The sequence below is a fragment of the Haemophilus haemolyticus genome (assembly GCF_003490935.1).
GTDB classification, from domain to species: Bacteria; Pseudomonadota; Gammaproteobacteria; order Enterobacterales; family Pasteurellaceae; genus Haemophilus; species Haemophilus haemolyticus_M.
Map to the genome: position 1 here is coordinate 115344 of NZ_QQGD01000004.1, position 57671 is coordinate 173014.

The 57671-nt window shown below is 37.9% G+C and carries 51 protein-coding genes and 1 pseudogene (2 of these 52 cut by a window edge); 25 read left to right on the forward strand and 27 right to left on the reverse strand.

The features are described from left to right. The 5 genes from hybC to DV417_RS06530 all read right to left on the reverse strand — a co-directional run. Nucleotides 1–1502, reverse strand: the 5' portion of a protein-coding gene (hybC, locus tag DV417_RS06510; RefSeq protein ID WP_118879142.1) for a hydrogenase 2 large subunit. Its footprint begins 208 nt before the window's first position; the window shows 1502 of its 1710 coding nt (coding positions 1–1502); its start codon is at nt 1500–1502; the stop codon falls past the left edge of the window. Beyond that, nucleotides 1502–2728 (reverse strand): Ni/Fe-hydrogenase cytochrome b subunit, encoded by a 1227-nt coding sequence (hybB, locus tag DV417_RS06515; RefSeq protein ID WP_118879143.1) that lies wholly within the window; start codon nt 2726–2728, stop codon nt 1502–1504. Before hybB ends, hybC begins: the two co-directional genes overlap by 1 nt. Beyond that, nucleotides 2721–3761 carry a hydrogenase 2 operon protein HybA gene (hybA, locus tag DV417_RS06520; protein WP_118879144.1) on the reverse strand — a complete coding sequence of 347 codons (1041 nt, stop codon included), beginning with the start codon at nt 3759–3761 and terminating at the stop codon, nt 2721–2723. The genes hybB and hybA overlap by 8 nt, the downstream gene beginning before the upstream one ends. 2 nt (nt 3762–3763) lie before the next feature. Continuing rightward, nucleotides 3764–4900 carry a hydrogenase 2 small subunit gene (gene hybO, locus DV417_RS06525; RefSeq protein ID WP_118879145.1) on the reverse strand — a complete coding sequence of 379 codons (1137 nt, stop codon included), beginning with the start codon at nt 4898–4900 and terminating at the stop codon, nt 3764–3766. 210 nt (nt 4901–5110) lie between these two features. Then, on the reverse strand, nt 5111–5581 hold the full coding sequence (locus tag DV417_RS06530; RefSeq protein WP_118879146.1) for a DUF4156 domain-containing protein: 471 nt from the start codon (nt 5579–5581) through the stop codon (nt 5111–5113). A gap of 160 nt (nt 5582–5741) precedes the next feature. Here DV417_RS06530 and DV417_RS06535 point away from each other — a divergent pair, with 160 nt between their 5' ends. Next, nucleotides 5742–6125, forward strand: a complete 384-nt coding sequence (locus tag DV417_RS06535; protein ID WP_009500321.1) for a helix-turn-helix domain-containing protein — start codon at nt 5742–5744, stop codon at nt 6123–6125. Nucleotides 6126–6175: 50 nt separating this feature from the next. Here DV417_RS06535 and trpCF read toward each other — a convergent pair whose 3' ends face one another. The 7 genes from trpCF to DV417_RS06570 all read right to left on the reverse strand — a co-directional run bounded on the left by trpCF (nt 6176) and on the right by DV417_RS06570 (nt 13090). After that, nucleotides 6176–7615, reverse strand: a complete 1440-nt coding sequence (gene trpCF, locus DV417_RS06540) for a bifunctional indole-3-glycerol-phosphate synthase TrpC/phosphoribosylanthranilate isomerase TrpF (RefSeq protein ID WP_192878563.1) — start codon at nt 7613–7615, stop codon at nt 6176–6178. A 40-nt stretch (nt 7616–7655) separates the two neighbouring features. Then, the gene (trpD, locus tag DV417_RS06545) at nt 7656–8657 is read right to left on the reverse strand and encodes an anthranilate phosphoribosyltransferase (protein WP_118879148.1); all 1002 of its coding nucleotides are present in this window, start codon (nt 8655–8657) and stop codon (nt 7656–7658) included. Between the two features lie 52 nt (nt 8658–8709). Beyond that, the gene (locus DV417_RS06550) at nt 8710–9096 is read right to left on the reverse strand and encodes a tautomerase family protein (RefSeq protein ID WP_118879149.1); all 387 of its coding nucleotides are present in this window, start codon (nt 9094–9096) and stop codon (nt 8710–8712) included. Nucleotides 9097–9144: 48 nt separating this feature from the next. Beyond that, complete coding sequence (locus tag DV417_RS06555) at nt 9145–9726, reverse strand: aminodeoxychorismate/anthranilate synthase component II (RefSeq protein ID WP_118879150.1); 582 nt, start codon at nt 9724–9726, stop codon at nt 9145–9147. 12 nt (nt 9727–9738) lie between these two features. Beyond that, the gene (gene trpE, locus DV417_RS06560; protein WP_192878560.1) at nt 9739–11289 is read right to left on the reverse strand and encodes an anthranilate synthase component I; all 1551 of its coding nucleotides are present in this window, start codon (nt 11287–11289) and stop codon (nt 9739–9741) included. 104 nt (nt 11290–11393) lie between these two features. Further along, the gene (locus DV417_RS06565) at nt 11394–12158 is read right to left on the reverse strand and encodes a glycosyltransferase family 2 protein (protein WP_065249476.1); all 765 of its coding nucleotides are present in this window, start codon (nt 12156–12158) and stop codon (nt 11394–11396) included. Nucleotides 12159–12607: 449 nt separating this feature from the next. Beyond that, a complete protein-coding gene (locus DV417_RS06570) occupies nt 12608–13090 on the reverse strand; it encodes a Dps family protein (RefSeq protein ID WP_118879153.1) in 483 nt (160 codons plus the stop codon). 269 nt (nt 13091–13359) lie between these two features. On the opposite strand from DV417_RS06570, the gene cdd reads away from it, so the two are divergent. After that, complete coding sequence (gene cdd, locus DV417_RS06575; protein WP_118879154.1) at nt 13360–14238, forward strand: cytidine deaminase; 879 nt, start codon at nt 13360–13362, stop codon at nt 14236–14238. A 49-nt stretch (nt 14239–14287) separates the two neighbouring features. Here the strand turns inward: cdd and cmoB are convergent, their stop codons facing one another. Then, complete coding sequence (gene cmoB, locus DV417_RS06580; protein WP_118879155.1) at nt 14288–15253, reverse strand: tRNA 5-methoxyuridine(34)/uridine 5-oxyacetic acid(34) synthase CmoB; 966 nt, start codon at nt 15251–15253, stop codon at nt 14288–14290. Continuing rightward, entirely contained in the window at nt 15250–16764 is a 1515-nt protein-coding gene (gene putP / locus DV417_RS06585) for a sodium/proline symporter PutP (RefSeq protein ID WP_118879156.1), read from the reverse strand. Before putP ends, cmoB begins: the two co-directional genes overlap by 4 nt. A gap of 115 nt (nt 16765–16879) precedes the next feature. On the opposite strand from putP, the gene rng reads away from it, so the two are divergent. Then, on the forward strand, nt 16880–18355 hold the full coding sequence (gene rng, locus DV417_RS06590; RefSeq protein ID WP_046950290.1) for a ribonuclease G: 1476 nt from the start codon (nt 16880–16882) through the stop codon (nt 18353–18355). Between the two features lie 67 nt (nt 18356–18422). Here the strand turns inward: rng and DV417_RS06595 are convergent, their stop codons facing one another. After that, complete coding sequence (locus DV417_RS06595) at nt 18423–18722, reverse strand: hypothetical protein (protein WP_032828106.1); 300 nt, start codon at nt 18720–18722, stop codon at nt 18423–18425. Between the two features lie 110 nt (nt 18723–18832). On the opposite strand from DV417_RS06595, the gene DV417_RS06600 reads away from it, so the two are divergent. Next, nucleotides 18833–19378, forward strand: coding sequence for a sigma-70 family RNA polymerase sigma factor (locus tag DV417_RS06600; RefSeq protein ID WP_118879157.1), 546 nt, complete (start codon nt 18833–18835; stop codon nt 19376–19378). Nucleotides 19379–19387: 9 nt separating this feature from the next. Beyond that, the gene (locus DV417_RS06605) at nt 19388–19561 is read left to right on the forward strand and encodes a zf-HC2 domain-containing protein (RefSeq protein ID WP_118879158.1); all 174 of its coding nucleotides are present in this window, start codon (nt 19388–19390) and stop codon (nt 19559–19561) included. Nucleotides 19562–19662: 101 nt separating this feature from the next. Here DV417_RS06605 and DV417_RS06610 read toward each other — a convergent pair whose 3' ends face one another. Beyond that, complete coding sequence (locus DV417_RS06610) at nt 19663–20526, reverse strand: DMT family transporter (RefSeq protein ID WP_118879159.1); 864 nt, start codon at nt 20524–20526, stop codon at nt 19663–19665. Between the two features lie 166 nt (nt 20527–20692). Between DV417_RS06610 and msrAB the strand changes: the two genes are divergently transcribed. From msrAB to DV417_RS09440, 4 genes are all read left to right on the forward strand, one after another. Further along, the gene (msrAB, locus tag DV417_RS06615; protein ID WP_118879160.1) at nt 20693–21754 is read left to right on the forward strand and encodes a bifunctional peptide-methionine (S)-S-oxide reductase MsrA/peptide-methionine (R)-S-oxide reductase MsrB; all 1062 of its coding nucleotides are present in this window, start codon (nt 20693–20695) and stop codon (nt 21752–21754) included. An 11-nt stretch (nt 21755–21765) separates the two neighbouring features. After that, complete coding sequence (locus DV417_RS06620) at nt 21766–22407, forward strand: cytochrome c biogenesis protein CcdA (RefSeq protein ID WP_118879161.1); 642 nt, start codon at nt 21766–21768, stop codon at nt 22405–22407. A 42-nt stretch (nt 22408–22449) separates the two neighbouring features. Beyond that, nucleotides 22450–22920, forward strand: coding sequence for a redoxin family protein (locus tag DV417_RS06625; RefSeq protein ID WP_118879162.1), 471 nt, complete (start codon nt 22450–22452; stop codon nt 22918–22920). 180 nt (nt 22921–23100) lie between these two features. Further along, nucleotides 23101–24018: a LysO family transporter gene (locus tag DV417_RS09440; RefSeq protein WP_192878561.1), complete on the forward strand. Its 918-nt coding sequence runs from the start codon at nt 23101–23103 to the stop codon at nt 24016–24018. A 67-nt stretch (nt 24019–24085) separates the two neighbouring features. Here the strand turns inward: DV417_RS09440 and DV417_RS06635 are convergent, their stop codons facing one another. The 3 genes from DV417_RS06635 to moeA form a co-directional block, all read right to left on the reverse strand. After that, nucleotides 24086–24409 (reverse strand): HI1450 family dsDNA-mimic protein, encoded by a 324-nt coding sequence (locus DV417_RS06635; RefSeq protein ID WP_005641855.1) that lies wholly within the window; start codon nt 24407–24409, stop codon nt 24086–24088. Nucleotides 24410–24476: 67 nt separating this feature from the next. Then, the gene (gene moeB, locus DV417_RS06640; protein ID WP_118782317.1) at nt 24477–25208 is read right to left on the reverse strand and encodes a molybdopterin-synthase adenylyltransferase MoeB; all 732 of its coding nucleotides are present in this window, start codon (nt 25206–25208) and stop codon (nt 24477–24479) included. 3 nt (nt 25209–25211) lie between these two features. Continuing rightward, entirely contained in the window at nt 25212–26426 is a 1215-nt protein-coding gene (gene moeA, locus DV417_RS06645; protein WP_118879163.1) for a molybdopterin molybdotransferase MoeA, read from the reverse strand. A gap of 137 nt (nt 26427–26563) precedes the next feature. Between moeA and folE the strand changes: the two genes are divergently transcribed. After that, on the forward strand, nt 26564–27220 hold the full coding sequence (folE, locus tag DV417_RS06650) for a GTP cyclohydrolase I FolE (RefSeq protein ID WP_112071527.1): 657 nt from the start codon (nt 26564–26566) through the stop codon (nt 27218–27220). Between the two features lie 106 nt (nt 27221–27326). Here the strand turns inward: folE and DV417_RS06655 are convergent, their stop codons facing one another. The 4 genes from DV417_RS06655 to potA form a co-directional block, all read right to left on the reverse strand. Continuing rightward, nucleotides 27327–28409: an extracellular solute-binding protein gene (locus DV417_RS06655; protein ID WP_118879164.1), complete on the reverse strand. Its 1083-nt coding sequence runs from the start codon at nt 28407–28409 to the stop codon at nt 27327–27329. A gap of 127 nt (nt 28410–28536) precedes the next feature. Beyond that, the gene (gene potC, locus DV417_RS06660) at nt 28537–29307 is read right to left on the reverse strand and encodes a spermidine/putrescine ABC transporter permease PotC (RefSeq protein ID WP_005628794.1); all 771 of its coding nucleotides are present in this window, start codon (nt 29305–29307) and stop codon (nt 28537–28539) included. Beyond that, nucleotides 29307–30167 carry a spermidine/putrescine ABC transporter permease PotB gene (gene potB / locus DV417_RS06665; protein ID WP_118879165.1) on the reverse strand — a complete coding sequence of 287 codons (861 nt, stop codon included), beginning with the start codon at nt 30165–30167 and terminating at the stop codon, nt 29307–29309. The genes potC and potB overlap by 1 nt, the downstream gene beginning before the upstream one ends. Continuing rightward, nucleotides 30151–31269 (reverse strand): spermidine/putrescine ABC transporter ATP-binding protein PotA, encoded by a 1119-nt coding sequence (gene potA / locus DV417_RS06670; RefSeq protein ID WP_005645368.1) that lies wholly within the window; start codon nt 31267–31269, stop codon nt 30151–30153. Before potA ends, potB begins: the two co-directional genes overlap by 17 nt. A 296-nt stretch (nt 31270–31565) precedes the next feature. Here potA and pepT point away from each other — a divergent pair, with 296 nt between their 5' ends. Continuing rightward, on the forward strand, nt 31566–32804 hold the full coding sequence (gene pepT, locus DV417_RS06675) for a peptidase T (protein ID WP_118879166.1): 1239 nt from the start codon (nt 31566–31568) through the stop codon (nt 32802–32804). A gap of 170 nt (nt 32805–32974) precedes the next feature. Here pepT and DV417_RS06680 read toward each other — a convergent pair whose 3' ends face one another. The 4 genes and pseudogenes from DV417_RS06680 to DV417_RS06695 all read right to left on the reverse strand — a co-directional run bounded on the left by DV417_RS06680 (nt 32975) and on the right by DV417_RS06695 (nt 38277). Beyond that, complete coding sequence (locus DV417_RS06680; protein WP_118879167.1) at nt 32975–33604, reverse strand: histidine phosphatase family protein; 630 nt, start codon at nt 33602–33604, stop codon at nt 32975–32977. A gap of 90 nt (nt 33605–33694) precedes the next feature. Beyond that, nucleotides 33695–35062 carry a toxin/drug exporter TdeA gene (gene tdeA / locus DV417_RS06685; RefSeq protein ID WP_118879168.1) on the reverse strand — a complete coding sequence of 456 codons (1368 nt, stop codon included), beginning with the start codon at nt 35060–35062 and terminating at the stop codon, nt 33695–33697. A gap of 76 nt (nt 35063–35138) precedes the next feature. After that, nucleotides 35139–37077: pseudogene (locus DV417_RS06690) on the reverse strand (MacB family efflux pump subunit). A gap of 18 nt (nt 37078–37095) precedes the next feature. Beyond that, nucleotides 37096–38277: an efflux RND transporter periplasmic adaptor subunit gene (locus tag DV417_RS06695; RefSeq protein WP_118879169.1), complete on the reverse strand. Its 1182-nt coding sequence runs from the start codon at nt 38275–38277 to the stop codon at nt 37096–37098. Nucleotides 38278–38498: 221 nt separating this feature from the next. Here DV417_RS06695 and glnS point away from each other — a divergent pair, with 221 nt between their 5' ends. The 14 genes from glnS to DV417_RS06780 all read left to right on the forward strand — a co-directional run. Then, a complete protein-coding gene (glnS, locus tag DV417_RS06700; RefSeq protein ID WP_118879191.1) occupies nt 38499–40172 on the forward strand; it encodes a glutamine--tRNA ligase in 1674 nt (557 codons plus the stop codon). Between the two features lie 65 nt (nt 40173–40237). Continuing rightward, nucleotides 40238–40669 carry a YcgN family cysteine cluster protein gene (locus DV417_RS06705; protein ID WP_065246917.1) on the forward strand — a complete coding sequence of 144 codons (432 nt, stop codon included), beginning with the start codon at nt 40238–40240 and terminating at the stop codon, nt 40667–40669. A gap of 143 nt (nt 40670–40812) precedes the next feature. After that, nucleotides 40813–42657: a UDP-glucose:protein N-beta-glucosyltransferase gene (locus DV417_RS06710; RefSeq protein WP_118879170.1), complete on the forward strand. Its 1845-nt coding sequence runs from the start codon at nt 40813–40815 to the stop codon at nt 42655–42657. 177 nt (nt 42658–42834) lie between these two features. Beyond that, nucleotides 42835–44925, forward strand: coding sequence for a 4-alpha-glucanotransferase (gene malQ, locus DV417_RS06715; protein WP_192878562.1), 2091 nt, complete (start codon nt 42835–42837; stop codon nt 44923–44925). Between the two features lie 9 nt (nt 44926–44934). Then, nucleotides 44935–47124 (forward strand): 1,4-alpha-glucan branching protein GlgB, encoded by a 2190-nt coding sequence (glgB, locus tag DV417_RS06720; RefSeq protein ID WP_118879172.1) that lies wholly within the window; start codon nt 44935–44937, stop codon nt 47122–47124. A 3-nt stretch (nt 47125–47127) separates the two neighbouring features. Then, nucleotides 47128–49104, forward strand: coding sequence for a glycogen debranching protein GlgX (glgX, locus tag DV417_RS06725; RefSeq protein ID WP_118879173.1), 1977 nt, complete (start codon nt 47128–47130; stop codon nt 49102–49104). Nucleotides 49105–49126: 22 nt separating this feature from the next. After that, the gene (gene glgC, locus DV417_RS06730) at nt 49127–50428 is read left to right on the forward strand and encodes a glucose-1-phosphate adenylyltransferase (protein WP_046949815.1); all 1302 of its coding nucleotides are present in this window, start codon (nt 49127–49129) and stop codon (nt 50426–50428) included. A 110-nt stretch (nt 50429–50538) separates the two neighbouring features. After that, nucleotides 50539–51969, forward strand: coding sequence for a glycogen synthase GlgA (gene glgA / locus DV417_RS06735; protein WP_118879174.1), 1431 nt, complete (start codon nt 50539–50541; stop codon nt 51967–51969). 240 nt (nt 51970–52209) lie between these two features. Further along, nucleotides 52210–54675 (forward strand): glycogen/starch/alpha-glucan phosphorylase, encoded by a 2466-nt coding sequence (locus DV417_RS06740; RefSeq protein ID WP_118879175.1) that lies wholly within the window; start codon nt 52210–52212, stop codon nt 54673–54675. 244 nt (nt 54676–54919) lie between these two features. Beyond that, the gene (locus DV417_RS09575) at nt 54920–55237 is read left to right on the forward strand and encodes a hypothetical protein (protein WP_239990487.1); all 318 of its coding nucleotides are present in this window, start codon (nt 54920–54922) and stop codon (nt 55235–55237) included. 40 nt (nt 55238–55277) lie between these two features. Next, nucleotides 55278–55637: a hypothetical protein gene (locus tag DV417_RS06750; RefSeq protein ID WP_118879176.1), complete on the forward strand. Its 360-nt coding sequence runs from the start codon at nt 55278–55280 to the stop codon at nt 55635–55637. Between the two features lie 76 nt (nt 55638–55713). Next, nucleotides 55714–55926 carry a hypothetical protein gene (locus tag DV417_RS06755; protein WP_118879177.1) on the forward strand — a complete coding sequence of 71 codons (213 nt, stop codon included), beginning with the start codon at nt 55714–55716 and terminating at the stop codon, nt 55924–55926. Between the two features lie 1085 nt (nt 55927–57011). Then, nucleotides 57012–57461 (forward strand): hypothetical protein, encoded by a 450-nt coding sequence (locus tag DV417_RS06775; RefSeq protein ID WP_118879180.1) that lies wholly within the window; start codon nt 57012–57014, stop codon nt 57459–57461. Further along, nucleotides 57461–57671 carry the 5' portion of a hypothetical protein gene (locus DV417_RS06780; protein WP_118879181.1) on the forward strand. It continues 32 nt past the right edge of the window, so only the first 211 of its 243 coding nucleotides appear in the window; it begins with the start codon at nt 57461–57463; its stop codon lies off the right edge, out of view. The genes DV417_RS06775 and DV417_RS06780 overlap by 1 nt, the downstream gene beginning before the upstream one ends.

Genomic DNA, 57671 nt, shown 5'->3' on the forward strand with positions numbered 1-57671 from the left:
ACGGCTTGATAATTTTCGATTTTGCCATTTTTAACGACAACCCAGTGAGAGAGCATGCCACGAGGCACTTCACCAAATCCAACACCTTTAAACTCACCAGTTTGTGGAATGTCTGTTTTGAGATAAGCAACAGTATCGCCCGTGCCAATATTATCAACAAGTAGTTTCCATTGTTGTTCAAGAATATTATTTAGCACGCAACAATGTACGGTACGAGCAATAATACGCCCTAAGGTTGAATGTAAATGCTCAACAGATAAGGTATTGCCGCTTAGTTTTTCATACAATCCTTTAATATGGTTAAAGTGATGTAATGTATCTTTATTTTTATTTGCTAAGTTACACATTAAATAGGCAAGAGGGCCGACTTCAACAACTTTTCCATAGAAACTTGGCGCTTTAACCCATGAATATTTGCCTTCATCTTGCCAGCCGGTATATTTCGGACGTGTTAAACCAGCCCAAGGTTCAAGCGGTTCATCGTCTTCATACCAAGCGTGTTTACCACTTTCTTTAATGCCTTTTACAACAAATTCATCTTTTTGTCGCGTAATTGGACGGAAGGTCGAAATATCGAAGTTTTCAATATAGCCACCCGTTAGAGCAAATTTAGAATTATCACCGTCAATTGGATATTCAGGCACAGAAAGGTAGTTACCCGATGTTTTACCAAGATTAAGCCATTCAGGGTAATAAGCCGCAATGATAGCCGCATCAACACGATAAACTTGGGTCACGAAATCATTTAAACGGTCAATACAGGATTTTACAAACATTAAACGTTCTAAGTTTAATACTGATTGAGAGTCTAAGTTGATTGGGTTTGCTACGCCACCAATTGCTAGGTTTTGAATGTGTGGTGTTTTTCCGCCGAGTAATGCCACAATACGGTTACAATCACGCTGACATTCAAGTGCTTGTAAATAGTGAGCTACCGCGATTAGGTTTACTTCCGGCGGTAATTTCATGGCAGGGTGACCGAAATAACCGTTGGCAAAAATACCAAGCTGACCGCTTTCAACTAAAGATTTAATTTTATTTTGCACATTGCGGAATTCATTTGCACTGTTTAGTCCCCATGTTGAAACACCTTTAAGCATTTCAGCGGCTTTATCGGGATCAGCATTCAGTGCCGCAGTGATATCCACCCAGTCCATCGCAGAAAGTTGATAAAAATGAACGATATGGTCGTGCATGCTATGAGCAGAAAGAATCATATTGCGGATATATTGTGCATTCACTGGCACTTTAGCACCGAGAGCATCTTCTACTGCACGCACACTCATAATGGCGTGAACGGTTGTACAAACGCCACAAATACGTTGCATAATCATCCAAGCATCACGCGGATCTGAACCTTTCACGATATTTTCCATTCCACGCCACATTGTGCCTGATGACCAAGCGTTTGTTACTACGCCATTTTCAATTTCGCAATCGATACGTAAATGGCCTTCAATGCGTGTGATAGGGTCGATTGAGATACGTTTTTTTTCAGTCATTATTCTGCTCCGCTCATTTTTTTACTGAATTGTGCTTTTTCGGCAATAATTTGTTCCGAGTCTTCATGATGTTTTTCTTTCAACACTGGTAAGACAGGGAATAGACGAATTATTAAAATATAGGCGCAAATTTCGATGGAAACGAAACCAATAGAAATTAGCAATTCTTCTGCTGATGGGAAGTAACGATAGCCATTACCTGGATCGTACATAATCATTGAATAATTTAAACGCCATAGGGCTGCGCCGAGTAACATACTCAAGGCTGATATAAATAGCCAACGTGAATCAGATTTTTTCTCACCAAGGAATAAAGTGAGTAATGGTAATGTCATTAGCCATACTTCCATCCAAAACATCCAAGCTTCAAATTTACCAAGTTTATCGAATCCGAATACATAATGGAGTTTGTCATGGTAAATCAACTCGCCAAAGCGTACTGCAAGGAAAAGTGCGATTAATCCAGCGGTCACTTTTGCAAGCTGGGTAAAGAGTGAACGCTCATCTGGTGTTTTCCCTGCCAAACCTGCGCGCACTAAAGAACCTTCAAAAATGACGATAGAAAAGCCCATAATAAATGCGGTAAGCAAGGATAAGATTGGTAATGCTTCATAGCTTTGCCACACTTGATGAACTTTATGACCTGCGGCGATCATTAATGATCCCATAGATGATTGGTGCATCATCGGCAATAGTGCGCCAAGTGCGATGACAAAGAACATAATTTTGTTGAGTTTATTAAACCATTTTTTCAACCCTAAGAACCCGAGCCAAACTGGCGCAAATTCAAGGGTGACGACAATGATGTAAATCGTCATACAAAATGCGGTTTCAAATAACACCGAGTTTGTATTGAATTGACCTGGAATATAGAAGTAAGGCAAGTGCCAGTAACGTCCCATATCAATCGTGATGGAAAGACCACCTAATGAATAGCCGAATAAGCTGGCAAGCAATGCGGGACGCACAAGAGGGTGATATTTCCCTTTGTTGAAAATATATACTGTCCAAGCTAATGCCCAACCACCACAGGCAAAACCTGTACCTACAAGTAAGTCAAAGGAAATCCATAAGCCCCAAGGATAACCGCCGTTAAGTGCGGTGACGGAACCGATACCTAAGAACAAACGTTTGATAATTAAAAAGATACAAATGACAGCCAAAGGTGCAAAAAAGAGAATACTGGCGGAAACTAATCGACCGCCCACCGGACGTGGATTACCCATGATGTTCATCCTCCGCGTCTTCCATTTCTTTACGTGCTTGGCGCATCGCTTCTTTTTGCGCTTCAATTCGTTCACGAATCTTATCGCCGTGCATATTCTTATAAGTCATCATTGTTAAACCAGCTAACGCCACCAGTGGCAATGCCAAACCGCGATACAAGAAGTGTTGTAAATGTGCTGCGCGTGCACCTGTAGCAATATCATCTAACTCAGGGAAACCTAAATTTTCTTGTGGAACCGCACTTAACACTAATACTTGTGTACCGCCACCTTCTTTTTCACCGTAAATACGATATTGATAGGCTGGCACAGTTGCACGATAAGTGTCTTTACTGTTTACGTGTTGGCGAGGATAGTCATATTCTGTGCCACGTAATAAACTTAAACGACGTTTTGCTTCCGCTAAAAGTTCTTCACGAGTACCAAAAATAATCGCCCCAGTTGGACAAACATGACAACAACCCGGTAATTCACCTTTATCTAAGCGTTCCACACCTTTTTGGTTGCAAAGTTCACATTTGCTGATTTGACCAAATGGATTGTCGTAATCATATTTTGGCACGTCAAACGGACAGCCCACCATGCAATAACGGCAACCAGTACAAATATCAGGATCGTATTTAACAATACCTGTTTTAGGATCTTTGGTTAAAGCCTGTACTGGACAAACGGAAACGCAGTTTGGATCAACACAGTGCATACATTGTTTTTTAACATAAGCATAACCGTTTTCGGTTTTATCTTTATTTTTGCCGTCTCCATCGCTCCATACTTGAATCACATTGCGTGTGAACGGCGTAAGTTTGTCGTTGTTTGCCCAAGTTTGCTCACCTTTTGGGTTGACAGGTGTTTTATTCACTTGTTGACATTCTGCAACACAAGCCTGACAGCCAACGCAAAGTGTGGAGTCATAAAGCATCCCAAGTGCGCCAGGAATGGGCGGAAGATTTTCCACCGCTTTGGCTTTTGCAACGGGCAGACCTGATGTGACTGTTCCCAGCAGACCTGCTTTAAGGAAATTTCGTCTATCCATCTTTAGTGTCCTTGATCTTGATTGTCTGCAGATTTGTTCGCTTTATGTTGTTTGCTCAATTCTTTCAAGGTCATCACGCTAACACCTGCTAAAATGGCTGCAGCACCGCCTAATAAGCCAATCGCCGTCATTGAGGCACCTTCGCCTTCAACATTGTTTACATCTGGTTTTTCCACGCGTGGCGTTGGATTTTCGACGTTCGCTAATTGGAAAATGCCTTTGGTAAACCCGATGCCTTGATCGTTACAGCCATAGCAAGGATGACCGATACCCACTGGCCAGTTATTACCACCAACATCACAGAATTCTAGTGTAGAGCAGTTGCCGTAAGTTTCGGGCCCTTTACAACCTAAATGATATAAACACCAGCCATGACGATGACCATAATCGCCAAATTCTTTTGCGAAACGGCCTGCATCAAAGTGCGGTCGGCGATAACAGTTTTCATGGATTAGACGGTCATAAGCAAACAATGGGCGATTTAATTTATCCATTGCTGGTAATTTTTTATAAGTGATGATATAGGCAACGGTTGCCAAGAAATTATGTGGGTTAGGAGGGCAACCAGGAATGTTAATAATTGGTGTGCCTTTTGGTAAAACTTCAGAAAGACTGACCGCACCTGTTGGGTTGCCACCGCAAGATGGAACACCGCCCCAAGATGAGCAGGATCCAATTGCAATAATGGCTGCGGCACCTTTTGCGGCTTCACGAATATGTTCCACAATTGGTTTGCCTGCCACCATGCAGTACACACCGCCGTCTTTAATTGGAATGGAGCCATCCACTACAAGCACATATTTGCCGTAATAGTTATGGATAGCATTATGTTTATTTTCTTCCGCTTGTTCACCAAATGCGGCAGAAAGCACCTCATGATATTCGAGGGAAATTAAATCGAGCACGAGATTTTCAACAGTTGGGTGGGTTGCACGCAGTAAAGATTCGGTACAGCCAGTACATTCTTGCGCACCAATCCAAAGCACTGGTGGGCGTGCAGGGCTGGTCATTGCTGCCGTCATTTCAGCGCTCGCTTTAGAATTTAGCCCCATCGTAGCCGCAAGTGCGGTACATAATTTCATAAAATCTCGGCGAGAAACATCTGCCAACGCAGAAAAAACGCCATCTGGATTATTCATAGTATCACTCCAAAGACACACATTTATTGTGGGAATTGGCCAATGATAAATGTTTTCTTCAAAAAAAATTTGATCATAATCATGAAATGAAGAATTTATAGCAAAAATATGTCCAGATTGTGAACGGAATGTTATTTTAGATGAGAAGGATTCTTGTTTGTTTATTTTTAGGAAAGAAAAAAGGCTGCAATGTTGCGCAGCCTTATTATGTTATTTTTTCTTTTGAGGTCGAGCGGATGTATTTTCTTGGATATCTTTATCACCACATTCAAAAATTTGTGCGCTGATTCTATAGCCAGTAATATGGCTTTCTATTGCATATCCTTCTGCATCTAATGGACAACGACTTTTACAAGTTGGTAGTTCTTCAACAATTCGTAATGTAATTCTTTTTCCTTTACCAATTGCCTCTGCAGCATTATTTCTAAGATCATTGAGCGCACTATCTCTCAAGGTTTCCCGAGTAACTGAGCCTGGAGTATATAAGGTAGCTGAATTAGTTGTTTCCTTGCCTTCCGCCTCACCTAATACTTTACAACCGTAGGGAGTTGAACGCACTGTTGTAATTCCTCTTGCTTCAGGATTTAAAGATTTCCCTTCATAAGGCACAAATTGAACACAGCCAGATAATACTGTGGATGCGATTGTAGTTAAAATAATACTAGGTACTAACTTTTTCATTTTTCATTCCTTAATATATTGTTTATTAAGCCTTTTATTTAATCGTATTGGTTATAAGATGAAGAAATGATATACTAGGCACCAATTAACCTCCACCAATAAAAGGGAGAATTGTTTCGCCTTTTTGTGGTGAAAAACATCAAATTGGGTAAAAGCTAAAATGAATCTTAATCAAAAAATTCGTACAATACGTGAACAAAATGCCTGGTCACAAGAAGATATGGCAACGAAGATGAATATGTCTGTTAATGGCTATGCGAAGATTGAACGTGGAGAAACAAAATTGCGTCTAGATAAGTTAGAGCAGATTGCACAGATTTTTAATTTGGACATTGTAGAACTGCTTTCTTCAGATCAGCAAAATATATTTTTGATTAATGAGCATAGCAACTTAAGTTCTAATTATTACGGTAAAAGTAGTGGTAACGATTTTGTGATTGAAAAACTGAATTTGATTATTATGCATAAAGATGAGCTTCTCCAAAAACAATCTGATGAAATTGCATCACTGAAAAAAATAATCGCCTTACTTGAACAAAAATAATATTAAAAATAAAGCACTACTGAAATTCAGTGGTGCTTAAACGAAAAATTCTAGAACGAGTTAAAAATTTTTTCAAAAACTAACCGCACTTTTTCTTCATCTTTTACGCCCGCAGCACTCTCTACTCCAGAATTAAGATCTAAGCCTAAGCAATTTTGTTGAATGGCTTGTTCCACATTATTTGGTGAGATGCCTCCGGCTAAAATAATCTTATGTTTAAGATGTTCAGGAATTAATGACCAATCAAAGGTTTTTCCAGTACCACCTTGTTGGTTCGCTGTTTGGCTATCAAAAATATAACGCTCCACATTCAAATCATCGGTAAAATCGACCGAACTTTGGGCTTCAGTATTGATAGAAATAGCTTTCCAGATTTGCGTATTTTTTGGCAGTTGTTGGCGAAGTGCGGTAATAAATGCTTCATTTTCTGCACCGTGTAATTGCACCGCATAAAGTTGCAACTGGCTGGCTATTTTTGCGATAAAGTCAAGTTCTTGATTCTGAAAAACACCAACAAATCGAAGTGGAGCAGTGGTTACCAATTCTTGCGCCTGGCGTAAACTCACACAACGTTTTGAATGTTCTACGAAGATTAATCCTCCGTAAAGTGCACCGTTTTCGTAAACGATTTTGACATCTTGCGCGCGCGTTAAACCGCATACTTTATTTTCTCCCAAAATCACCGAGCGAACCGCATTATTCAAATCTTGGTTGCCCATTAAGCTGCTCCCAATTAAGAAACCATGCGCCACTTTTTGTAATTGACGAATTTGCTTGTGATTGTAAATGCCTGATTCGCTAATAATACGTACATCAGCAGGGATGTGGTCGGCGTATTTTTCAGTGAGTTCAACAACACGATTTAAATCCACGGTCAAATCATGTAAGTTACGATTATTGACACCGATAATTTTCGCACCAAGCGCAAGGGCGCGTTCAAATTCTTCTTCATTGCTGGTTTCTGTCAGTACGCCCATGCCAAGAGAATGCGCAAGATCTGCCAGCACACGATAAGTCTCATCGTTTACCACGGAAAGCATTAATAAAATCGCATCCGCTTGATAGTAGCGAGCAAGGTAAACTTGATATTCGCTGATCATAAAATCTTTGCAAAGCACAGGTTGGTTCACGATACCGCGAACTAAAGGCAAGAACTCAAAATTACCTTGGAAATATTTTTCATCTGTCAGCACAGATACAGCAGAGGCATAGTGTTTATAGACATTGGCGATTTCTTCCAAATTAAATTCAGCACGAATTAATCCCTTGGAAGGGGAGGCTTTTTTACATTCCAAAATATAGGCGGGCTTTTGATGCGTGCCTTTTGCTAACGCTGAGTAAAAAGAGCGGTCAGATTTTTGAACGTTTTGTTTAAACTGAGAAAGCGGAAATTCAGTTTCCTTTGCTTTAACCCATTGTGCTTTATCAAGTACAATTTTTTGTAACACCGTAGCGGAATCAATGGGTTTGGTAAAATCTTGAGTGATCATCATTTTTCTTCTTATTATGGCGTATTAAATTAGCTTTTTATTAATATGTGGTTAATTTCTGTAATGTTTCAAAGGCTTTACCTGATGCAAGGTGCGCCAATACATTTTGCACATTTTGTTTTAAGTCATCGTGCCCGAATAATTTCAATAATAATGCCGTGTTTGCCGCCACAGCATTTGCGTGTTCAGCCTTTCCTTTGCCTTGTAAAAGTGCGGTAAGCATTTGGGCGTTTTCTTGTGGTTCACCACCACGAAGGCTTTCGAGGGATTGCGCTTTTAAGCCAAAATCTTCAGGCGTTAAAGTGAAATATTCAATTTTGCCATTTTTAATTTCTGCCACTTGCGTTTCACCGTGCAATGCGACTTCATCTAACCCAGAACCATGAACAACGAAGGAATGCTGATGCCCTAAGGCGACTGCGGTTTCAGCATAGGTTTTTACTAATTCAGGTGCATATACGCCAAGTAAATGATAAGTTGGGCGAGCAGGATTGATAAGTGGCCCTAAAATATTAAAGATGGTGCGTGTTTTTAAAGATGCACGGACTGGCGCAACATGGCGGAAACCAGAATGATATTGTTGAGCAAATAAAAAGCAGACACCAATTTCATCTAATGCTTGTCGAGCTTGCTCTGGTGTGACATTCACATTCACGCCAAGTGCGGTTAACACATCGCTAGCACCTGATTTGCTTGATACACTGCGGTTACCGTGTTTTGCTACTTTTGCTCCCATTGATGCTGCCACAATCGCACTGGCGGTGGAAATATTAATTGTGTTTTGCCCATCACCACCCGTTCCTACAATATCCGCAAAAGGATAATCTGGACGTGGAAATACTTTGGCATTTTGTAATGAGGCGGCAACCGCACCAGTAATTTCTTCAGTATTTACTCCACGTACTTTTAAAGCGATAAGCATTGCAGCAATTTGTTCATTGGAAAGTTCACCTTGGATGACGGTATTAAAAAGTGCGGTGCTTTCTGAAGTTGAAAGTGAATGTCCGCTATAAAGTTGTTCTAATAATGGGTTGTGTTGCATAGTCTATTCCTGTTTTTCTTTATATATGGATTTGTTAATTTTCTATATTTTATTAAACATAAATATCGTAATCTAAATCGCGCGCTTCATCGCCAGTCATTCCACGGAATCCCCAGCAATGTGCAGGCTGTTCTTTAATCGTAATTTCCACATCATGAGCACGGATGCCGAGCTTGTACTCTAATTCGCTAAACAGCATTTTTATCAAGCGTTTTTTCGTGCCTTCCATACGACCAGCCATCAGGTTAATTTCGATGACCGTGTAATCATCGCTACGGTCAAAAGGGTAGTAAAAATCTTCATTTTCTAAACACAAAAAGCGAATCGCGTGTTTACCTTTTGGAATATCTAAGCCAAGATAGAGGCTGTTATAAATGACTTCTGCCAGTTGTTCACGACGTGGTGCGAGTTTGGATTTAAGTCCGAATACGGTGATCATTTTTTCTCCTTTAAAGTGCGGTTAAAAATCACCGCACTTTTTGATGCCTTATCTATTTAACAACCACTCAATTGATTGTTGTAATAATTGCGAACCTTGCACAGTTAAAATACTTTCAGGGTGAAATTGGAATGCGCAAATAGGTAAATCACGATGACGAATTGCCATGATAATGCCATTATATTCCGCATTGACGATAAATTCTTTTGGTAAATCTTGTCCCATTAAAGAATGATAACGCGCCACAGGCATTGGATTAGCAAGATCTTTAAACATGGCTTCGTTATCATGGGTGATACGAGAAACTTTACCATGCAATACTTCGCCAGCGTGAACAACTTTCCCACCAAAGGCTTGAATCAATGCTTGATGGCCTAAACAAATTCCAATAATCGGCACTTGATTTTTTAAGTGCTCGATCAATGGTAGTAGAATTCCCGCTTCTGATGGTGTTCCTGGCCCTGGAGAAAGTGCGAGAATGGTATCAGGTGTATTGAGTGCGGTTTCTACCAGTTTTTCTAAATCGCAGTCATTGCGGTAAATTGTGACGTTGTGACCCAATACACGGAATTGATCCACAAGATTGTAAGTGAAGGAATCGAAGTTATCTAAAAATAAAATATTAGCCATAATAATTCTTCCTTATTTTGCTTGTGTATTAACTTGACGAATTGCTTTTAAGACAGCCGCTGCTTTGTGGCGTGTTTCATCGGCTTCCATTTGTGGATCAGAATCCAATACTTCTCCGCAACCCGCTTGTACATGGGCTATCCCATTTTGTACGAAAGCAGAACGGATCACGATACAAGTATCAAAACGACCGTCTGAAGTGAGATAACCCACCGCACCACCGTAACTATGGCGTTTTTGTTGCTCAAATTGATAAATAAGCTGCATTGCTTTAATTTTGGGTGCACCAGTTAATGTGCCCATATTCATACAGGCTTGATAGGCGTGAAGCGCATCTAACTCAGGGCGTAATTTACCCACTACGCGAGAGACCAAATGCATGATGTGAGAATAGCGATCCACCTGCATTAATTCAGCCACTTTACGCGTACCGCTTTGGCAAACTCGAGCAATATCGTTACGCGCTAAATCAACCAACATTAAATGTTCCGCTTGTTCTTTGTGATCAAGACGAAGTTCTAGTTCTAAACGTGCATCTAATTCAGGATCAATGTTGCCGTGAGCATCAAAACCACGAGGGCGTGAACCTGCGATTGGGTAAATTTCTAACTGACGATTTTCAGGTTCATATTTCAGCGCACTTTCTGGCGATGCACCAAACAAAATAAAGTCTTCATCATTCATATAGAACATATAAGGGCTTGGATTATTTTGTTTGAGTTGGGCGTAACTGGCTAATGTATTCGGGCAAGCAAGGGAAAAACGGCGAGAGGGCACAATTTGGAAGACATCACCAATGTTAATATGGTGTTTTAAGGCTTTCACAATGCCAGTAAATTCAGGATCGTCAAAGTTTGTTTTAACTTCATCACTTGCCGCTTTAATGGAAAGAACGTTATCAATATTTTTTAGTTTTTGTGCGATAGAAAGCGAGGTTTTCGCAATATTGACTTGTTCTTCTTGAGCAAAACAGAAACTTTTTAGTGTCGCTTGTTGATTTTGATGGTCGATAGTAATGAGGTGTTCGGCAAGATAGAAACTATAATCAGGGCAGTTGATACCATCATGTTGTAATGTAATGCCATCCATTGGAATGAAATTTGCAACGAGATCGTAAGCAAACAATCCACCTAAGAAAATAGGCGTTTGGCTATGTTGATAAAGAGTAGATACAACACGCAATCCATCAAAAATAGTGGCAGATTGTAATTTGCTATCTTCATCGAGTTGATTATCAAGTGGAGAAAATTGTACAGAAAATTTATCATCAAAATTGACCGCACTTACTTTTCCAAGTGCGGTTAATTTTGGATGAATTTCTTTTAACACTTGTTTTCCATTCTCATTTAATGCTTTAAATGTGACGTTGTGACCTAAGCACGTTATTTTAACCGCAGCATTGACTAAGATAAGGCTTTGTAAACTGTTTTTACTCCCAATTTCCGCAGAGTCGAGTAGGAGAGAATTTGAATTAGGTTGGCAAAGTGTATTAAAAATAGCGGTGGTGTCAGCATAATAGGGAACGGGTTGAGCTGTCACCGCAATAAAGGCTTGAGTTTGCATATTGATATCCTTTTGGAAACTTTTGTACTATTAAACTAGTACATGAGGAATAAGTCAAGCCTGAATTAATATTTTTTATGTTTTTTGATGAAAAATGTTTATTTTTATTCCTTTGCCCAGGGACGACCTCCGTAGTATTCGATATTTTGTTGATTTAGCTCTTTCAATATATCTGATGAAATGAGGTTGATCATTTCATCAGATAAAGTTAGTTGAGGGAACCAGTGATGAACTCCAATCATTTTATCAAAATCAACTGTATATTTTACAGTATATTTTCCAGAAGTTTGTCCCTTTAATTCTAATTGATTTAAAGCTGAGAAAAATTTTTGATCTCCAATAAAAGGCGTGTACCAAGCATGTGCTGTTTTCTGAGCAATTTCACGAGGAATCGCATAACAATTAGTATCAATATGCTTCTTAGTTGTAGTATTAATAAAGTAACCTATCTGTTGACCATTTTCCATAATAAAGCGAACCGGCACATTCTCTTTAGGTTTCCAGTTACCGAGAGATTCGCAATCATCGCGACATATAAATTGATGATTGGAATCGTAAAAAACGCGCAGTGAATAGGCAAAATCAGCTCCTTGCTCAATCACATTCACTAAACTTTCTACATGATCTTCTCGTAACTGATTGTCATCATCCAAGTAACAAATAATATCTTCTTCAACAAGAAAAGCCGCCGTTGCGTTAATGGCTCCGTTAAGAATTCCGTTTTTTCCTGTATTCATTGGTAAGTAAATAGGAATGACATCAGGGAATTGTTCCAATATAGGTTTGGCCTTATCCCAGAAAATATTGCCATCGACAAATACATAATGCTTACATGGATAAGTTTGATTTTGTACGCTTTTAATAGCCAAAGCTAATTCTGGACGACCAATTGTTGACGTCACTACCGCAACGGTTTTACCATCTGGTTGGTTGGTTGGTTGGTTGGTTGGTTGGTTGGTTGGTTGGTTGGTTGGTTGGTTGGTTGGTTGGTTGGTTGGTTGGTTGGTTGGTTGGTTGGTTGGTTGGTTGGTTGGTTGGTTGGTTGGTTCATCAGTATAGATCCCTTTCATTTTTACAATAACCTTTGATTAACACAAATATACGTTTAATTTTTTTGATCTTAAATGTATGCAATGATAAACATAAAGTCCGCGGATAATAGCACTTATGAGATTTTTTTCACTTTATTTTTGTAAATTCAATTTAAAATGAAAAAACCAAGTTCTTAGAAAAGTAGAACTTGGTTCTTAAATACATCTAACTTTGTTAAGTTAGATAGATTGCAGGTTAAGTTTTCGTTAGAGTTAAAATTTACCCATTAAGCATGACAAGTTTGGCAAGCTGCTTGGAACATCCATATCAATTTTTCTTGCTCTTTAATGTAGTCACTCATTTGTGATGAGGTACCTTCGTCATCAGCATCGCCTGCAAGAGCAAGAATTTCACGTTGTTGTTCAAGTAATGTTTTTAAACCTTGTAATGTGCCTGATAAACATTCTTGTGCGCCGCTTACTGCGATATCTTCTTTAATACGAGATACTTTTAAGTATTGGCTATATGCGTTATCTGGTGTGTAACCTAAAGTTAAAATACGTTCAGCCACTTCATCAACTTTGGTGATTAAATCTGTGTAAATTTCTTCAAATTTTGCGTGTAATGCAAAGAAATTCACACCTTTAATGTTCCAGTGGTAACCACGTACATTAGTATAGAATACTTGGTAGGTTGCAAGTAATTCGTTAAGTTTATTGGCTAATTCTGCTGATTGAACTTTGTCTAATCCGATAGATGTTTTTGACATAATAATTTCCTTTTTCTAGTTAAATAATTGAGCTAATGCCCTGCCTTTGATATGGGTATTATACGTTTCTAGAATTTGCTGTGAAATTGTTCTATTCAATAAAATTGATAGTCTTTGACTATATGTTAATAAATTGTAATAAATTTAATCTATCAAAATAAGTGATCAGGATCACAGTTATAAGGAATACTTTAGTAAAGGGTCGCGGATAACAGTAAATTTTGCTTTAATAAGTGCAGTTATAATTTTTAATATTTTAAGGATGTCTTATGCAAGAACTTATTAAGCACGCATTGCCACAAGATGATGCACTCAATCAAGCTATTGTTGATGAAATTCGTTTGCAAAATTGGGCTGGCTTTTTAAATCGTTCCCAAGTGGAGCAGCTTTGCCGTGATTTTGAACTTACGCCACTAAAATTAGCTATGCATTTGTTGCCGATTGCAGCGAGTTATAGCCATACCGCTATTTCTCATTTTAATGTGGGGGCCATTGCTATTGGCGAACAAGGTGATTTTTATTTTGGCGCGAATCAAGAATTTTCTAATTCAGCCATTCAGCAAACGATTCATGCAGAGCAAAGCGCAATTTCTCACGCATGGTTGCGTAATGAACGTCGTATTTCAGATATGGTGGTCAATTACACGCCTTGTGGGCATTGTCGTCAATTTATGAATGAATTGCATGGCGCTGAAAAAATTTCAATTCATTTGCCACATAGCCAAAATAATCCGTTGCATTCTTATTTACCTGATGCTTTTGGACCGAAAGATCTCGATATTGCGGTTCATCTTTTATCGGAAGAAAATCATGATTTAGTGGCTGAGCACCAAGATGATTTGGTTAATCAAGCTATTTTTGCGGCAAATCAATCTCATTGTCCTTATTCAAATAGCCCGCATGGCATTGCAATTTTATTTAAAAATGGTGATGTGGTGACAGGACGCTATGCAGAAAATGCAGCATTTAATCCGAGTTTGCCTGCATTGCAAACCGCACTTAATTTTGCGTATTTAAATGATAAAAAATTGAGTGATATTGAGCGAATTGTGATGGCTGAAAAAGCATTAAAACTAAGCCATAAAACGATGGCTGAAACGTTGCTCTCAACATTGACATCAGTGAAATTAGAGTATCATTCATTGTAAGTATGCAAGATTCTTGATAGAAAATAAAAAAGGGAATAATTTCCCTTTTTTATTTGTTCGCTAAAATTACCGCTCTTTTCGGTGCTTGATAACCTTCAATGGTTTTACCGTGATCATTTGGATCTAAGAAATCAATCAGGCTTTCATTTTCCAACCAATCAGTTTTACGCTGTTCTTCTAATGTCGTTGTTGCAACATCAACACAACGTACGTTGGTAAAACCAACTTTTTCTAGCCAGCTAATTAGTGCAGCAACAGAGGGGATAAAATAAACATTTTTCATTTTCGCATAGCGATCTGCCGGTACGAGCACGGTATTTACATCGCCATCCACCACTAACGTTTCTAATACTAATTCACCACCTTTTACTAACTGATTTTTCAACTGGCTTAAATGATCTAATGGGGATTTACGATGATAGAGTACGCCCATTGAAAATACAGTATCAAATGCCGCTAATGGTTGCATTTGCTCAATACCAAGCGGGATAAGATTTGCTCGACGATCATTATTAAGCAGCTTGCGTACAGCTTCAAATTGGCAAAGGAAAAGTTCGGTAGGATCAATCCCGACGACCATTTTTGCGCCTTCGCCTACCATTCTCCACATATGATAACCGCTGCCACAGCCCACATCTAAAACAGTGCGACCTTGCAGCGGTGCTAAATGAGGAAGAACACGATCCCATTTAAAATCTGAACGCCATTCACAATCTACATGAATGCTGAAAAGATGATAAGGCCCTTTTCGCCACGGCATTAATTGTTTTAAATGATGGATAATTCGTTGTTTGTCACCTTCTGAAAGGGGAGAAGTGCGGTCAGATTTCACCGCACTTTTGAGATCGATTTCATCAGCATATAAATCAGGTAGGAAATCAACAATTTTACACCATTTCGCATAATCGCCATGAGTTTGAGTTTCCCATTCTTTTAGTTGGAGTGGTAAGGTCTCTAACCAGTTTGATAAATTTGTAGTAGCAATTTGTTGATAAAAAGGGCGAAAGTCGATCATTTTGCTTCCTTATAGGCCTTCTCTGCTTTGTCAAAGGTATCTAGAACATTTTGTTCTGGTTTGCTAGACATCAATGAGACAATAATAATTGCAAGGCTACCGAAAGCAAATCCAGGAATCATTTCATATACTTTAAACCAATCGGTATCAGCTGGAACAACTTCTTTCCAAGCAAATACTGTTACTGCGCCTACGAGCATACCTGCCATTGCACCCGATGATGTCATTCGTTTCCAGAAAAGAGAGAAAAGCACCACAGGGCCAAATGCACTACCAAAACCAGCCCAAGCGAATTCTACTAGTTTTAATACTTTGCTGTTTTCATCTTGTGCGATCCAGATAGCAAGTGCGGCAATAACTAACACCATAATTCTTCCAAGCCATACGAGCTCTTTTTCAGATGCGTTAGGGCGAATAAAACCTTTGTAGAAATCTTCTGTGATTGAGCTAGAAGAAATTAACAATTGCGCACTTAATGTACTCATTACTGCAGCTAAAATAGCGGAAAGTAATATGCCCGCGATCCAAGGATTAAATAAAAGTTTAGCGAGTTCAATAAATACTTGTTCTGGTTCATTATTGACTGTGTCTGCAATGTTTGGATTGGCAAAGAAATAAGGAATCGCGAAGAAACCAATACCAATTGCACCACCTAAGCAAAGCACCATCCATGTCATGCTAATGCGACGAGCTTTGATCAATGATTTAACAGAATAAGCCGCCATAAAACGCGCTAAAATATGTGGCTGACCAAAATATCCTAATCCCCAAGCGGCAAGGCTTAATAGATCAAGTGGCGTAGTGGCAGTAAATAAATCTGTAAAATCTTTATTGGCAGCCGCTTCAGCTTGCGCTAAGACCGCAGAAAATTGAGCGGTATCGCCAATGCTTAATAACACAAAAATAGGCGTTAAGAGCAGCGCAAAAATCATAAGGGTTGCTTGAATGGTATCTGTCCAACTTACTGCTAAAAAACCACCGATAAAAGTGTAAAGAATGGTGGCTAATGCTCCGTACCAAAGTGCGGTGGAATATTCCACTGAAAATAAATTTTGGAATAATTTTGCACCTGCCACGACACCCGAAGCACAATAAATAGTAAAAAACACTAAAATAATCGTAGCAGAAACAATTTTTAATAATTTATGTGATGTGGCAAAGCGATTGTGAAAATATTCTGGGAGGGTGAGGGCATTATTATTTAATTCTGTATAAACACGCAAACGACCAGCCACTAAAAGCCAGTTAAAATAAGCCCCGATAGTTAAACCAATAGCAATCCAGCCTTCAACTAAGCCTGATAAATATACCGCACCAGGTAAGCCCATTAAAAGCCAACCAGACATATCTGAAGCACCAGCTGACATTGCCGTGACAAAGCTGCCTAAACGACGTCCACCGAGAATGTAATCTGATAAATTATTCGTGTAATAATAGGCGAGTACGCCAATCAGCAACATCCCGAAAATATAAATAGTAAAAGTAACAAGAGTTGGGTCGAATCCAAACATTTAATAAGTCCAAAATGGGTTAAAAATTTCAGAAAGGGTGCATTTTACCTTATTTCGGGCTATTATTCTATTTAGACTGAATATTTGATGAAATTTAAGAAATTAGGAATATAAAATGGATGCTGTAGAGTTATTGATGAACGTAACTCCTAACGAAACACGCATTGCGCTAGTAGAAACAGGAATGTTGCGCGAAGTGCATATTGAACGCCAAGCCAAACGAGGAATTGTCGGAAATATTTATAAAGGTCGGGTGACTCGAGTGCTACCTGGAATGCAGTCTGCGTTTGTTGATATTGGTTTGGAAAAAGCGGCTTTTTTACACGCCGCCGACATTGTATCCCACACGGAATGTGTAGATGAAAATGAACAAAAGCAATTTAAAGTTAAGAGCATTTCAGAATTAGTACGCGAAGGGCAGGATATTGTTGTACAAGTGGTGAAAGATCCGCTTGGTACAAAAGGCGCACGTTTAACAACAGACATCACATTGCCATCGCGTCATCTTGTTTTTATGCCAGAAAATAGCCACGTAGGCGTTTCACAACGTATTGAAAGCGAAGAAGAACGTGCCCGTTTAAAAGCATTAGTTGAACCTTTTTGTGATGAACTCGGCGGTTTTATTATTCGCACCGCCACAGAAGGGGCAAGCGAAGAAGAATTACGTCAAGACGCTGAATTTTTAAAACGCTTATGGCGTAAAGTCTTAGAGCGTAAATCTAAATATCCAACCAAATCAAAAATTTATGGCGAGCCAGCGCTTCCACAACGCATTTTGCGTGATTTTATCGGCACAAACTTAGAAAAAATTCGTATCGACTCTAAACTTTGCTTTGGCGAAGTGAAAGAATTTACCGATGAATTTATGCCTGAATTAAGCGATAAACTCGTTCTTTATTCTGGCAATCAACCTATCTTTGATGTATATGGGGTTGAAAATGCGATCCAAACAGCGCTAGATAAACGTGTTAATCTCAAATCGGGTGGTTATTTAATTATTGAGCAAACAGAAGCTATGACCACCATTGATATTAATACAGGCGCGTTTGTGGGGCATCGTAATCTAGAAGAAACCATCTTCAATACCAATATTGAAGCGACAAAAGCTATCGCACAGCAACTACAACTACGTAATCTGGGTGGCATAATCATTATTGATTTTATTGATATGCAAACAGATGAACATCGCAATCGAGTACTAGAATCTTTATGTGATGCGCTTTCTAAAGATCGTGTGAAAACCAATGTGAATGGCTTTACGCAATTAGGTCTTGTGGAAATGACCCGTAAGAGAACTCGTGAAAGTCTTGAGCATGTGCTATGTGATGAATGCCCAACTTGCCATGGCCGCGGTCGGGTGAAAACTGTTGAGACAGTTTGCTACGAAATTATGCGTGAAATTATTCGGGTTTATCACTTATTCAGTAGTGAACAATTTGTTGTTTATGCCTCTCCAGCAGTTTCCGAATATCTTATTAACGAAGAATCTCACGGTTTGCTGCCAGAAGTGGAAATGTTTATTGGCAAACGAGTGAAGGTGAAAACAGAACAGTTTTATAACCAAGAACAGTTTGATGTTGTGGTGATGTAAACTCCGATTTAACAAAGTGCGGTGAAAAATTTTTGAGATTTTTTACCGCACTTTTAAAAGTATCTTTTTACATTTTTTCTTTTGTCATTTTCATTTTTTTATTTGATTTCATCTTTTTATCAGATTTCATTTTCATATCAGATTTCATGCCCATTTCATCAGACTTCATCATATTGTCAGATTTCATCATGTGGTCAGAGTGCATTTTCATATCATCTGATTTCATCATTTTTTTCATTGGGGTATTCATCATTGGTTCTGATTTCATTGGCATGGCATCAGATTTCATTTCTTCTGCATAAACGGTTGTCGCACCAAATAACATAGTCATACCTAAGATTGCGCTTTTCAATGTAATATTTTTCATTTTAAATTTCCTTGTTTGAGTGGTAAAAATAGTATTGAAAGAAATTGTTTCTTTCATGTTATTAGACGAAACACTTTTTCATTTCTTACAAAAATTTTAAAGGAATTAAAATGAATGCTATTTCTGATACGGAACTCCAACAAATTCGTACGCAGATGCTGAAATTTGCAATGTTACAGTTGCACCATGCTGACCTTGCTGAGGATTTAGTACAAGAAGCATTTTTAAGTGCATTTAACAATCTCGCGAATTTTAAACATCAAGCCGCTTTTAAAACTTGGGTTTTTGCCATTCTAAAAAATAAAATTATTGATTATCTTCGCCAGAAAGGACGCTTTGTATTAGAAAGTGAGATCGAAGATGAACAGTCAACTAATACATTTTTTGATGATACAGGCCATTGGAAAATAGAATATTATCCGAGCGAATTACAGGGTGAAGAGGAAACGGTGTATTCTGAAGAGTTTTGGTTGATTTTCGAAACTTGCCTGACTTGTTTACCCGCTAAACATGCCAAAATTTTTATGATGAGAGAGTTTTTAGAATTGTCATCGGATGAAATTTGTCAAGAAACTCAGCTTACCACATCCAACTTGCATACCACACTTTATCGGGCCCGTTTGCAGTTGCAAAATTGTCTATCAAAAAAACTTTAGGAGAAAATTATGCGTTGTATTCAAGCCACTCGAATAATTTCTGATTCTCATGAGCGACCATTAGAATTGCAAGAAAAAATGGGTTTAAAAATGCATTTGTTAACTTGCCCTCATTGCCGTCGTTTTCAAAGAAATTGCAAAACGTTAAGTATGATGATGAAGAAATTTAAAGATTTACATTAGGAATTATGACAGAGTGAAAACCACTGTTACTTTTCACCGCACTTTATTGAACCAGCTATAACCTAATCGTACTAAATTTAATATTCTTATAAATAAAGTATCTATTTCTTCATTTTTGCCAATAAACTCACTGCGCCCACAATTATGATTGCACCGAGCCAAAAATATAGGTTAGGGGTATGATGCCAATATAGCCAGTCGAAAACGCTAGAGAAAATGACACCAGTGAAAGCAAAAGGGGTAATAACGTTGGCTGGCGCATATCTGAAAGCGCGAGTGAGCAATAATTGGAAAATCAATCCAAATCCGCCCACTAATAGCAATAAACCAAGCTCGTATAAATTAGGGGTTTTCCATTGGTTAATAAAGAAGATTGGTAACATGAACGTACCAATCAAGTGAAAATAAAATACGATATTTTTTGGTGTGTTGTATTTGTTTAATTCTTGTAAGCCAATAAATGCCATTCCTGCCAATACGGCACCAGATAATCCAATCAGTACATAAATAGGATCAACATTGCCATTGTGATTGGTGAGTAAAATAATGGAAACGCCAAGAAAGCCGATTAAGCTACAAAAAAGCACATTAAACGGTGTTTTTTGATGGAAAAATAGCAATAAAATCGGGATAAATAGGGCGGAGGTATTCATCAATAAGACCGCGATGGAAAGCGGTAAGAACTTCACGACATAAAAGTTAATCAACATACTCGATACACCCGCGGCATTTCGTAGGATTAAAAATTTCCATTGACGGGTATCTACTTTAAAATCGCGATCTTTAATTACAAAAGGCAGTAAGAAAAGCAAGCCGATTAAAAAACGTGAAAATAAGGTTTCACTTGCAGGGATTGTTTGAGATGCAGTTTTGACAAATACATTCATCAAGGTAATGGAAAAGTACGCTGATACCATAAAACTAATCGCTTTGTGATAAAGCGAAGGAGTGGAATGTGATTGCATATAGATTTTTTTACCTTAGAAAATAGCGTGTTTTAACGCTTTATTATTGGTTATAACAATGGATTTTAGTCAATTTCTTTAAAAATTTTACAAAAATCTGTAAGAAATCGGATTGTCTGCCGTCTAACCTTATGTAACGTTAATTTTTACATCATAAGGAAAAACAATGAAACTATCAAAAACATTTCTATTTATTACCGCACTTTGCTGTGCAACACCAACTTTAGCAATACAAAATTCAACATCATCATCTGGAGAACAAAAAATGGCAATGGAAAATATGCAAAATATTCGTGAAATTTATCTTGCTGGTGGCTGTTTCTGGGGTATGGAAGCGTATATGGAGCGTATTCACGGTGTGAAAGATGCGATTTCTGGCTATGCCAATGGTAATACGGAGAAAACTAGTTATCAGATGATTGGCGTAACCGATCATGCAGAAACTGTAAAAGTCACTTACGATGCAAATCAAATTTCGCTTGATAAATTATTGCAATATTATTTTAAAGTGATTGATCCAACGAGTGTAAATAAACAAGGAAACGATCGTGGCAGACAATATCGCACAGGAATTTATTATCAAGATGGGGCAGATAAAGCTGTGATCGAACAAGCTCTTACCCAGCTTCAAACCAAATATAAAAAACCAGTACAAATTGAGGTGCAGCCGCTAAAAAATTACATCGTAGCGGAAGAATATCATCAGGATTATTTGAAAAAAAATCCAAATGGTTATTGCCATATTGATATTACCAAAGCAGATGAACCTTTGATTGACGAAAAAGATTATCCGAAACCGAGTGATGCAGAACTCAAAGCGAAATTGACACCGTTGCAATATTCCGTTACTCAAAATAAACATACTGAACGCTCTTTTAGTAACGAATATTGGGATAATTTCCAACCAGGTATTTATGTTGATGTCACCACAGGCGAGCCTGTATTTTCTTCAAATGATAAATTTGAATCGGGTTGTGGCTGGCCGAGTTTTACGAAACCAATAGCGAAAGAGGTGGTGCATTATCAAACGGATAATAGTTTTAATATGCAACGTACCGAAGTGTTAAGCCGTGCGGGCAATGCTCATTTAGGTCACGTATTTGATGACGGCCCGAAAGATAAAGGCGGTTTACGTTATTGCATTAACAGTGCATCAATTAAATTTATTCCGTTAGCTGAAATGGAAAAGGCAGGATACGGATATTTGATTCAATCAATTAAAAAATAAGGAGATGTAGGATGTTAGATCAACAACTCCTTATTGGAACGGTATTTTTAGCTGGACTTGCTTCTTTTCTGTCGCCTTGTATTTTCCCGATTATTCCAATTTATTTTGGTATTTTGAGTAAAGGCGGTAAAAAAGTCCTAAATACTTTTTTATTTATTTTAGGACTTTCCCTTACATTTGTAAGTTTAGGCTTTAGTTTTGGCTTTTTAGGGAATATTTTATTTAGTAATACAACTCGAGTAATTGCTGGCATTATCGTGATTATTCTTGGTATTCACCAAATGGGAATTTTCAAAATTGGGTTACTTGAACGCACGAAATTGGTGGAAATAAAAACATCAGGAAAATCGACCGCACTTGAGGCATTTGTGCTTGGTTTAACTTTTAGTCTTGGTTGGACACCTTGTATTGGCCCGATTCTGGCTTCCGTGTTAGCGTTATCAGGTGATGAAGGCTCTGCACTTTACGGTGCATCGATGATGTTTGTTTATGTTTTAGGCTTGGCAACGCCTTTTGTACTGTTTTCGTTCTTCTCTGACAGCTTGCTAAAACGTGCTAAAGGGTTAAATAAACACTTAGACAAATTTAAAATCGGTGGCGGAATTTTAATTATCGTGATGGGCATTTTATTGATTACGAATAATTTTTCGTAAGGCATAACCTCAACAAAAGAAATCTATTAAAAGGAAAAAACAATGAAAAAACTACTATCAATATTTTTAATGGCATTCAGCCTAAACGCTTTTGCACAAACGAATTTGGCGGATGTGCAACTCAAAGATTTAAACAATCAGCCAGTTACTTTAAGCCAATATAAAGGCAAACCTGTGTATGTAAAAATGTGGGCGTCATGGTGCCCAATTTGCTTGGCTGGATTAGCTGAAATTGATGATTTAAGTGCGGAAAAAGATCGCAATTTTGAAGTGATTACCATTGTTTCGCCCGATCACAAAGGCGAAAAAGACACTGCTGATTTTATTGAATGGTACAAAGGGCTAGAATATAAAAATATTAAAGTCTTGCTAGATGAAAATGGTGAAATTATTGATCGTGTTCATGTTCGAGGTTATCCGTTTAATCTATTTTTAGATGCTGATTTAAAGGTGAAGAAAACTGTGCCAGGACATTTAGGACGGGAGCAAATAATTAAGTTTATTGAGAAATAAAATCAAGCGGCTGGTAATTAAAATTTAACCAGCCGCTTTTTTATTTCTGACATAACGTAGATATTCTTTCATTGGGAATTTGGTAGATTGATAAAAAGTATATATTATAAATAGTGCTTAGATATTGAAATGGTCTTTACTTTTACAGACGAGATAAAAGTAATATTGGTGAAGGATACAATGGAAGAAATAATTAATGGACTACTCATCGTGCTTGTGCCGATGATGTTGGGCTACTTAGTCAAAATACAGAATCAAAATGCGTTGGCGTTCATTAATAAAATTGTGATGTTATTGCTTTACATCATTTTATTTATGATGGGGTTTATGCTTGGGCAATTAGAGCATTTAGAACAAAAATTGCCAATTATTGGAATGACCGCTTTAGGGCTATCCGCTATCATTCTGACTTGTAATATCCTAGGTTTGGCTATTTATGACCGCACTTTGCCTAAGCCTGTTAATTATTTACAGGGAGAATTACCATCTCGTTGGCATTCGTTAATGGACTCAATTAAATTATTAAGTGCGGTGATTATCGGCATTGTTTTAGGTTGGTTGTGTAATGATTGGTTGCATTTCCCACATGGTTCCAATCTTTACGTGCTTATTGCGTTGATCTTTTTTGTAGGTATTCAGCTTCGTAATAATGGTATTTCCTTGAAAGAAGTCTTATTAAATAAGCAAGGTTTAATGATGGGAGCGATTTTTACCTTAAGTTCTTTAATTGGTGGCGTTATTTCGTCATTTTTTCTAAGTATGCCGATTACTCAAGGTTTAGCCTTTTCATCGGGATTTGGTTGGTATTCTTTATCAAGCGTCGTGCTGACAAATGCTTGGGGACCGATGCAGGGTAGTATTGCTTTTTTCAATGATTTATCGCGTGAAATATTGAGTTTATTTTTGATTCCACTGTTTATGCAACATTATCGCTCTACAGCTATTGGGATTACAGGCGCAACGGCATTAGATTGTACATTGCCGATTATTCAAAAATCAGGCGGAATTGAAGTAACGCCTATCGCTATTTCTTTTGGTATGGTGACAAATTTATTACCGCCGTTGTTATTAGTCTTTTTCTCGAGTTTTCCAATTTAATAGCGCGTTAATTTTAAGAGAAAAGAAAAAGGGAAATCAGATGATTTCCCTTATTTTTACGTTATCGTTACTTTTTCCAAATAACGTGAAATTCGCGATCTTCTTCTCGGTGAGAAATTAAGAATTTAGCAAATACATCATCCATTTCATCTTGCTCATTGACTAAGCCCACCCACACTTCAGCGTATTCTTCAGGATCAATCAGTACACCAATTTCTTCTTCCCAATTATCAGCGGTTTCAACAAATTCCACACCACCGCGTTCTTCAAATTGTAGGTTGAATAAAAGAATATCAGCAGGATCTAAGTTTTCTCCAGCCATTTCTAAGAAAATATCGTAAGCAATATCAATAGCTGTATCGGGATCAAGTTTTTTAATTTCTGTTGTCATAGTGTTTTGTCGTAAAGGTTATGGTTAATAAAAAGTGCGGTTAAATTTATTTCTCTTTTTAAGCATTTTATTCCATATTGGTTGGAAGTTTAATTTCTCGGATATTCATCGAAAAACCATCAATCATCAACAAGCGTCCACACAAATTTTTACCGATTTTTAACCGCACTTTAATTGCTTCTAAGGCTTGAATGCTGCCCACAATACCGACGATTGGTGCAAGCACGCCTGCTTCTACACAGCTTAATATATTTTGTCCAAATAATTTGCTGAGATCACGATAAGTAGGCGTATTCGGTTCATAAGTGAAAACGGAAACCTGACCTTCCATCCGAATTGCTGCGCCAGAAATAAGAGGAATTTTTGCATTACAACATTGTCGATCCAACTGATTACGGATTTCTACATTGTCTGTACAATCTAAAACAATATCAAAGTGCGGAATGATTTCAGCCAGTTTTTCTTCGTCTAGCTTCGCATTAATTGTCTCGATGTTTATATGTGGATTGATTTGCTTGAGTGCAATTTTAGCTGATTCCACTTTGGGCATATTCAAGCGAGCATCGCAGTGCAAGACTTGGCGTTGAAGATTCGAAAGCGAAACTGTGTCGAAGTCCAACAGTGTTAAATTTCCAACGCCTGCCGCTGCGAGATATTGGCTGGCTGCACAGCCTAAGCCACCAAGCCCAACGATCAGCATTTTGCTTTCTTTAAGTTTTTCTTGCCCGTCAAAATCTACGCTTTTAAGAATAATTTGGCGGTTATAGCGTAATTCTTCTTCGTGACTAAGTTCGGTCATTTTTTATCCTAATAAATGATTGAAAGGCTCAATCGTCACCGCTTCACCTGCAGTGACATTGCCACGTTCTTGTTCTAACACGATAAAACAATTGCTTTTTACAAAAGCGCTAAAGAGATGAGAACCTTGGAAACCTACTGATTGCACTTCAATTTGGCCTTGTTCATTGATGTGATAAAAACCCCGTTGGAAATCTAAACGACCAGGTGCTTTTTTTAAATTCATTGTGGCAATGGCTGAAAAGTGCGGTGGTTTTTTCCATTGTTTTTGCCCTTGCAGTTTAGCAATAAGTGGCTGTACGAGTTGATAAAATGTCACTAATGCAGAAACTGGATTACCAGGTAAACCACAGAACCAAGCGTTTTCTAATTTACCAAAAGCGAATGGTTTGCCAGGTTTGATTGCAATTTTCCAGAAATTTATTTGGCCTACTTTTTCCAATACTGCTTTAGTGAAATCCGCTTCACCAACGGAAACACCGCCACTGGTAATCACTAAATCAGCTTGACTTTGTGCAGCAATAAATGCTTTTTCAAATTCAGCTTCGTTATCAGGTAATAGTCCTAAATCAATGACTTCACAGTTTAGTTTTTCGAGTAATAATTTTACGGTGAAACGATTAGTGTCATAGATTTGTCCGCTTTGCAATGGCTTGCCGACTTCGACAAGTTCATCGCCAGTTGAGAGTACGCCGACTTTTAATTGGCGATAGCATTTTACTTCTGCAATGCCTAGAGAGGCTAATAATGGCAAGGAAACAGGGGTGAACTGTGCGCCTTGTTCTAGTACCACATCGCCTTTCTTTACATCTTCACCAATACGACGGATGTTTTGATTTGGTTTAGGCAATTCACTAAAAGTGACGGTTCCGTCTTCATTGAGCGTCACTTGCTCTTGCATTATCACTGCATCTGCGCTTTCAGGAATCATCGCGCCAGTCATAATTCTGACCGCACTTTTTGATGGCCATTCCCCTTGGAATGGATTACCTGCAAAAGATTTTCCAGCAACCGAAAGCGTTAAAGATTGTTGTAAATCCGATAAACGTACAGCATAGCCATCCATTGCTGAATTGTCGAAAGAGGGAACATTAATAGGTGAAATAACATTTTCTGCACAAATTCGATTGGCGGCTTCTTGTAAATTTAGGTATTCAGTTTGAGTCGGGAAGGGAATCTGTTCGAGCATTTTCGAGCGAGCTTGATCCAATGTAAGCATAGAAAATCCTTATTTGATAAAATTTGTCAGCTATTCTATATCTAAAGCCTAATTCATTCAAATTTGCAATTTTTCTCATTTTACCATCCTATTATCCTTTGCTAGAATAGCCGATTATTTTTTTAGGAAAGACTATTATGAGCAAAATTTCACTGGATGCACAGAATGTAAGAAATGCTTTGATTGAAAAAGGCATTGAAACCCCCATGATTGATCCAACACAGGCTAAAGATGAACGTCGAGAAAGCATTGCAAAACACATGCATGAAGTGATGAAGCTGATTGGATTAGATTTGCGAGATGATAGTTTGGAAGAAACGCCAAATCGTTTAGCTAAAATGTTTATTGATGAGATTTTTAGTGGAATGGATTATGCCAATTTTCCTAAAATGACGAAAATCAAAAATCAGATGAAAGTCAGCGAAATGGTGCAAGTGAATGACATCACGCTAACAAGCACTTGTGAACATCATTTTGTTACGATTGATGGTAAGGTTTGTGTGGCGTACTATCCAAAAGATTGGGTGATTGGTCTTTCTAAAATTAATCGAATCGTTTCATTTTTTGCTCAACGTCCACAGGTTCAAGAACGCTTAACAGAGCAACTTTTGACAGCATTTCAGACAATTCTTGAGACAGATGATGTGGCGGTATATGTGAAAGCGACCCATTTTTGTGTGAAAGCGCGAGGTATTAGAGATACGAATAGTTATACTGTCACATCTGCTTATGGTGGCGTATTCTTAGAAGATAGAGATACTCGCAAAGAATTTTTAGCAACAGTTCAGAAGTAAAAAATAGTGAATAAAATAGCCGCACTTTAATATGAGTGTGGCTATTTTTATATTTATCTCGAATAGAAAAGTGCGGTGAAATTTATCCGCACTTTTGGATTGTTGATTATTTAGCTGCTTTTAATTCTTGATAATATTGTTCATAGAATTGAATTGCATCGCCAACGTCATCTTGCCAGTGACTATTTTTTAATACATCAGCTGGTGGATAAATCGCTGGATCTTCAGTGATTTCTTTTGGTAATGCTTTTTTCGCTTCTAAGTTAGCTGTTGGATAGCCAATTGCTAAGGTTAATTTTTCTGCAGCTTTAGCACCTAACATATAGTTAATAAGTTTATGTGCACCATCTGGGTTTTTAGCAGTTTTAGGAATTGCTAGAGTATCAACCCAAAGTACAGGGCCTTCTTTCGGGAATACCATGTCTAAAGGTGCTTTTTCTTTTTTAGCAATACGTACAGAACCATTCCATAATTGACCCACTTCAACTTCACCCGAGATGAAAGAGTTAGCAGGGTTATCAGAATTGAAAGAAAGTACGTTTGGACGTAATTTCAATAATTCTTCATAGGCTTGTTTGATAATGGCTGGATCTTGAGTATTTGGATCTTGACCAATTTTCAATAAAGCGATGTTGAATACTTCGCGTGCATCGTCTAATAACTGAACTTTGTTTGCAAATTCTGGTTTCCACAAGTCAGCCCAAGAAGTGAATTGAGTTCCTTTATAAGTGTTGGTATTGAATGCAATACCTGGTGCACCTAATAATTGTGGAAGAGAGTATTTATTACCTTTATCATAAGGTTTATCAAGCCAATCAGGGTCTAATTCTTTAATAACAGGCAATTTGCTGTGATCTAGCTCCATTAACATGCCTTCTCGAGACATTTTAGAGACGAAGTAGTTAGATGGTGCAATCACATCATAGCCACCAGCAGCACCTTGAGTTTTGAGTTTTGCATACATTGTTTCGTTTGATTCTAGGCTTGAAACGATAACTTTGATGCCTGTTTCTTTAGTAAACTCATCTAAAAGACCATCTGGTACGTATTCAGTCCATGTGTAGAGGTACACGGTGTCATTGGCAGTAGCCGGAGATTTTGCAGCTTCAGCTTTGCTATCTTTATCATTACAAGCAGTTAAAGTTGCAGCTACTAAGCCTGCAGTAATTAAACCTGCGAATTTTTTCATTTTTGTTTGTTCTCCGTAAAGAGTCGTAAAAAACCACCTGTCAAATGACAGGCATAAAAAAACGCCTTGATTGTGCGTCAAGGCGTATTCTATTTTAAATTCAAAGGTTTGTGAAACCTTTTGTTTATTAATGGTTATTTTTTCGTGTAATTAGCTGGCTTAAAACGACAAGAGCCAGTGAAAGCACGATCATAATTGTTGCTAGAGCATTAACTTCAGGTGTTACACCGGTTTTCACTAAAGAGAATATTCTCAATGGTAAGATTTCATAACTTACGCCACTGACGAATGATGAAACTACAACATCATCTAATGAAATAGTGAAACTTAATAACCAACCAGATACAACTGCAGGTAATGCCAAAGGAAGGATAATTTTACGTAAAATAGTCACTTCGCTTGCGCCTAAGTCTTTCGCCGCTTCTAACATTCTGGAATCAAAGCCATTTAAGCGAGAGAAGATAGTTACGGTCACATACGGTAAACAGAAGGTTACATGGGCCAGTAATAAAGACCAGAAACCTAATGAAATACCGACAACCATAAATAACGCGAGTAAAGATACTGCCATTACAATATCTGGTGACATCATGACGATAAATAACATGCCACTTACCGCTTGTTTACCGCGGAATCGATAGCGGTAAAGTGCGATTGCAGTTAATCCACCCACAATAGTAGCTAGTGTAGCTGCAAAAAATGCAATAGTTACCGAATGAATCGCTGCTTGTATTAAGGTGTCGTTATTAAATAAACGCTCGTACCAGTTCCAGCTAAAGCCTTTCCAACTTAAACCATAACGATCTTCGTTAAAGGAATTGGTGACCAAAATGATAATTGGGATATACAAATAAGCGTATACCACAAACATAAATGCATTACGTAGTAAACGACTCATTATTCTAACTCCACTTTCTTATTCAATAGTTTATTCGCGCGGTAGTACACGAAAATCAACAATGCCATTAGAACAGTTAAACCAATACTGATTGCAGAACCAAATGGCCAGTTACGAGAAATTAAGAATTCGCTCTTAATTACGTTACCAACAAGCAATACTTTTGCGCCACCAAGTAAGTCTGCAACATAGAACATACCCATTGCCGGTAATAATACTAATAAACACCCTGCGATGATGCCTGGCATGGTTAGTGGTAAAATAACACGGAAGAAACGTTGGAATGCATTTGCACCTAAATCTCTTGCAGCCTCTAATAAACGACCGTCTAATTTCTCAATCGCAGAGTAGAGTGGCAAAATCATAAATGGCAATAGTAAATAAACTAAGCCAATGATTACCGCAATTTCTGTATTCAAAATGCGAATGGGGTCACTTAAAATTCCAATGTCCATCAACATTGTATTAAGCACACCTTTCACACCAAGAAACACTTTCATTCCATAAATACGGATCAACGAGTTTGTCCAGAATGGTAAAACCACAAGGAATAATAAGAGCGGTCGATATTTAGGATTAATTTTGCTCATCATGAAAGCAAATGGATAGCCAACTAATAAGCAAATAATGGTAGCTATGCCCGACATATACAACGAATTCCACACAACTTGTGCATAAAGCGGATTAAACAAGTTTGTGTAGTTTTCAATGGTGATTGGGAAAGCGTAAAAGTCGCTACCGTCTCTAGTCAGAAAACTTACGGCGAATACCAATAAGTTTGGAATCAACACAAAGAAGATGAGCCAACTGAAGATAATCGCAACAGTAATTTTCTGGAATTTATTATTGATTATCTTCATCGTTGAGAACAACCTCCCAGCCTTCATGCCATGTGATGCCTACGCGTTGACCTACGCTATGATCCATATGTGGGTCGTCTTCGTTAAAGAATTCACTTACAAGTACACGCATGCCATTATGATCAAATTCTACTGTTGATTCTAATGTCATTCCTTTGTAAGTGCGGTCAACAATGTGGCCGATAATCGCTTTAGAATGTTCATTTTCATCTAATTCTTCAATCACAATATCTTCAGGGCGAAGGAGTACTTGAAGTTTTTGATCTTTCTCAACAGGCATGTCTGTGTAAATATCACAAACTCGACCTTCCACATTCGCGAGTACAACTTGTTCTGATTTACGTTCAATCACCGTTGCTTCAAATACGTTAATTTCACCAATGAAACGAGCAACGAATAAGTTCGCTGGATCTTCATAGATTTCACGTGGAGAACCATCTTGGGCGATTTTACCTTTACGTAATAACACGATACGATCAGACATTGTAATTGCTTCTTCTTGATCGTGGGTGACGAAAATAAAGGTAATGCCAAGCTGACGTTGTAACATTTTGAGTTCATTTTGCATTTGTTTACGCAATTTGTAATCCAATGCAGATAAAGACTCATCAAGTAGCAATACTTTTGGTTTATTTACTACGGCGCGAGCGATGGCAATACGTTGCTGTTGTCCGCCAGAAAGTTGAGTTGGCTTACGATCTGCCATTTCTTCCAGCTGTACCATACGCAAGGCTTCTAAAACACGCGGTTTAATTTCGTCGTTTGGTACTTTTTGCATACGCAAACCAAAAGCCACGTTCTCAAAAATTGTCATATGTGGAAATAGCGCATAGCTTTGGAATACTGTATTAATATGACGTTTTTCCGCTGGCACATTGGTGATATCTTCACCATCTAAAATAATGCTACCTGAATCCAATTCTTCTAAGCCTGCAAGTAAGCGTAAAACTGTGGTTTTACCACAGCCTGAAGGGCCGAGAATAGTGACAAATTCACCATTATTAATTGTAAGATTGAAATCGTTAATAATGGTGTTAGAACCATAGGATTTTTTGATTGAACGAAGCTCAATAATAGGCTTGTTTTGAAGCTGATTTTCCACTAGCTTTGGTTTTCTCCCTAATTTCACCAATGATTTGGTACTGAGTAGAAATAAAACCTGCAAGACTGCAGGGGCGACATATAAAAATAGACGCCTATGATATAGTGAATTATTAATAATTAAAAGGACTTAATGCCTTAGAAAGTAAAAAAACTGTCGTTCATAAAAATAACAAGAAATTTAACCGCACTTTAGATGAATTTTACTTCGTTAATTTTATAAATATTGTTATATATCAAGATGTTTTCTATTTTTCTCGTTAAACTAAAAAAGATATTTTTAAAAGGAGTGAGAATATGATTTCTCAAATAGATAAAACAGAACTTTTAGAACGATTTTTACATTATGTGTCTTTTGACACCCAATCAAAACCTAATGCGAAGCATTCCCCCAGCTCTGTCGGGCAAATGAAGTTAGCCATGCAGTTGCAAAAAGAGCTCATCCAACTTGGTTTAGAGAATGTTGAAGTAAGTAAATACGCGGTTGTGACAGCATTTTTACCCGCTAATGATCCTAACTTGACGAAAACCATTGGTTTAATTGCGCATCTTGATACATCTCCGCAATGTAGTGGTAAAAATGTACGTGCCGAAGTGATAGAGCAATATCGTGGCGGAGATATTGCATTAGGTATTGGCGAGGAGTTTATTAGTCCTGTTTATTATTCTTTTATGCAAAAATTGGTCGGGCAGACTCTGATTGTTGCCGATGGAACCACTTTGCTTGGGGCGGATAATAAAGCGGGAATTGCAGAAATTATGACCGCACTTTCCATTCTTCAGAAAGAGAATATTCCTCATTGCAATATTCGTGTTGCTTTTACGCCTGATGAAGAAATTGGTTTGGGAATCCATTATTTCCCAATGGAAAAGTTTTCCTGTGATTGGGCATATACCATTGATGGTGGCGAAGTAGGGGAATTAGAATACGAAAACTTTAATGCGGCAACGGTAAAAGTGCGGTTTTTCGGGCGTAGTATTCATCCTGGTTACGCAAAAGGAAAAATGGTGAATGCACTGACTTTAGCTTGCGAGTTCCAGCAAGTTTTTCCAGTTGATGAAGTACCAGAAAAAACAGATGGGAAAGCGGGCTTTTATCATTTAGAAGATTTTTCTGGCGATATTGAGCAAGTAGAGCTAACTTATTTGATTCGTGATTTTGATGAGCAGAATTTTGCACACAGAAAAGCCTTTATTAAAAGTCAGGTGGAAAAATTTAATGCTAAGAAAGGTTTGAAAAAGCCTATTGAGTTAGAAATTCAAGATAGCTACCAAAATATGTATGATGTGGTAAAAAATGTTCCTCAATCAATTGAACTTGCTGATCGCGCAATGAAAGCAGTAGGGGTTAAACCAAGTCATAAGCCGATTCGAGGCGGTACGGATGGGGCATTTTTAGCATCTAAAGGTTTAGCATGCCCGAATATTTTTACTGGTGGCTATAATTTCCATAGTAAACACGAGTTGGTTTCTTTACAAGGCATGGAAAAGACGGTTCAAGTAATTATCGAAATGCTGAAATATAAAGATATGTAAAGAAACGTAAAGATTTGTAAAGAAATGTAAAGATTTTTCTTGCTATTCTTTAGATTAGTCAATATAATGACCCTGTTTTATCGAGATTCCTTTGATAAAGCTAAACTTTAGAGATTTTATTCATAAATTCCTTTTTGATGCCCCTAATGATTTAGGGGCTTTTTTTTTATCTATTGTAAATGCGTTGTGTCATTTAGTTTTTCAAGGCTAAAGCCTTTTTCACTGTCATAATACATGATGCTAATAGCAGTATTTAATAAAGATACTGATTTGTCTTTATCTCGGTGATTTTGCCAAGTTGCGCCATTGAGTAAAGCAATTAATAGACGCAAAGTATGGCCATGCGATACCACTAAAATATTCCCTTTTTGATGAATCTTAATGATGTCTTGTACTGCTGCGATAGCTCGTTTTGCTAGTTGTTCATAAGTTTCTCCACCATTCGATTCAGCTTTATAGTTTGCAGGATCATTAATCATTTGTTGGAATTCTGGCAAAGGTCGGATCAGTTCTACACTTGTTCCTTCCCAACTACCAAAATAATGTTCATTTAATCCACAATGTTGGAATAAGGGAATGTCTCGATCGCCAATAATATAATTGGCTGTGTCAATGGTACGTTGTAAACAGCTCGAATAGGCCGCAATAAAATCGACATTTTGTAAAGCTTGCCCTGTTTTTACCGCACTTTGAATACCTTCTTCTGTTAATGGAGAATCTCCACTGCCTTGCATTAATCCTTGTTCGTTCCAAATAGTGCGGCCATGACGAATAAAATAAAAAGTCAGTTGTTTTTTCATTTTTAGGAATTTTTATTGGTAAGGTTTATACCCTAAGTGAGGAATGTAATATTAAAAAGGGCGCTTAAAAACGCCCTATGTTTGGTTTTATTAACGAGAGTAATATCCCGCCATTGAGCTATATACCGCATTTTCACTTTGCAACACTTGATATTTTGCATTCAAAATTGCAAGTTGTGATGATTTTTCAGTATTGGCTGCAACTAACCATTCGCGCAATTCGGATACGCCCGCATTATAGCGATTTCGATAATATTGCGTGATACGCTGATTGTAACTATGGGTTTGCTGTAAATTACTTAATGTGCTTTGCGCTTGGTTAAAGGCAAAGTAGTTGGTATCCACATTATTGAGAGCTGTGGTAATGCGTTGTTCGTAATTTAAACGCGCGGTTTCATAGTCAGCTTCAGAAATTTTAACGTTCCATTTTACGGTATTCCAATTTAAGAACGGTAGGCTAATTCCTACTGTGCCAGCAGCCACAGGATTGTGTAACGCCGTGCCAACAGTACTTGCTGTTGAAGATAGACTTCCACCTAAATTAACCTCTGGGAACCAGCTTTTTTGAGTTGCTTTCGCATTTTTGAATGCACTACTTAAACGGAATTGCGCTGCTTTTACATCTGGACGATTTGCAATCACAGAGACTGGTACATTTAAGTTCACCCCAGCTGTTTTCACATTCATAATATGAGGGAATGTGATATTTAACGCATCACTTGGTTTTAGGTTAAGAAGATTACGTAGCGTTTGTTCTGCTGTTTTGCGTTGGGTTTCAAAATTTAATTTGTTATTACGCGCCGTTAATACTGCTTGTTGTGCTTGATCAACACTGACCGCGTCAGCTACACCTTGTGCTAAACGCGTTTGCATAATATTACCAATGTCAGTGTAATATTTGATCGTTTCGTTGGTTGTGCTAATTGCATCATTTAAATAAGCAATTTGATAATAAGTTGTTACCACAGAATTGATTAATGATAAACGAGCAGATTCCATGTCTTCAGCGGTTGCTTTGTGCGACCATTCCGCAGCATCAGCGGCATTGGCTAAACGTTGCCAAAGATCCAATGTATAGCTCACATTTAAAGAACCTTTGTGTGAAATGGCAGAGTTTGCACTTGTGTCAACTCGACGTTGTGCCGCAGATGAAGTTGAACCATTAAATGCAGGCACTAAATTTGCACCCACTAAATTTGCACTATAAAGCGCACGGTTTACTGCCACAGCTGCTTTAGCTAAATCTTTGTTGTTTATTAACGCTTGTTCTACTAGGCGATTTAATTGCGCATCGTTATACAATGACCACCAATTTTCTTTTACATTATATTGCTTGGTAATTTCTTCATATTGCTTGTAATCTTCAAGGCTTGCTTGATAAGAATCGCCAATATTGGCACATCCCACCAATGCACCAGACATCAACAAAGCAAGCGTGATATTTTTCATTTTAAACATTGAGTTTTCCTTCTTACGAAAATGAGTGGAAAGTGCGGATGATTTTAACCGCACTTTTGTGTTTTACAAAATTTCTTTATTCTCGAGCAAGCGCTGTAATTGGATCTAATTGTGCCGCACGTTTTGCTGGCATATAACCGAAGATCACACCAATCAGGGTAGAGAAGATTACAGCTGCAACAATTGATACAGTTGAGAATGTCATCGTAAAGTCAGTCATAAATACGTTAAATAGCAGACCGATTAAGCCCGAAAGCAGAATCCCCGTCACGCCGCCAATTAAACAAATCAACACAGCTTCAATCAAAAATTGTTGCAGAATATTAAATTGTCTTGCGCCAATAGCCATGCGCACACCAATTTCCTTGGTTCGTTCTGTTACGGAAACCAACATAATATTCATTACACCAATCCCCCCCACGATTAATGAAATAAAGGCGATAGAAGAAATGAGCAATTTCATCGTGCCAGTTGTGCTTTCAATAGTTTGTTTAATGGTGTCGCTATTCATGATGAAGAAATCTTTTTTTCCATGACGCATGGCGAGCAATTCAGTAATTCCTTTTTCAGCGACAGTCGTATTCACGGAATCATCTACTTTTACGGTAATCGAGCCAATTTTTTTACTGCCCGAAATACGATTCATCACGGTGGTATAAGGGGCATAGAGATTAAGTGAACTACTTGCTCCGCCCATTTGTTTATCAGATACTACGCCAATAATGCGTAATGGACGTTTATTAAACATTACAATTTTGCCGATAGGATTTTCATCTGGGAAAATCGACTTTTTCGCACTTTCATCGATTAAGGCTACTTGATTATTATCAGCAACATCTTGAGCAGAAAATAAATTACCAGATTTTAGTTTTAATCCATCTACATCAAAATATTGTTCGCCTACACCTTTTAAACTGGTCGAGGAGAAAGTCTGGTTACCATAAATTAATGTGCCACTTGATGAGCTATTTGGCGTGACGCTTTGTACATAGCTTTGTTGGTTTAAGGCCGTGGCATCATTAATTGTGAGATTTTGCATTTGTTCAGCACGACGATCACCAAAGCCGGTGCCATTAAAGATGGTCATGGTACTTGTACCAATGCCTTTAATGTTTTCCAAGATTTTTTGTTGTGAACCGTTTCCCAATGCCACAACGGAAACCACAGATGTAATCCCGATAATAATCCCGAGCATGGTTAAAAGAGAACGCATTTTGTGGGCAATAATCGCACTCACCGACATACGAAAGGCTTCAACAAATTGATCTTTGCTGAACCCAAAGTGCGGTTTAGATTTGGTTGGATTTTCGACCGCACTTTTTACCGCTTCTTTTTGCGTATCGCCAATGATTTCGCCATCTTTAATTTCAATCACGCGATTCGCACTAGCGGCAATTTCTCGGTCATGGGTTACCATAATAATAGTGTGGCCTTCTGCGTGTAATTGACGCAGAATTTCCATCACATTTTGACCGCTTTGTGAATCCAATGCACCAGTGGGTTCATCGGCTAAAATAATTTCACCGCCATTCATCAACGCACGCGCAATACTCACACGTTGTTGCTGACCACCAGAAAGCTGGCTTGGTTTATTTTGCCATTTATCGCCTAAATCTTAAATCTAATTTTTCTAAAAGTTGTTTCGCACGAGAAAGACGTTTTTCTTGCGACATCCCCGCATAAATTGCAGGCAAGGCGACGTTTTCTGCTGCGGTCAAGCTCGACAATAAATTATAGCGTTGGAAAATAAAGCCGAATTTTTGGCTACGTAAATCTGACAGCTGATCTTTGCTTAATTCAATGGTTTCTTTGCCATTGATTTTGTAAGAGCCACTGGTTGCCGTATCCAAGCATCCGATGATATTCATCAAGGTTGATTTACCCGAACCGGATTGCCCAATAATCGCGACGAAATCGCCTTTTTCAATATTTAAAGAGACATTCTTTAAAATATGAACACGATTTTCGCCTTCACCGAAGTAACGATTGAGATCCTTAATTTCAATAATATTCATTAATTTTCTACCGCACTTTTAGAACATTCTTGGACCACGAGGCATAGAGCCAACTTGTTCACCATTCGCGACTTGCGACACAATGACTTTTTCACCTTCGTTTAAACCCGATTTGATTTCAGTTTTGAAATCATTTTGAACACCGGTTTCAACTTCACGCGGTTCAGGTTGATTTTTATCATTCAATACATTTACAAAGCTTTTGCCATCACGTTTTTTAATAGCCATATTGGAAACTAATAACACATCTTTCGCGTTGGCAATTTTGATGTTGTTTTCTGTCGTCATTCCGATGCGTAAAGTACGATCAGGGTTATCAATCAAAACATTGGCGTAATAGTAGATTGCACTGGTCATTGAGCTGCTACTTGAACTTGTCGAAGATGATGTTGAAGAACTATCACTTGTCGTGGTATTGGCAGGATCAACAGAATCAATGACAGAGTGATACAGGGTTTGGCTATCCGATAAAATAGTAAAACTCACTTCTTGACCGGCTTTCACTTTAGTAATGTCGCCTTCTGAAATTTCAGGTTTAATTTTCATTTTGCTTAAATCGGCAATGGTTACAATTGTTGGCGTCGTTTGGTTGGCATTAACGGTTTGACCTTCTGAAACAGGCACAGCAATAACGGTACCGTCCATTGGGGCGGTGATTTTGGTGTAACCCACATTGGTTTCTGCTGTATTCACTTCAATTTCAGCTTGTTTGATATTGGCTTCAATGGCTTCCATTTCCGCTTTCGCATTATCAAGAGTGCTTTTCGCCGCATTCACACTATCTAAAGACGTTGCTTTTTGCGTATAAAGTTTTGATAAGCGGTTATAGCTTGAAAGGGCAACATCATTAGCGGTTTTCTTCGCTTTTAATTGTGCTTGATAGCTGACTAATGCCGCCTTTTTGGTATTTAAGGTATTAATTTGTGTGGTGGAATCAATATCTGCGATCATTTCGCCTTTTTTGATTTCTTGCCCTAATTTGACATAGAGTTTAGTGATTTTACCCGAAGCTTGAGCACCAACATCAACTTCATTCACGCTTTCAACTGAGCCAGAAGCGACAACTGTTTTTTCCACATTGCCACGTGTAACCGATTCAGTAAGATAAGTAGTTTCTTGTTTGCTATTGTTGGATAAAAAATAATAAGCTGCACCAGCAGCGACGAGTAATCCGAGTAAAATAAAAAAGCGTTTTTTCATAAAGACTTTGTTATCCTAAATAAAAATGAACGTTTGTTCAGTAAAGGTTTATTCTAAAGGTAAACTTTTCAGTTTGCACGAAAAATCTTCAAGTTAGACCTAAAAATCTTAAAAAATTCAGTATTAATTTAATGAAAGTGCGGTTAGTTTTGGGATCAAATTCACAACGTCAGACTTTTCGTATAGAATGGCGCAATTATTTTCAATTTATTGAGAAATTTATGAGCAATACAGAACACACTCTAGAAAATGCGGAAAATACCCGCACACATAACTTCATTACTCAAATTATTGATGAAGATTTAGCTTCGGGTAAACATAAAAGCGTTCATACCCGTTTTCCGCCTGAGCCGAACGGCTATTTACATATCGGTCATGCGAAATCTATTTGCTTAAACTTTGGCTTAGCAAAAGAATATCAAGGTTTATGTAACCTACGTTTTGACGATACTAACCCCGTAAAAGAAGACGTGGAATATGTAGATTCCATCAAAGCTGACGTGGAATGGTTAGGTTTCAAATGGGAAGGTGAACCGCGTTATGCGTCAGATTACTTCGATGCACTTTATGGTTATGCGATTGAATTAATCAAAAAAGGCTTGGCCTATGTGGATGAGCTTTCTCCAGAAGAAATGCGTGAATATCGCGGTACATTAACTGAGCCAGGTAAAAACAGCCCATATCGTGACCGCACTATTGAAGAAAACTTAGCTTTATTTGAAAAAATGAAGAACGGCGAGTTTGCAGAGGGGAAAGCAAGTTTACGTGCAAAAATTGATATGGCATCGCCATTTATGGTCATGCGTGATCCGGTGATTTATCGTATTAAATTTGCAAGCCATCACCAAACCGGTGATAAATGGTGCATTTATCCAATGTACGATTTCACTCACTGTATTTCTGATGCAATCGAGCGTATTACTCATTCTATCTGCACATTAGAATTCCAGGATAACCGTCGTTTATATGACTGGGTGTTGGAAAATATCAGTATTGAGCGCCCATTACCACATCAATATGAATTCTCACGTTTAAATTTAGAAGGCACGTTAACGTCTAAACGTAAATTATTGAAATTAGTAAATGACGGCATTGTGGATGGTTGGAACGATCCGCGTATGCCAACGATTTCAGGTTTACGTCGTCGCGGTTATACACCGGCTTCGTTACGTGAATTCTGCCGTCGTATCGGTGTGACTAAACAAGATAATGTCGTAGAGTATTCTGCACTTGAAGCTTGTATTCGTGAAGATTTAAACGAAAACGCACCTCGCGCAATGGCGGTGATTTATCCTGTTCGTGTTGTGATTGAAAACTTTGAAGGGGAAGAAACCTTAACGGCACCAAATCACCCTAATCGTCCTGAATTAGGGGAGCGTCAACTACCGTTTACGAAAGAGCTTTATATTGATCGCGCAGACTTCCGTGAAGAAGCAAACAAACAATACAAACGCTTAGTATTAGGTAAAGAAGTACGTTTACGTAACGCTTATGTGATTAAAGCTGAACGCGTGGAAAAAGATGCAAATGGTGAAATTACTACGATTTTCTGTACTTATGATCCTGAAACTTTAGGTAAAAATCCAGCGGATGGACGTAAAGTCAAAGGTGTTATTCACTGGGTATCTGCTGTACATAATCACTCAGCTGAATTCCGTTTGTATGATCGCTTATTTACCGTGCCAAATCCAGGTGCTGAAGATGATATTGAAAGCGTGTTAAATCCAACCTCTTTAGTGGTAAAACACGGTTTTGTAGAACAAAGCCTCGTAAATGCGGAACCAGAAAAAGGTTACCAATTTGAACGCGAAGGTTATTTCTGTGCGGATAGTAAAGATAGCCGTCCTGAACATTTGGTATTTAACTTAACAGTAAGCTTAAAAGAAGGCTTCTAATTTTAATCAACCAAGTGCGGTCAAAATAAATGCGATTTTGACCGCACTTTTTATTTGTATCAACTATGCAACTTGAACCTAATTTTTGGCAAACAAAATCCCTGCTTGAAATGACGGAATCTGAATGGGAAGCCTTATGTGATGGCTGCGGCAAATGCTGTTATCGCAAATATATTCAAGGGCGAGGTAAACGCCAAAAACTTTATTACACTCGAATTGCTTGTAACCTTTTAGATGTGGAAACAGGAAAGTGCGGTAATTATTCAGAGCGTTTTAAAATTGAAACTGACTGTACCAAACTCACTAAAAAGAATTTACCTGATTTTCATTGGTTGCCTGATACTTGTGCCTATCGTTTACTTTATGAAGGAAAAACGCTCCCTGAATGGCATCCGCTTATTTCTGGCTCTCCCCATTCTGTAAAAAATGCGGATATTTTGATTAAAAACGGTATTCACGAACGCGATGTGATTGATTGGTTTGAGTTTGTGATTTAAGTTTTTATAAAAAACTGGTGTTATTTTTATAATTATTTATAATTTTTCGCCATTAATACTAGAGTACGATAATATTCTATAGCATATTATTCGCTTTTAAAGGTGTCTTTATTTAAAATATTCAATTGGTTAGAGAAGGAATTATGACAATACTACAACCCAGCGTTAACCGCTTAGAAAAAGAAATTTCGAATAAAGATTATGAAGGTGCTTGCCAAGAACTTTTGAATATTTTACGGAAAATTGATGACAATTTTGGTGGGATTGAGGGAATTGAATTCGATGCGCCAGAACAACTTTCTAATTTACCAGAAAAAAGCATCCAATATTTTTGTACCCGAGTTGCTAATGCGATAACAGATTTATTTATGGATCCTAATTTAGAGCTTTCAGAAAACGGTGCATTAGGCTTTCTTGCTTTCCAACGTTGGCTAACACTTATTTTTGCGAGTTCTCCTTATGTGAATGCGGATCATATTTTAAGAACTTATAATACAAACCCTGATCCTAAAGGTGATATGCATCTAAATACTGATTTTTCTTCTTTTGCGAAATTCTGTATTCTATATTTATCTGAATCAAATATTAATATTAATTTGGATGCGCTTTGGGAAATAAATAAAGAGCTTTGTGCATCTCTTTGCTTTGCTTTGCAATCACCACGTTTTATTGGCACTGGTACCTCGTTTAATAAAAGAGCGATTCTTTTACAATGGTTTTCTAAAAAGTTGGCTGAATTTGAAAATTTAGATAAATTGCCTTCTAGTCTTTCTCATGATGTGTATATGCATTGCAGTTACGATTTTGCTCAAAATAAACATGATGTAAAACGTGCCCTAAATCAGGTTATACGTAAACATTTGTTAGCTCAGGGGTGGAAAGATCGTGAAATAACTTCATTAGGTAAACGTCGTCGTAAACCTGTTATGGTGGTGCTTTTGGAGCATTTTCATTCCGCACATTCTATTTATCGAACTCATTCTACATCAATGATTGCTGCACGTAAGAAATTCCATTTGGTTGGTATTGGTGGAGAGGCAGTGGATCAGCTTGGACGCGAGGTATTTGATGAGTTTTTCCAACTTGAAGGCGATACAATGTTCCAACGTCTTGAATTTATTCGTGGAAAATGTGAAGAATATGGCGCAGCTGTTTTTTATATGCCAAGTATCGGTATGGATTTAACAACAATTTTTGCAAGTAATACACGCTTAGCTCCAATTCAAGCAATAGCATTGGGGCATCCAGCAACAACTCATTCTGATTTCATTGAATATGTGATTGTTGAAGATGATTATGTAGGCTCAGAAGACTGTTTTAGTGAAACATTACTCCGTTTACCAAAGGATGCATTGCCTTATGTGCCGTCAGCATTGGCACCTGAAAAAGTCGATTACTTGTTCAGAGAAGAACCCGAAGTGGTAAATATCGGTATTGCTGCAACAACAATGAAATTGAATCCAACATTCCTTGAAACATTGAGAATAATTCGTGATAAGGCTAAAGTGAAAGTTCATTTCCATTTCGCACTAGGGCAGTCTTTCGGTATTACACATCCTTATGTTAAGTGGTTTATTGAGCAGTATTTAGGCGATAGTGCAACGGCTCATGCTCACGCGCCTTATCATCAGTATCTCAGTATTTTACACCAATGTGATATGATGCTGAATCCATTTCCATTTGGTAATACAAATGGAATTATTGATATGGTAACGCTTGGTCTAGTTGGTGTTTGTAAAACTGGGGATGAAGTGCATGAACATATTGATGAAGGGTTATTCAAACGTTTAGGCTTACCAGAATGGCTTATTGCACAAAGTGTGGAAGAATATATTGATTGTGCAGTAAGACTTGCAGAAAATCATAAAGAGCGTCTAGAGCTTCGTCGTCACATTATAAAAAGCAATGGTTTAAAAACACTTTTTAAAGGTGATCCTAGCACTATGGGTAAAGTGTTATTAGAAAAAGTAAAGGCGTTAAAATTTTAATAAGATTTTATTCACGAAAAATTTAGTTTTATATTTAGCCTCTAAAAGTTAGATTTTACTTAACTGATTAGAGGCTTTATTTTGACGAAGATCACACTTTTAAATAAAGCCGGTTGTCATCACTTTCAGCTTGGTTATAATCCCTAACAAGAGTTATACAGTTGTCATGTGGTGTCTATGCAAATCTCGGATTCTCTCAAACAAAAAGCAGAAAAATGCGGTATCGCTCTTTCTCATTATGATATTGATGGACATCTTATTTTCGCAGATGAAAAGACGGTTTCAACTTTTGTTGAGCTTTTGCAGCCTCCGCCAAAAGCGAAAGGACAGTTTGACGATGTACTGGCTGCATTTGAAAATGAACCGATTGATTATCGACTCAATCGTCTAGATTTGCCACTATCTGCGGAATATCGTTATCAGCTGATTGATGAATCTAATGTCATTCTGTTAGAAAAAACACTTTCAAATTTATCCGCACTTTCCTTGCCTGCACTTCCTTTTGGCTATTATAAATTATCTATTTTTTCCGATACTGAAGAGTACCGCATTCGTTTACTTATTTCTCCTAAAACAGCTTTTCAACCACCCGTATTAAAAAATAAAAAAGTGTGGGGCGTGAATGTGCAACTTTACAGTTTACGCTCAGAACAAAACTGGGGCATTGGCGATTTTGGTGATTTAGCTTATTTGATCGAACAAAGTGCAAAACAAGGTGCGGATTATGTGGGAATTAATCCATTACATTTGCCATATCCTGCTGTGCCAAACTGGGCCAGTCCTTATAGTTCATCCTCTCGTCGTTGGTTGAATTTTTTATATTTAGCGATTACAGAGTTACCAGAGTTTAAGCGTTGCCGTTCTGTGCAAAATTGGTTTAAGCGTGAGGATATTCAAGCAAAAATTGGCGCTTTGCGTGAAAGTGATTGCATCGATTATTCTTCAATATTGGCTTTAAAATTAACCGCACTTGAATCCCTGTTTGATTTCTTTCAACGTAGTCAATCCGCTGAAATTGTGACACGTCGAAAAATCTTTGCCGATTATTTAAAAAACAAAGGTGAACCTTTGTTGTTACAGGGCTTATTTAATGTATTAGATTTACAAGAACATGCTGACCATCAAGCGGAAGAAAATACTATTGGTTGGCTTGGCTGGCGTAAGGAATGGCAGCATTTAAATGCGACAAAAAGAAAAGCCCTATTAAAAACACACCATGAGCAAATCCAATTTTTTGCTTGGTTGCAATGGCTTACGGAAGAACAGCTTTCCGCATTACAAAATCTTTGTAAACAATCTGGTATGAAGTTGGGTATTTATGGCGATTTAGCTGTGAATAGTTCTCGTGGTAGTGCTGATGTATGGAGCGATCCTGATTTATATTGTGTAAATGCCTCTATTGGTGCGCCACCTGATCCGTTAGGTCCTGTCGGGCAAAATTGGAATTTGCCACCTTATAATCCAACGGTGCTAAAAGCACGTGGCTTTGCACCATTTATCGATATGCTACGTGCCAATATGCAATATTTTGGTGTGCTTCGCATCGATCATGTTATGGGCTTATTTCGTTTGTGGTGGATTCCAGAAGGAAAAACCGCGGCTGATGGCGCTTATGTACATTATCCTTTTGATGAATTAATGGCGATTCTTGCCATTGAAAGTGTCCGCAATGAATGTTTGATTATTGGTGAAGATCTCGGCACGGTGCCTGATGAAGTGCGGTGGAAATTAAATGAGTTTCAAATTTTCTCTTATTTTGTATTGTATTTCGCCCAACAAAATGGCGAATTTCCTCGTATATCTGATTATCCTCGAAATGCTTATGCCACTATTGGCACGCATGATGTTCCCTCATTACAAAGTTTTTGGCATTGCCGTGATTTAGAATTATTTAATCAACTCGGTATTCTGAATGGGGAAGTGCTCAAGCAAAAATATGATCAACGCGTCATGGATAAACAAGCCTTATTAAATAGTTTACATCGTGATAATTATTTACCGCCGCATTATGAAGGCGATGCGCTTTCTATGGCGATGCACGATCATTTAAACCTAATGATCCATCATTATTTAGCGGAAAGTAACAGCCGATTGATTGGTGTACAATTAGAAAATTTACTTAGCCAAGAAATCAGTTTTAATTTGCCGGGCACCTCAAATGAATACCCAAACTGGTGTAAGAAACTTTCTCAACCGTTAGAGTTTATTTTTAGTAATGAAGCTTTAAAAACGTTCTTTGTGCAAATTAACCAAGGGCGAAATGTATAAGGAGTAAATATGACAACCGCAGTAACCCAAGCAATTATTGATGGTTTTTTTGATGCGAGCAATGGCGATCCTTTTGCTACGCTTGGTATGCACGAAACCGAGCAAGGAATTGAAATTCGTACGTTATTGCCAGATGCCAATCGAGTGGTGGTAATTGAGCGTGAAAGTGGTAAAGAAATAACGGAACTGGATTGTGTCGATGAGCGTGGTTTTTTTGTTGGTGTTATTCCAACTTGTCGTCATTTTTTTGCTTATCAATTACAGGTTTTTTGGGGAAATGAATCGCAAATAGTCGAAGATCCTTATCGTTTTCATCCTATGATTGATGATTTAGAACAATGGCTACTTTCTGAAGGTTCTATGCTTCGCCCATATGAAATACTTGGTGCGCATTTTATGGAATGTGATGGTGTGAGCGGGGTGAATTTCCGCTTGTGGGCACCTAATGCAAGACGAGTTTCTATTGTGGGTGATTTCAATTATTGGGATGGTCGCCGTCATCCTATGCGTTTTCATCTAAAAAGTGGTGTGTGGGAGCTCTTTTTACCAAAAGCCAGTTTAGGACAGCTCTATAAGTTTGAATTAATTGATTGTCATGGCAATCTTCGTTTGAAAGCCGATCCCTTTGCCTTTAGTTCGCAACTTCGCCCTGATACAGCATCGCAAGTCAGTGCATTACCAAATGTAGTGGAAATGACGGAACAACGTCGTCAAGCAAATCAAGCGAATCAACCGATTTCCATTTATGAAGTGCATTTAGGATCTTGGCGTCGTAATTTAGAAAACAATTTTTGGCTAGATTACGATCAAATTGCTGATGAATTAATTCCTTATGTAAAAGATATGGGCTTCACCCATATAGAATTTTTACCGCTTTCTGAATTTCCGTTTGATGGTTCTTGGGGCTATCAACCACTTGGACTTTATTCGCCAACCAGTCGCTTTGGCTCACCTGAGGCATTCCGTCGTTTAGTAAAACGTGCACATGATTCAGGAATTAATGTGATTTTAGATTGGGTGCCAGGTCACTTCCCAAGCGATACCCATGGTTTAGTTGCATTTGATGGCACAGCCTTGTATGAACATGAAGACCCTCGCGAAGGCTATCATCAAGATTGGAATACCTTGATTTATAACTATGGGCGTAATGAGGTCAAAAATTTCTTATCCAGTAATGCTCTGTATTGGCTTGAACGCTTTGGCGTAGATGGTATTCGCGTGGATGCTGTGGCTTCGATGATTTACCGCGATTACAGCCGTGCGGAAGGTGAGTGGATTCCAAATCAATACGGCGGACGAGAAAACTTAGAAGCTATTGAATTTTTAAAACATACCAACTGGAAAATCCACAGTGAAATGGCTGGTGCGATTTCTATTGCGGAAGAATCTACCTCTTTTGCTGGTGTGACGCACCCGAGTGAAAACGGTGGATTGGGCTTTAATTTTAAATGGAATATGGGCTGGATGAACGATACGCTCGCCTATATGCAGCTTGACCCAATTTACCGCCAATATCATCACAATAAAATGACCTTTGGGATGATGTATCAATACAGCGAAAACTTTGTGCTACCGCTTTCGCATGATGAAGTGGTGCATGGCAAATATTCGCTCCTCGATAAAATGCCGGGAGACGCATGGCAAAAATTTGCGAACTTACGTGCTTACTACGGCTATATGTGGGGGCACCCGGGTAAAAAATTGCTCTTTATGGGCAATGAATTTGCTCAAGGTCGTGAGTGGAATTACGAAGAAAGTTTGGACTGGTTCTTGCTTGATGAAAATATCGGTGGTGGCTGGCATAAAGGCGTATTGAAATTAGTAAAAGATTTGAATCATATTTACCGAGAAAACTCACCGCTCTTTGAACTGGATTATTCACCTGAAGGCTTTGATTGGCTTGTCGTTGATGATGCGGCAAATTCTGTATTTGCTTTTGAGCGTCGTAGTTCAAATGGTGAGCGAATTATTGTCATCAGCAACTTCACACCAGTGCCTCGCCATAATTACCGTATTGGGGTAAATGTTGCAGGCACTTATGAAGAAATTCTGAATACTGATTCTATGTATTATCAAGGCTCCAATGTGGGCAATTTTGGCTATGTAACAAGTGAAGAAATTGAAAGCCATGGACGAGAAAATTCCATTTCGATTTCTATTCCACCGTTGGCGACACTTTATTTGAAATACAATTTGTAAGATATGTTTACGATTTATAACAACGGCAAACCAGCGCCAATGGGCTATTCAATATTCACAGAGAATGGCGTGAAGGTGACTAATTTTGCACTGTTCTCTGCTGCGGCGAGTGGTGTTGAACTTTGCCTGTTTGATGGCGATAAGGAAACGTGCTTTCCTATGGTTCGCACAAATAATATATGGCATTTAGCTGTAGCAGGTGTTGCGATTGGGGCAGAATATGGATTCCGCATTTACGGTGAACATGCCAATCCAAATAAATTAATGCTCGATCCTTATGCGAAGGCGGTGAATGGTAAACCTGATTTAATTACCGGAGAAAGTCGTTCTTGGTTCTTAATGAGTGATCATCGCGATAATGCTCATATTGCGCCAAGAGCGGTGATTATTTCAGAAGATTTTGATTGGGAAAATGATACAGCACTCAATACGCCTTGGGCGGAAACCATTGTGTATGAATTGCACGTTAAAGGTTTTAGCCAACTTAACGACAAGATTCCTGCTGAATTACGGGGCACCTATGCGGGCTTAAGTCATCCTATCAATTTAGCTTATTTAAAAGAATTAGGCGTGACAGCAGTGGAGTTGCTGCCTGTAAATTTTTATATAAATGAACCGCACTTACAGGCACGAGGATTACAAAATTATTGGGGATACAATCCCTTAGCCATGTTTGCGGTGGAACCTAAATATGCGGCAACAAATAATCCATTAGCTGAATTTAAATTGATGGTGAAGGCGCTTCACAAAGCGGGTATTGAAGTTATTTTAGATGTGGTATTTAACCATTCTGCAGAATCAGAGCAAACTTACCCAACATTTTGCCAGCGTGGTATTGATGATCAAACTTACTATTGGCGCAACGATCAAGGGCGTTATATCAATTGGACAGGCTGCGGCAATATGCTCAATTTATCCTCTGATGTTGGGCGAAAATGGGTCGTAGATTGTTTATGTTATTGGGCTGAACAGTGTCATGTTGATGGTTTTCGATTTGATTTAGCCTCCGTGCTTGGGCGTGATACACCAGATTTTAATGCACAAGCTCAGCTTTTTACTGACATAAAAAATGAGCCAAGTTTACAAAATATTAAATTGATTGCAGAGCCTTGGGATATCGGACATTACGGCTATCAAGTCGGAAATTTCCCAAGTTACTTTGCTGAATGGAATGATCGTTTCCGTGATGATCTTTGCCGTTTTTGGTTATGGAAAAGTGGTGAAATCGGCGCATTTGCAGAACGCTTTGCAGGTTCTAGCGATTTATTTAAGAAAAATGATCGCTTGCCACACACAACGCTTAATTTTATTACCGCCCATGATGGTTTCGTCATGCAAGATTTAGTGAGTTATAACCAAAAACATAACGAAGCGAATGGTGAAGAAAATCGTGATGGCCGCAATGAAAATTACAGTTATAACCATGGGGTAGAAGGTTCTACTGAATCCCTTTCTGAACCGCAAAAAAGTGCGGTAGAAAATAACCGCACTTTTGCACAAAGCGGATTATTAATGAGTTTATTGCTTTCAAATGGCACGCCTATGCTTTTGGCAGGCGATGAGTTCGGCAACACTCAATATGGTAACAATAATGCCTATTGCCAAGATAACGAAATTACTTGGCTGAAATGGGCAAATTTTAACAAGGAATTATTTGAACTTACCAAGCAAACGATTGCAGCGCGTAAGCAAATTGGTAGTTTAAATCGGAATCAATGGTGGTCAGGTGACAATGTGCAATGGCTTAACATTCACGGTAACCAGATAACAGTTGACGATTGGCAAAATCAACAAACCAAAGCATTACAAGTAGTTTTAGATAAGCATTGTCTTTTATTGATTAATGCCAAAGCCGAAGGGCAGGTGTTTCGCTTACCTGATGGAAAATGGAAACCTCAAATCGGCACACATAATTTAACCCTCGATGCACAACAAGCAGAGCTTAGCTCAATGGGCTTTTGTATGCTGAGTGACGAATAACTATAAGACTATGGAGATCCTTATGAAAGCTGGCGACCTTAACAAATATGATTTAGTTAAAAATACTTTGGTGCTTATTCTTGCGGGTGGACGTGGTTCACGCTTGCATGAACTTACGGATAAACGTGCAAAACCCGCCCTTTATTTTGGTGGTAATCGCCGTATTATTGACTTTGCACTTTCTAACTGTATTAACTCTGGTTTAAACCGAATTGGGGTAGTGACTCAATATGCAGCTCACTCTTTACTTCGTCATTTGCAAACAGGTTGGTCTTTCTTACCACAAGAAAAAGGGGAGTTTGTTGATATGCTTCCTGCTCGTCAACAAATTGATGATTCAACTTGGTATCGTGGTACGGCGGATGCTGTTTATCAAAATATGGCGATTATTCGTGATCACTATCGCCCTAAATATGTTTTAATCTTGGCAGGTGACCATATTTATAAACAAGACTATAGCGTCATGTTGATGGACCATGTGAACAGTGGTGCAAAATGTACGGTGGGTTGTATTGAAGTACCACGCTCTGAAGCACATGAATTTGGTGTCATGGCGGTAAACGAAAATTTAAAAGTCAAAGCCTTTGTTGAAAAACCAAAAGATCCACCGGCAATGGTAGGTAAACCTGATATTTCACTCGCATCAATGGGGATTTATGTGTTTGATGCGGATTATCTTTACAAAATGTTGGAGAGAGAAGTCAATACACCACAAACTAGCCACGATTTTGGTAAAGATGTATTACCAAAATGTTTAGCAGAAGAAACCCTTTATGCGCATCCTTTCAGCCGTTCTTGCATGGGACGTAATACTGAAGGTGAAATTTATTGGCGTGATGTGGGTACATTAGATAGCTTCTGGCAATCTAATATCGATTTAGTATCTGAAAATCCACAGCTTGATATTTATGATCAAAGTTGGCCAATTCGCGGTAATCCAATTCAAGCTTACCCGTCAAAATTCTTCTACAAAAATTCAAATGTTCATCCAGTCGATAATTCTTTAATTGGCGGCGGTTGCGTGATTACTGATGCCTCTATCAGTAATTCCGTGCTATTCGATCGCGTTAAAATTGATGCTTTCTCAAAAGTGGATCATTGCGTGGTATTACCACAAGTTAAAATCGGTAAGAATTGTATATTGAAAAACTGTATTCTCGACCGTGAATGTATCATTCCTGATGGCATGGAAATTGGTGTGAATATGGAAGAAGATAAAAAACGTTTCCGTATCAGTTCAACTGGTAAAGTAATTCTAGTTACCCCGAAAATGCTGAAAAAATTAGAAGGGGAAGAAGTCGTATCTGAAGAGCATTTAGATTAATAATGAAAAAAAAGTGCGGTAAATTTTGACCGCACTTTGTAATCCCCTCTTTTCTAAAGAGGAGAGTTGATCGAGCATTATTTATGTTTTATAGGGAAAATAAAAATTAAATGAAAGTTTTACACGTTTGCTCAGAATTTTATCCACTCCTCAAAACAGGCGGTTTAGCCGATGTTTTAGGGGCTTTGCCGCAAGCCCAAAATCAAATAGGGCTTGATGCACGTATTTTATTGCCTGCTTATCCAGCTATTTCTGCCGGTATTCCTAATACACAAGTTGTGGCTGAATTTGATAATTTTGCGGGACATGTTGTGTTGCGCTACGGCGAATATAATGGCGTGGGTATTTATTTAATCGATGCACCACATTTATATGCGCGTGAGGGGAATCCATATCACGATTGTTACTATAATGATTATGGTGATAACTATAAACGTTTTGCCTTACTAGGTTGGGTTGGCGCTGAATTATCTACTGGTTTAGATAGCTGGTGGCGTGCAGACGTCGTTCATGCTCATGATTGGCATGCAGGTTTATGTGCCGCTTACTTATTTAATAAAGGTCGCCCAGCAAAATCCGTATTTACGATCCACAATTTAGCGTATAAAGGACAATTTCATTATCAGCATTTATTTGAAATTGGCTTGCCTGCAGGCATGTTTAATGTTGATGGTTTAGAGTTATTTGGACAGATTTCCTATTTAAAAGCTGGCTTATTTTACTCCGATGCGAGCACAGCAGTAAGCCCGACTTATGCCAAAGAGATTACAACACCTGAATTTGCCTATGGCTTGGAAGGTTTACTTTCTGGTTTAAAATCTCAAGGGCGTTTAGTGGGGATTCTTAATGGTGTAGATGAAAATATTTGGCATCCAAATGCCGATCAATATATTCAGCATCGTTACAAATTGAAACATATGGCAGGTAAAAAACAGAATAAAGCTGAACTGCAAGCTTATTTTAATTTACCGCAAGATGAAAATGCATTGGCATTTGTGATGGTAACCCGATTAACCGAGCAAAAAGGCGTGGATTTATTGATTGAAAGTGCGGATGAAATTGTAAAACAAGGCGGCCAGTTGATGATTTTAGGTTCTGGCGCACCGCACTTTGAACAAAGTATTCGTGAGCTTGCTGAACGTTATCCACAAAATGTTGCAGTTAAAATTGGTTACGATGAAACACTGTCACATTTATTAGTGGCAGGTGGTGATGTGATTTTAGTGCCAAGCCGTTTTGAGCCTTGTGGCTTAACACAACTTTATGGCTTGAAATATGGCACACTTCCTCTTGTTCGTAAAACGGGTGGTTTAGCCGATACGGTGGTGGATAGCACACCGGAAAATATTAAAGATCGCACGGCAACTGGTTTTGTGTTCGAGCAAGCAACAGCTGAAGATTTACGCAGAAGCATTCAACAAGCGTTTGATATTTGGCAAAAACCGAGAGTTTGGTCAGCATTGCGAGCGAATGCAATGGCACAAGATTTTAGCTGGCGTAAAGCAGCAGAACAATATCGTGCACTTTATGAACGTTTGTAGTTTTATTTATAAACGTTAAGGGCAACAGTCTGTTTGTAGATTATTGTTGCAAGCTCTGTGATTATGCTTGTTTTTTGACAAGATAAGCATAAAATTTGAACGAATTTATTAGAGGTATAAAGGTTCTCGGATACAAAGAGCGGTCTATTTCGATTGATTTTTTGAAATGTGCGTGAATTTTTAAATCAACATCTCTTTTATTATTGATAATTTTTTAACATTCAAACCGAGGTTTTACTTATGATAATGGATAATTTTGATTCTCCATTCCTATACAATCGCCCACAAATGACTGTTGAGGCAATCAAAAAATCAATTGTTTATAAGCTTATTTTTTTAATTGGTCGATCACCGCGTGAAGCGAGCCAACGCGATTGGCTTAACGCAACACTCCACGCTGTGCGTGACTTAGTAACAGAAGGGTGGATTACCACAGCTCGCCAAACTCGAGCAGAAGATGCTCGCCGTGTTTACTACCTTTCAATGGAATTCTTAATTGGACGTACCCTTTCTAATGCCATGATTGCAGAAGGTATTTATGGATTAGCACAAGAAGCCTTATCTGAATTAAATGTGGACTTAGAAGAAGTTTTAGAAAAAGAAGTTGATCCTGGCTTGGGTAATGGCGGTTTAGGCCGTCTAGCAGCTTGTTTTATGGATTCTATTGCGACCCTTGGTTTACCTGGTATGGGTTATGGTATTCGTTATGAATATGGTATGTTCCGCCAAAAAATCGAAAATGGTCAGCAAGTTGAGTGCCCAGATGCATGGCTTGAAAAAGGTGCACCTTGGGAGTTTATTCGCCCATCTAAACGCTTTACCGTAGAATTTGGTGGAAACATTCATTTCGAAGGTAAAAAATGTATTTGGCAAGATACCGAAAAAGTGACCGCACTTGCTTACGATCAAATGATTCCGGGTTATCAAAATAATTCTGCTGCGACATTACGTTTATGGTCTGCACACGCAGGTGAAGTGTTTAACCTTGCCGACTTCAACCGCGGCGAACATTTAGCCGCATTAGAAGAACACTCCGCAAATAAAAACTTATCACGTGTACTTTATCCTGATGATTCAACTTGGAATGGCCGCGAATTGCGTTTACGTCAAGAGTATTTCTTAGTCTCTGCATCACTTCAAGATATTTTACGCCGTCACAAACGTACGCACGATAGCCTTGAAAACTTGGCTGATAAAGTGGCAATTCATTTAAATGACACACACCCAGCTTTAGCAATTCCTGAATTAATGCGAATTTTAGTGGACGACGAAGGTTTTGAATGGAAAAAAGCCTGGGAGATGACGCGTAACATTTTCTCTTATACTTGCCATACCCTTATGTCAGAAGCATTAGAAACTTGGCCAGTTGAAATGATGGCAAAAATTTTGCCACGTCACTTACAGATGATTTTTGAAATCAATGATCATTTCTTAGAGTATGTTCGTTCTTACGTCACCACAGATAACGATTTTATTCGTCGTGTTTCATTGATTGAAGAAGGTTATCAACGTAAAGTGCGTATGGGATGGTTGTCTGTTGTAGGTTCACACAAAATCAACGGTGTAGCAGAAATCCATTCTGATTTAATGGTGACTTCAACCTTTGCAGATTTTGCTCGTATTTTCCCAGAACGCTTTACCAATGTAACGAACGGTATTACCCCTCGTCGTTGGTTAGCCGTTGCGAATCCACAATTAGCAGACTTATTCGATAAATATATTGGTTCAGAATGGCGTTGTGATTTAAGTCAAATCGAAAAACTTAAACCATTTACGCAAGAAAAAGCATTTAAAGAAGCGATTGCGGATATTAAATTTGCGAACAAAGTGAAATTGGCGGAATATGTGAAATCTGAATTAGGTGTTGAACTTGATCCACATGCGTTATTTGATGTTCAAGTCAAACGTATTCACGAATATAAACGTCAAATGTTGAACGTATTGCATATTATTGCTCGCTACAATGAAATGCTTGCTCATCCTGAACAAGATTGGCAACCGCGTGTATTTATTTTAGCTGGTAAAGCAGCTTCGGCTTATTATGCTGCGAAACAAACAATCCATTTAATCAATGATGTGGCGAATGTAATCAACAACGATGAGCGTTTGAAAGGCCGTTTAAAAGTTGTATTTATTCCAAATTACAGCGTAAGCCTTGCCCAGTTGATTATTCCAGCAGCGGATATTTCAGAGCAAATTTCACTTGCAGGTACAGAGGCTTCTGGCACCAGTAATATGAAGTTTGCCCTAAACGGTGCATTGACACTCGGTACACTTGACGGTGCAAACGTGGAAATCTTAGAAAACGTGGGCGAAAATCACATTTTCATCTTCGGTAATACGGTAGAACAAGTGGAACAACTTCGTCGTGAAGGATACCGCTCATTTGAATACTATCAAAATGATGCTCAATTACGCACAGTCGTGGATCAAATTATTGAAGGTAAATTCTCACCAGAAGATCCTCAACGTTATCATCAACTATTACAAGGCTTGCAATACCACGATTATTATCAAGCCTTCGCTGATTTCCGTAGTTATGTAGAAACTCAAAAAGTCGTAGATGAAAAATACAAACAACGCGACAAATGGATTGAAAGCACCATTCAAAATATCGTGAATATGGGCTTCTTCTCATCTGACCGCACGATTAAAGAGTACGCAGAGAGAATTTGGAAAGTTGAGCCTGTTCAATTAGGTGATTAATTTTATATTAATAGCCAATAAACAAATTATCTGCATCAAGCCCGAGTTTGATGCAGATTTTTTTATATTTAAACTAATGAAAAATAACAGAAATTACCAATGTAACCTTTATGGGGCAATATGGAAAACAAAAGCTTTATATTGGAGTGCATAGTCGTGGTACATTAACATAAGTAATGCATTAAAAGCGCTAAATACAGAAGATAACAGAGCTAAAAAGCTACTTTCAGGTACGACAATTAAAATGGTTGGTCCTGCAGCCGATGTAACAAGAGCGGATGGTTATTTAAGTCAATTGCAAACGGGTAAAGAAAGAACAACTTCAAATGGTTCAATTCGGATTGAGAATCATGCTAGTGACCCAGTAAGTAGTATGCCGATTTTATTGGGAGGAAACCCTGCAACGACATCTGAAAATAATCTGAATAAAAGCTGGTTACAGCGAATAGCAGATATATTTAGTGATGAATGTTCATCAGTACATAATTGCCATGGACTAGGGCAACAACAATGCGTTACTGATGGATATAGAAATGAGGGAGATCTTAAAATGGGTAATTAAAGAACTATTTTTGAATTAAATAAAGCGAAGGAGAAATAAAATGAAAGTACTATTTTCTATATTTTTAATATTAATTCTAAGCGGGTGCTCTTTTGGTGGTTTTAAACCAGCGCCTCCATACTATCATTGGCGTTTGCATAATGCAGATGCATTATTTCCTGATTCAGATCCTAATGTTTTAACAAAATACCTTGATAGAAGGAAAAAAGATATGAAGGATTGCGGTATGGATTTTGTTACCGGTGAAAGTGATGATCCAGAGGTGAATCTTTGTTTAGAGAAAAAAGGCTGGTATTTAAAAGGCGGACCTGTTTGTGAAAATACACTAATGTGGAATAGGCCTGAATGTATTCAATGGCGAAAAAAACACAGTAAACCTGATGCTAAGCCTTGGCAGTAATTAACAAAGGTGCTTAAAAGTGCGGTCAATATTCAAAGAATTTTAAAACCTCTCAAAAGTAGCTTTAGCTAATGCCGTGGTAGCTGGAGGTATTAAAGCAGGTTTCGAGGCTAATGATTATGCTAATGGGAAGTCGTTAACAAGAGATAATTTATTGAAATCTACTAAAGAGGTTGGATATTCATTCTTTTCAGCTGGAGCAACTACAGGTATGCCAATACTTCCTGTTATTGGGCTTGGAGTGACTGTTGATTGGGCTAAAGACGGTGGGAAGCAATTTAGTTGGTAGTGTTATAGAAGCTAAGCTTGGTAATAGCTTTGCAACACCATATTTAAGAGAGACTAGTACAAACGCTTTTGATAAAGTTTATGATACATTAGGAAAAGAAAATAATGAAAAAAAATGATTTTATTGAGATTATAAAAATGTCAATATTTTTGATTCTTATGGCAACTTTATATTCTCTATATAAGTTTAATTTTGATTTTACTAAAATTAAAATATTACCTATATTAAAGTGGTATCCCACATCATTTGTTTGTGTATTAGTTGGTTTTTATCTTAGTCGTTTTCTGAAAAATGGTAGATAGGAGTCTAACTGAGGAGTGTCTACAATAATTAGATAGATTATGACTAACTCATTTGAGAATTTTTACGATACTTATAATAAGGAAGAATCCAATGAGAAAAAGTGATTTTATTAAAGTACTTAAAGTTTCTGTTTTAATAGATTTAGGAATGTATTTCATGGCTCTCATAAAGAATGGATTTGATTTTCATAATGTGGATATTTTAAATATACTAAGTTCGTTTCCATTAGTGTTTATATTTTGTGTATTTGTCTTTTATTTAAAAAAATTATAGGTTATTGTTGTTTATTGAAAATGGTGGAAGCCTAAAAAGATAATCCAAACCCATCTTTATTAATTTAAGTTGAATGAATCTAATATAAGATTATTAAAGGATTGAAATGAATAAAAGTGATTTTTTCAATATATTTAAAATGTCGATATTTACATTAGCTATAACATATTTGTTTGTATTATCAAAGTTTAACTTTGACTTTAGTAAGGTTAATATATTAAAAGTATTGGATTTTTTTCCTATAGTATTTATCTCTCTCTTATTTTGTTTTTATTTAGGTCGAATACTGAAAGCTAAATGAATTAGCTAGTAGTGTTTTGGTTACCCAGAGGGATATTTGGATAGCATAAAATTTTAAATATCTAGATATAAAGTGTGGTCAATTTTCAAAGAGTTTTAAAGAAACAGCAAATTTTGTCTATAGTTTACCGAGTTTATATACGGGGGCTAAGCCAATACTGGGGGCAACAGCGAGATTAGGTAATCAAGTTGTTGCAGAAGGGAGTCAAATGGCATCTGCTATGAGGTATGTAGCAGGAGAGGTAGGTAAGGATGTTGCGGCTGGTTATAAGGCAATCCCTCGTCCATATAAAGTTGCATTTGGTATTGAAGCAGGGATAAATACAGCTGCAGAAACGATCCCTTATGCTACTGGTCAAAAAGAAATCAATGGCAATAATATTCTCCAAAGTGGAGGGAAAGTCGTTATTGACTCAACTTATTCGACCATTACTTTAAAGGCTGGAGATAGACTAGGATTTGGTCTAGATGTTACTAAGGGATTGGCAGAGGGGAAATCATTTGGAGAATCAATTGGAGATACGACAACATCTTTTGCTATATCAAAATCTGCGGATAAAGTTATAAAAAATGAAAATATAAAACGTATAGTTGTTGGAGCAGCTAACAAAGGTATAGAAGCTTGGAAAGATAGAAATAATAATGAGGAGAATAAATAATGAGAGAGATAATTGCTATTCTTAAAAAGGCTTTTTTTTCTTCAATTATTATGACAGTGTTACTTTCTATAATGATGTATTTAAGAGCATATCCTGCAGAAATTTCATTTGTTATAAAGTATATATTCCCTTTTTTCTTCTTTTCTATGATATTAGCTATATATTTTGGAAATTATCTAAAAAAAGAAGAAAAAAATATTGCTAATAAAA

Excerpts from the sequence above, each read along its gene's own strand:
- hybB (WP_118879143.1), bottom strand. The coding sequence starts at position 2,728 with ATGGGTAATCCACGTCCGGTGGGCGGTCGATTAGTTTCCGCCAGTATT.
- hybA (WP_118879144.1), bottom strand. The coding sequence starts at position 3,761 with ATGGATAGACGAAATTTCCTTAAAGCAGGTCTGCTGGGAACAGTCACA.
- hybO (WP_118879145.1), bottom strand. The coding sequence starts at position 4,900 with ATGAATAATCCAGATGGCGTTTTTTCTGCGTTGGCAGATGTTTCTCGC.
- DV417_RS06530 (WP_118879146.1), bottom strand. The coding sequence starts at position 5,581 with ATGAAAAAGTTAGTACCTAGTATTATTTTAACTACAATCGCATCCACA.
- DV417_RS06535 (WP_009500321.1), top strand. The coding sequence starts at position 5,742 with ATGAATCTTAATCAAAAAATTCGTACAATACGTGAACAAAATGCCTGG.
- trpCF (WP_192878563.1), bottom strand. The coding sequence starts at position 7,615 with ATGATCACTCAAGATTTTACCAAACCCATTGATTCCGCTACGGTGTTA.
- trpD (WP_118879148.1), bottom strand. The coding sequence starts at position 8,657 with ATGCAACACAACCCATTATTAGAACAACTTTATAGCGGACATTCACTT.
- DV417_RS06550 (WP_118879149.1), bottom strand. The coding sequence starts at position 9,096 with ATGATCACCGTATTCGGACTTAAATCCAAACTCGCACCACGTCGTGAA.
- DV417_RS06555 (WP_118879150.1), bottom strand. The coding sequence starts at position 9,726 with ATGGCTAATATTTTATTTTTAGATAACTTCGATTCCTTCACTTACAAT.
- trpE (WP_192878560.1), bottom strand. The coding sequence starts at position 11,289 with ATGCAAACTCAAGCCTTTATTGCGGTGACAGCTCAACCCGTTCCCTAT.
- DV417_RS06570 (WP_118879153.1), bottom strand. The coding sequence starts at position 13,090 with ATGTCAAAAACATCTATCGGATTAGACAAAGTTCAATCAGCAGAATTA.
- cdd (WP_118879154.1), top strand. The coding sequence starts at position 13,360 with ATGCAAGAACTTATTAAGCACGCATTGCCACAAGATGATGCACTCAAT.
- cmoB (WP_118879155.1), bottom strand. The coding sequence starts at position 15,253 with ATGATCGACTTTCGCCCTTTTTATCAACAAATTGCTACTACAAATTTA.
- putP (WP_118879156.1), bottom strand. The coding sequence starts at position 16,764 with ATGTTTGGATTCGACCCAACTCTTGTTACTTTTACTATTTATATTTTC.
- rng (WP_046950290.1), top strand. The coding sequence starts at position 16,880 with ATGGATGCTGTAGAGTTATTGATGAACGTAACTCCTAACGAAACACGC.
- DV417_RS06595 (WP_032828106.1), bottom strand. The coding sequence starts at position 18,722 with ATGAAAAATATTACATTGAAAAGCGCAATCTTAGGTATGACTATGTTA.
- DV417_RS06600 (WP_118879157.1), top strand. The coding sequence starts at position 18,833 with ATGAATGCTATTTCTGATACGGAACTCCAACAAATTCGTACGCAGATG.
- DV417_RS06605 (WP_118879158.1), top strand. The coding sequence starts at position 19,388 with ATGCGTTGTATTCAAGCCACTCGAATAATTTCTGATTCTCATGAGCGA.
- DV417_RS06610 (WP_118879159.1), bottom strand. The coding sequence starts at position 20,526 with ATGCAATCACATTCCACTCCTTCGCTTTATCACAAAGCGATTAGTTTT.
- msrAB (WP_118879160.1), top strand. The coding sequence starts at position 20,693 with ATGAAACTATCAAAAACATTTCTATTTATTACCGCACTTTGCTGTGCA.
- DV417_RS06620 (WP_118879161.1), top strand. The coding sequence starts at position 21,766 with ATGTTAGATCAACAACTCCTTATTGGAACGGTATTTTTAGCTGGACTT.
- DV417_RS06625 (WP_118879162.1), top strand. The coding sequence starts at position 22,450 with ATGAAAAAACTACTATCAATATTTTTAATGGCATTCAGCCTAAACGCT.
- DV417_RS09440 (WP_192878561.1), top strand. The coding sequence starts at position 23,101 with ATGGAAGAAATAATTAATGGACTACTCATCGTGCTTGTGCCGATGATG.
- DV417_RS06635 (WP_005641855.1), bottom strand. The coding sequence starts at position 24,409 with ATGACAACAGAAATTAAAAAACTTGATCCCGATACAGCTATTGATATT.
- moeB (WP_118782317.1), bottom strand. The coding sequence starts at position 25,208 with ATGACCGAACTTAGTCACGAAGAAGAATTACGCTATAACCGCCAAATT.
- moeA (WP_118879163.1), bottom strand. The coding sequence starts at position 26,426 with ATGCTTACATTGGATCAAGCTCGCTCGAAAATGCTCGAACAGATTCCC.
- folE (WP_112071527.1), top strand. The coding sequence starts at position 26,564 with ATGAGCAAAATTTCACTGGATGCACAGAATGTAAGAAATGCTTTGATT.
- DV417_RS06655 (WP_118879164.1), bottom strand. The coding sequence starts at position 28,409 with ATGAAAAAATTCGCAGGTTTAATTACTGCAGGCTTAGTAGCTGCAACT.
- potC (WP_005628794.1), bottom strand. The coding sequence starts at position 29,307 with ATGAGTCGTTTACTACGTAATGCATTTATGTTTGTGGTATACGCTTAT.
- potB (WP_118879165.1), bottom strand. The coding sequence starts at position 30,167 with ATGAAGATAATCAATAATAAATTCCAGAAAATTACTGTTGCGATTATC.
- pepT (WP_118879166.1), top strand. The coding sequence starts at position 31,566 with ATGATTTCTCAAATAGATAAAACAGAACTTTTAGAACGATTTTTACAT.
- DV417_RS06680 (WP_118879167.1), bottom strand. The coding sequence starts at position 33,604 with ATGAAAAAACAACTGACTTTTTATTTTATTCGTCATGGCCGCACTATT.
- tdeA (WP_118879168.1), bottom strand. The coding sequence starts at position 35,062 with ATGTTTAAAATGAAAAATATCACGCTTGCTTTGTTGATGTCTGGTGCA.
- DV417_RS06695 (WP_118879169.1), bottom strand. The coding sequence starts at position 38,277 with ATGAAAAAACGCTTTTTTATTTTACTCGGATTACTCGTCGCTGCTGGT.
- glnS (WP_118879191.1), top strand. The coding sequence starts at position 38,499 with ATGAGCAATACAGAACACACTCTAGAAAATGCGGAAAATACCCGCACA.
- DV417_RS06705 (WP_065246917.1), top strand. The coding sequence starts at position 40,238 with ATGCAACTTGAACCTAATTTTTGGCAAACAAAATCCCTGCTTGAAATG.
- DV417_RS06710 (WP_118879170.1), top strand. The coding sequence starts at position 40,813 with ATGACAATACTACAACCCAGCGTTAACCGCTTAGAAAAAGAAATTTCG.
- malQ (WP_192878562.1), top strand. The coding sequence starts at position 42,835 with ATGCAAATCTCGGATTCTCTCAAACAAAAAGCAGAAAAATGCGGTATC.
- glgB (WP_118879172.1), top strand. The coding sequence starts at position 44,935 with ATGACAACCGCAGTAACCCAAGCAATTATTGATGGTTTTTTTGATGCG.
- glgX (WP_118879173.1), top strand. The coding sequence starts at position 47,128 with ATGTTTACGATTTATAACAACGGCAAACCAGCGCCAATGGGCTATTCA.
- glgC (WP_046949815.1), top strand. The coding sequence starts at position 49,127 with ATGAAAGCTGGCGACCTTAACAAATATGATTTAGTTAAAAATACTTTG.
- glgA (WP_118879174.1), top strand. The coding sequence starts at position 50,539 with ATGAAAGTTTTACACGTTTGCTCAGAATTTTATCCACTCCTCAAAACA.
- DV417_RS06740 (WP_118879175.1), top strand. The coding sequence starts at position 52,210 with ATGATAATGGATAATTTTGATTCTCCATTCCTATACAATCGCCCACAA.
- DV417_RS09575 (WP_239990487.1), top strand. The coding sequence starts at position 54,920 with ATGGTTGGTCCTGCAGCCGATGTAACAAGAGCGGATGGTTATTTAAGT.
- DV417_RS06750 (WP_118879176.1), top strand. The coding sequence starts at position 55,278 with ATGAAAGTACTATTTTCTATATTTTTAATATTAATTCTAAGCGGGTGC.
- DV417_RS06775 (WP_118879180.1), top strand. The coding sequence starts at position 57,012 with ATGGCATCTGCTATGAGGTATGTAGCAGGAGAGGTAGGTAAGGATGTT.